Consider the following 57,671-nt stretch of genomic DNA (forward strand, 5'->3'; position numbering starts at 1 on the left):
ACAGCTTCTGTATAAGCTTTTTTACCCCATGAACCTCCTACAAGGTAGTAAGCTTTCTTACCTTGAGCGAGGTTAAGTGGGACCATTGTAAATTGTGTTGAAGCACCACCTTGCAAGAAAATAACCTTATAGTTATCAGGAATGGCCATGAGCTCACGAAGTGTCGCTTCCGCATCTTTAACGATCTTGTCAAATTCTGGAGAACGGTGGGACATTTCTAGCACGGACATACCGGAATCTTGATAGTTAAGCAATTCAGCCTGCGCTTTTTCAAGCACTGGTTTTGGTAATGTAGCAGGTCCTGCTGAGAAATTATAAATTGTCATAAAGACACCTCCAAAATTTTAATGGTCCCATTATAGCGAATTTTCTGAATATTGTAAAGTCCTAACAGTAAAAAACGAACGGAATTAACCGCTCATCTTTAAAAAGTTAGGTATTTTATGTATATTTTTATCAGCATTTGATTTTAGTATCCGTTTATTTCTGCTTAAGAAAATAAGCTGCTCCAATCAGATTAGCTCCATTATGATGATGACAGGCCACAATCTTCGGACGTTTAATAATTTTACCAATAAAGTCAATCTCATGGTGAACCTTATCAAACTGGCGATTGACCTCCTCGATAAGAATAGGCTGGGCTGAAATACCACCTCCAATAACAAAGGTTTCCATATCAAAAATGGTTTGAAGATTCAAAATGGTAATGGCTAAGTTACGGCAATAGCTTTCAAAAAGTGGATAGACTATTTTATCTCCTACATTAATTGCCTCAAATGCGGCTAAACCATTCTTTAAGTCAGAGTTACCTAACACTTCATTAATTTTGGTAATTAAACCTACAGCTGACAGAGTCATGCCTCGCATCAATGAAGGCTCAACTTTTTCCATTTGAACTGGTAAAATAAAGGTCAACTCGCCCGCTTGAAAGTGACTTCCTTGAAAAAGTTTACCATTAATTATAAGTCCACCACCAAGACCTGAACCCAAAACAAGGGCTGCACCATTGGTCACTCCTTGCAAATGACCTGTGGCTAGCTCTGCCAAGGCTGCCGCTTTACCATCATTAAGAGCCATTACAGGCAAATGGTACTTGGCTTCAAGGACCTCTTTAATACGAAAACCATGGAAAAATCTCAATAAGCCACCATGATAAATGACACCTTCCTCAGTATCAACCGTCCCAGGAACACTAATAGCAATACCTGATAGCTTGGCTTCAACTGAAGTGACTATATGATCAATAACATCAATAGCTTGGTCCAAGGTTTGTGGAGATGACTGCGTCGGCAGACTTTTTTCAATGGCAAACTCCTCCGAAACAAGTGCTGACTTTACCTGTGTTCCTCCAAAATCAATCGCTAAAATCGTCATTATCATCCTCCACAGATTGTTTTTCGTCATTATAGCATAAAAGAGCTAATAGTAGAAAAAACGGTTTCAAAATGCTATCATAAACTTACAGAATTAGATAAAAGGAGTATCTCACATGACTAAATTTCTACACACTTGTGTCCGTGTCAAGGACCTAGAAGCCTCACTTAAATTTTATAAAGAAGCTCTTGGTTTCAAAGAAGCTCGTCGAAATGATTTTCCAGAATATAAGTTCACCCTTGTCTACTTGCAACTCGAAGATGATCCTGATTACGAGTTGGAATTAACCTACAATTATGACCACGAAGCCTATGATTTAGGAGATGGATACGGTCATATCGCTGTTGGTGTCGATGATTTAGAAGCTACACACCAAGCTCACAAAGAGGCTGGATACACTGTTACAGACCTCTCAGGTCTTCCTGGTGAACCAAAAATGTATTACTTTATCACTGATCCAGATGGCTATAAGATTGAAGTTATTCGTTTGGCTCAATTCCTAGAAAAATAAATCAAAAAAGTCAGATCGTATAGATCTGACTTTTTTTTTGTGCTTAATTTTTATTATCTGCTTTCAAGGCTGACAAAATTTGGGTACGAATATCATCCACACCGTTTGGATTATTTGGCAAGAATAAGGTTTGATTACCTTTAGCCGCAAAAGTATTAAGGGTATCTAGATATTGGTTAGTCAAGAGAATAGACATAATCTGCTCTTCAGACATACCCACATTAGCCTCTTTAAGTTCTGCAATAGACTCAGCCAAACCATCAACGATAGCCTTACGTTGTTGGGCAATACCAACACCATGAAGACGATCTTTTTCAGCTTCGGCTTCGGCTGCTGTGACAATCTTAATCTTATCAGCTTCTGCCAATTCTTGGGCTGCCACACGCTTACGTTGGGCAGCATTGATTTCGTTCATAGACTGCTTAACTTCAGCATCTGGCTCAACTTTGGTAATCAAGGTCTTAACAATGATATAACCATAAGTTGTCATTTCTTCTGCTACTTGGTGTTGAACCTCAAGGGCAATCTCATCCTTTTTCTCAAAAAGCTCATCAAGCGTCAATTTAGGAACTGATGAACGAAGGGCGTCCTCAATGTATGATTTGATTTGAGCCTCTGGACGCATGAGTTTGTAATAAGCATCTGTAACATTTTGCTCATTTACACGATATTGAGTGGCTACATTCATCATGACAAAGACATTGTCCTTGGTCTTGGTTTCGACCACAATCTCACTTTGAAGCAAACGTAGTTGAATACGAGCTGCAATTTTATCGATACCAAATGGCAAACGCATATGGATACCACTCGTTGCGATTTTTTGATAGCGTCCAAAACGTTCAACGATAGCTACTGACTGTTGACGTACGACATAAAGCATACTGATGAGAATTCCCAAGATAATCAAGAATGAAATCAGTAAAAAGAGAAATGCTGCTTGCATGTTAAGTCCTCCAAAATAAACATTAAAAATTTCTTTGCTTTATTATAGCACAGCAATACAATTTTTCAAGAAAAATAGTATATCTTTTTCAAGCACTTGGACAATCATAACCACCCGTCTAACGGGTGGTTTGAGCAAGGGCTATAAGCCCATAATACCAGCCAGCGCCTAAAGACGCTGGCTTTCACTTTGTTCAAGCCTTATTGCTTTTGACTCGTCACAAGCCTCTCAAAGAGGCATTCGCATTACTTACCATTATCCCTAAAGGGATTTTCATATTCTTTAACGCTTAATTTATCCAAAGCGATATCATGCTTCTCTTGTTCCTGAATATATTTCTTAATTGTGGATTCATTAAGTCCTACCGTACTTACATAATAACCTTCTGCCCAAAAATGTCTGTTACCAAATTTATATTTTAAATTAGCGTGTTTATCAAACATCATCAATGCACTTTTACCTTTTAAATATCCCATAAAACTAGCTACACTCATTCGTGGTGGAATACTTACTAGCATATGAACATGATCTGGCATTAAGTGGCCTTCTATGACTTCAACGCCTTTATATTGGCATAGTCTATGAAAAATCTCTCCCAGACTACTCCTATATTGATTATAGATTATTTTTCGTCTATACTTAGGTGTAAATACAATGTGGTACTTACACATCCATTTTGTATGTGACAAACTGTGAGCTTTTTGCGCCATAGTCTTAACTCCTTCCGCTTTACAATTGGCTTGAACACCTATATTGTAACTCGTTTGGAGTTTTTTTGTTATGACGGTATAACCTTCAATGCGCACCCGCATAGCGGGTGGTTTATTTGTTCCGCACCTTCGGAGCGAAACGGACTTAAAGTCACATAAATCAGAAAAGAGGCTGAAACACTAGCGTTTCAGCCTCTCGTATTTTTTTGACCGATTTTAGAAGCTAAAGGTCAAAAGGTAACTTTTTATTTACGATACATCTTAACTTGAAGGTAAATATCGTTATAGATTCCTAGCCACTTTTGACCTAGGTTATTATAGACTTCAAGGTTTTTAATGGTTGATTCTGATGGGTAAAAGGCCTTATCATCCGTAATACTCTTTGGAAGTAAGGCTTTGGCTGCCTCGTTAGGTGTGGCATAACCAATATATTCAGCATTTTGCGCTGCATTTTCCGGTTTAAGCATGAAGTTAATAAAGGCATAGGCTTCCTTCTCATGCTTCACAGTTTTAGGAATCACTAGATTGTCAAACCAAAGATTTGAGCCTTCTGATGGGACAACATAACGTAGGTCCTCATTTTTATCAAGCATCTCACTGGCTTCCCCTGAGAAGGTTACTCCAATAGCCGCATCACCTTGAACCATGTAGCCCTTCATCTCATCACCAACAATAGCTTTGATATTTGGTGTCAGACTATTAAGTTTAGTTTCAGCCAAACGTAATTCAGTCATGTTCTTGGTATTCAAGCTATATCCCAGGCTATTGAGTGAGAAGCCAAGGACTTCACGCGCGCCATCAACCAGCATAATCTGGTTTCTGTATTCGGGTGACCAAAGATCATTCCAGTGCTGAGGTGCTTTTTTCACCAATTTCGTATTATAGACGATTCCGACTGTCCCCCAAAAATAAGGGATAGAATAGTCATTATTAGGATCGAAACTAAGCCCCTTAAAACTTGAGCCAATCTGATCAAAGCCATGGATTTTAGATTTATCCAACTTCACCAAAAGGTCTTCCTTGACCATTTTATCAATGGTATAGTCTGACGGCACAGCAATGTCGTATGTCGTACCACCTTGCTTAATCTTAGTATACATAGCTTCGTTGGAATCAAAAGTTTCATACTGGACCTTGATTCCTGTTTCTTTAGTGAACTTGGTCAAAAGATCAGGATCAATATAATCACCCCAGTTATAAATAACAAGCTTGTCCGACACATTTCCTGTACGACTTTGCATGTAGGCAGAAATTCCCCAAAGGCAGAAAATAATTGCTAAAATCCCTGCCAGAAATTGATAGAGTTTACGCATCGTGCTCCTCCTTTCTCTCCTTGGTAATCATATAATATCCAATGACTAGAAGAATAGAGAACAAGAAGACAACCGTTGATAGGGCATTGATTTCCAAGGAAATCCCTTTACGGGCACGTGAGTATATTTCCACAGCAAGTGTTGAAAAACCATTCCCCGTAACAAAGAAGGTTACTGCGAAGTCATCCAAAGAATAGGTAAAGGCCATGAAATAACCAGCGATAATACCAGGTGTCAAGTATGGCAACATAACCTCACGTAACATCTGCCATTGGGTCGCACCCAGGTCATAAGCTGCATTCACCATGTCTCGATTCATTTCCTTGAGACGTGGTAAAACCATGAGAACCACAATTGGGATTGAGAAGGCAATGTGACTCAACAAAACCGATACAAAACCGAGTTGGAAACCAATCAAGGTGAAAAGAATCAAGAAACTCGCACCAATCATGACGTCCGGTGCAACCATGAGTACGTTATTTAGAGATAAAATCCCAGTCTGTTGCTTCTGTTTGCTCTCATAGATAAAGATAGACCCAAAGGTACCAATAATCGTCGCCAGAAGAGCACTAAGGAAAGCTAAAAAGAAGGTTTGAGCCAGAATTAACATAAGTCGGCTATCTGAAAACATGCTCTGGTAGTTATCCAGAGTAAAGCCAGTGAAGCTATTCATATCGCCACCACTATTGAAAGAATAGGCGATTAAATAGAAGATTGGCAAATAAAGGATAACAAAGACAAGAGCTAAATAGAGATTTGCAAATTTTTTCATTGACGTCTCTCCTTTGTTAACCACATGGTCGCAATCATGGCAGCAATAAGAACAACACCAATGGTTGCCCCCATTCCCCAGTTTTGTGTCGTGAGGAAGTGCTGTTCAATAGCTGTCCCTAGGGTAATCACTCGGTTCCCACCAATCAAGCGTGTCAGCATAAAGAGGCTGAGACTAGGAATAAAGACAGACTGGACACCAGAGCGTACCCCATTAAGCGATAAGGGAAAAATAACCTTGGTAAAGGTCTGCCAATCATTGGCTCCCAAATCTTTACTCGCATTCACAATATTTTCATCCAAATCATCTAGTGCATTGAAAATCGGTAGAATCATAAAGGGAATTTCAATGTAGCTAGCCACGAAAATGAAGGAGAAATCCGTAAAGAGAATTTGCATGGGTGCAATCCCAAAGAAGCCGAGAAAGGCATTGATACCACCTTGTTGCCCAAAAATCCCCATAAAAGCATAGGCTTTCAGAAGGAGGTTGACCCAGGTTGGCAAAATGACCAACATCAACCAAAGTTGCTTATGCTTTAGTCTGGTTAAAAGATATGCCGTCGGATAAGAAATGAGAAGGGTTACCAGAGTAATGATGGCTGCATAAAGAACCGAGTTAAAACTCATCCTTAAGTAAGTCCAGCTGGAAAAGAAGGTACCATAATTGTCCAAAGTAAAGTTGCCACTGATATCAAAGAAAGACTGATAGAGTAGCATGAGCACTGGAGCAACCACGAAGAGTAGGAGCCAAAGGAGGTAAGGAACCGAGAAGAGGCTAGCTGTTTTCTTCATAGCGCTCCTCCTCAATGGCATTAATCAAGCCATCTTCATGCTCTTCCACTTCCACATATTCTTCAATACGCGCATCGAATTCTTCTTCTGTCTCATTAAGACGCATGATATGAATATCCTCAGGCGTAAAATCAAGACCGATAATCTCACCCTCAATCGCCTTACGGGTTGAATGAATCATCCATTCATTACCAAGATTGTCATAGGCAATGATTTCATAGTGGACCCCACGGAAGAGCTGAGTTTCCACGCGAACTTGCAATTTGCCTTTCTCAGGAAGTGTAATCTGTAAATCTTCAGGACGAATCACCACTTCGACAGGTTCATTAGGACGCATTCCTCCATCAACAGATTCAAAACGTTTCCCATTGAACTCAACCAAATAATCCTCAATCATAACGCCTGGTAGGATGTTAGATTCTCCAATAAAGGTTGCAACGAAGTGATTGATTGGTTCGTCATAGATATCAACCGGAGTTCCTGATTGAACAATTTCACCATCATTCATAACAAAAATCCAGTCCGACATGGCCAAGGCCTCTTCTTGGTCGTGAGTGACAAAGACAAAAGTAATCCCTAGACGTTGTTGCAATTCGCGCAACTCGTATTGCATTTCAGTACGTAGTTTCAAATCCAGTGCTGACAAAGGCTCATCCAAAAGGACTACACGGGGTTGGTTAATAATCGCACGAGCAATAGCCACACGTTGACGTTGACCACCTGATAATTTTTGAATCGAGCGCTTTTGATAACCATTTAGTTGAACCATCTTTAAGGCTTCTTCTACACGCTCTTCAATTTCCTTTTTAGGCACCTTTTTCAATTTAAGGGCAAAAGCCACATTGTCAAAGACATTCATATGTGGAAAGAGGGCATAAGATTGGAAAACGGTGTGAACATCTCTTTTATTGATAAGAATATCATTGATACGTTTTCCATCCAAAAGGACGTCACCACTGGTCGCATCTAATAGACCTGCAATGATGTTCAAAATCGTTGATTTACCAGAACCAGAAGCCCCAAGAAGGGTATAGAACTTACCTTCTTCTAGTTCAAAGTTGATGTCTTTTAAAACTTGTGTGCCACTGTCTTCAAACACTTTTGAGACATTTCGAAAGGCAATAATCGGATTAGTCAATTGTCATAAATCCTCCATGGATAGCAAATATAGGGATAGGGTTTTATTAGTTTAATTCGTCGCCAATGATACGTACTTCAGGCTCTAGTGTAACACCTGAATTTTCCTTAACCTTAGCGATAACATCTGAAATAAGGTCTTCATAGTCTTTTGCTGTTCCTTGATCGACATTAACCATGAAGCCAGCGTGCTTAGTTGACACCTCAACACCCCCGATACGATGTCCCCTGAGGTTAGCTTCCATAATCAGCTGACCTGCAAAGTGACCTGGTGGGCGTTTAAAGACCGAACCACATGAAGGGTATTCAAGAGGTTGTTTAAGCTCTCGCAAATGATTGAGACGATTCATCTCATTCTTGATTTGCTCGTAGTCTCCTGGTTTGAGGTTAAATTTAGCTGAAATAACCACTTCACCTGTTTCTTGGAGCACCGAACGACGATAACCAAAACGCATATCTCTTGCATCAATCGTACGAATATCTCCGTCTTTTGTAAGAACCTGAGCAGAAACCAAGATATGGGCAATCTCACCACCATAGGCACCCGCATTCATATAGACGGCACCACCAACACTACCTGGAATCCCCGCTGCAAATTCAAAACCAGTCAAACTTTGGAAACGAGCCACCTTGGTTGTCGCAATCAAATTAGCCCCCGCTTCAGCTTCAATTTGATAACCATTAACTGCAATACCATTAAGTCTGTCAAACATAATCACAAAACCTCTGATACCACCGTCACGGACAATCAAATTACTGGCATTACCGAGCACCATCCAAGGAATGTCATGCTTATTAGCAAATTTGACAATACGAGAGAGTTCATAGCGGTTACGTGGAAAGGCCAAATAATCCGCTGGACCACCAACCTTGGTATATGTATAACGTTTTAAGGGTTCGTCGAAACGAATATCAATCCCCACTAAATCTTCTTTAAGTTCATCTAACATGTTATTTTCCATACTTTTTCTATACATTTATTTCTTTGTAGGTATCGTGATAGACTTCCCCATATTACTATCACTACCTAAAAATGAGTTAGTATTTTTCCTAAAAATTAAAAGAAAAATACGACAAAAAGCCAAGATTAATTATAGCAAAAAATCCCCATCTTGACGACAAGGAATTTCACGCAAAGCTAGTCCATAACTTCCAATTTACGGACATCACTAGTGTTTAATTGACTCAAATATTTTTTGTAGGCTTGGCCAGTTTTAGGGTCAACCAAATCATCTGCTATTTCTATCAAGGGAACCAAAACAAAAGCTCTCTGACTCATATAAGGATGGGGCACTTTAAGGTGCTCAGTCTCCCAGATTTCCTGCCCATATAGAAGAATATCAATATCTACTGTCCGAGGCCCCCAATGCTCATGACGAACGCGATCAAGGTCTTTTTCAATCTGCTGACATGACCTTAGTAAGGTTTCAGCTGGCAACTGAGTCTCTAAGAGCAAGGCAAGGTTCAAAAAATCAGCCTGTTCTGTCAGTCCCCAAGCAGCCGTTTCATAATAGGAAGATACTACTTTAACCTCTGTCTCAGGTAAGTCATTCAAGGCCTCCACAGCTTTTTGGAGATAGTCCTGACGATTACCCATATTAGATCCCAAACTCAAATAAACTCTTGTCATCGGCTACGCTCCAATTCAATACCAACACTCTTATAATGCCCATTAATTGGTGGATTTTCCTTGGTAATTCGAACTTTAATAGATTGAATAGGTGCAAATTGTTCAAATAAATCCTCACAAATCGCACCCGCCAAACGCTCAATCAAAATGTACTTTTTATCTTCCGCTTGTTTTTGCACGGCTTCGAAAACCAAACCATAGTGAACCGTATCATCTAGATTGTCACTCTGTGAGGCCTTAGTTAGATCAACAGTCAATTCCAAATCAACCACAAAAATTTGCCCTAGGGTCTGCTCCTCAGCAAAAGCCCCGTGATAACCATAAAAACGGCAACCATTTAAAATAATTTTATCCATAATTTCTCCTTAAGACACTAGACTCTTCTTTATTTTAGCACAAAACAGTTGAAAAGTTGGTCTCTAATTAGTATGATATTTTAGACAGGTCTGAAGTTAGTGTATTTACACTTATGCAATCGATTGCATAATCCTTCTGATTTGGTAAAATATAGACACAGGAGCTAAAAAGAAACTCCTGAATTATAAGCAAGACTATCTCAACTAATAAGGAAAAAACTATGACAAATCAAACCGCAATGCAATATTTTGAATGGTATCTCCCAAGTGACGGTCAACACTGGAACAATTTGGCTGAAGATGCCCAACATTTAGCAGACCTAGGCATCAGCCACGTTTGGATGCCACCCGCTTTTAAAGCTACAAACAAAGATGATGTTGGTTACGGAGTCTATGACCTCTTTGACCTTGGAGAATTCGACCAAAAAGGAACAGTCCGCACCAAATACGGCCTCAAAGAAGAATATCTCAATGCTATCAACCAACTCAAAGAAGTTGGTATTGTACCTATGGCCGACGTTGTGCTTAATCACAAGGCGGCAGCGGATAAACTTGAGACCTTCGAAGTGGTCGAAGTTGACCCAGAAGACCGTACCCAAGAGATCAGCGAACCATTTGAAATCGAAGGCTGGACACATTTCACCTTTGACGGACGCAATAAAGCCTACGACGGTTTTGAATGGCACTGGTACCACTTTAACGGAACTGACTTCGATGCCAAACGTAATAAAAGTGGTATCTATCTTATCCAAGGTGACAACAAAGGTTGGGCAGACAACGACTTGGTTGACAACGAAAATGGTAACTTCGACTACCTTATGTATGCCAACCTAGACTATAAACACCCTGAAGTTATTGAAAATATTTACGAATGGGCAGATTGGTTCGTTGAAACTACAGGCGTTCAAGGGTTCCGAATGGATGCCGTTAAGCACATTGATTCTTTCTTTATGCGTAATTTTATTCGCGATGTCAAAGAAAAACAAGGTCAGGATTTCTATGTCTTTGGTGAATTTTGGAATGGTAACGAGGAGGATAACAATACCTATCTTGAAAAGATTGAAAAACGTTTTGACCTCGTCGATGTTTCCCTCCACAACAATCTACACAACGCTAGCACAGCGGGAGCTGATTATGATTTAACAACAATTTTCGATCATTCCTTGGTCAAAAATCATCCTGAACATGCCGTGACCTTCGTAGACAACCACGACACTCAACGCGGACAAGCTCTAGAATCCACTGTTGAAGAATGGTTTAAACCAGCTGCTTACGCTCTCATCCTTCTCCGTGAAGACGGTCTTCCTTGCCTATTTTATGGTGACTACTATGGTATTGAGGGTGAATTTGCCCAAGAAAATTTCCAAGAGAGCCTAGATACCTTGCTCTACGCTCGTAAAGACCTAGCTTACGGTGAGCAAACAGACTACTTTGATGATCCAAACTGTATCGGGTGGACACGCTCTGGCAACGAAGATGGGGCTCCATTAGCTGTAACGATTTCGAATGATGCTGCTAACAGCAAGTCTATGGAAATTGGTAGTGATTGGGCTGGACAAACCTTCTATGACATTCTTGGAAACTGCTCTGATACTGTAACCATTGATGAAGACGGATGGGGAGACTTTCCAGTTTCTGAAAAATCTGTCAGCGTTTGGACAATTCAAGACTAAGAAAAAAAGCTCAGTTTGTACTGAGCTTTTTTTAGTATCATAAAATTCCTGAAATAGTCTTAACGATATCATGATTGACGTCAACATTATGTACACGGACAATCTGACATCCTTTGGTAACTGCATAGCCAGATAAGGCAGCTGTCCCCTGGTCGCGATCCTTAGCTTGAGTATTCCCACCTAGTAGGTAATCCACAACTCGCTTACGAGAAATTCCAAAAAGAACAGGATAGCCCAAGGCAACGACCTTGTCCAAGCCTTTTAGCAGGTCAATATTGTGTTGGACATTTTTAGCAAATCCAAAACCTGGATCAATCCAGATATTGTCCTTGGCCACACCTGCTTCCAAGGCAGCCTGAGCACGTTGACTGAGGAATGTACAGACATCTTCTGTGACATCATTGTATACTTCTTCTTTTTGATTATGCATAAGGATAATCGGCACATTCTTTTCAGCTGCTAAAGCTAACATCTGACCATCATAAAGTCCAGCCCAGACGTCATTTAGAATATCTGCACCTGCTTCAAGAGCAGCTCTAGCAGTGGCTGTCTTATAGGTATCAATACTGATGAGCACATCATATTTTGCCTTGATAGCCTGAATAACTGGAACGATACGAGCAATCTCTTCTTCCTCAGTCACAAATTCTGCCCCTGGTCTTGTAGATTCGCCACCGACATCGATAATAGCAGCCCCCTGGGCAATCATGCGCTCAACCTGAGCCAAGGCATCCTCTACTGTGTCAAAATCGCCACCATCTGAGAAAGAATCAGGGGTGACATTCAAGATTCCCATAATACAGGCCTTACCTGCAATCTCATGTTTACCGATAAACATCTTAACTCCTAAAAATCACGCATCAATGAAAGAATTTCCTTGCGTTCTTCACGGTCTTCTTTATAAAGGCCCTTAGCGACAGTTGTGATTGTCTTACTTCCTGGTTTCTTAATGCCTCGCATAGTCATGCACATGTGCTCTGCTTCAACCATGACAAAAACTCCTCGAGGATTCAGAGCTTCTTCAAGTGCTGTAGCAACTTGATCTGTAAGACGTTCTTGCAACTGCGGACGACGAGCAGCTACTTCAACCGCACGCGCTAATTTGGAAAGTCCTGTCACCTTGTCTCCACTTGGCAAATAAGCCACATGGGCCTTACCATAAAATGGAACCAAATGGTGCTCACACATAGAGTAAAAAGGAATATCCTTGACAAGGACAACTTCATCATGAACTTCTGAAAAGACAGCTGTAAATTGATCCTTAGGATCTTCATTTAGACCTGAAAACATTTCAGCATACATCTTAGCCACACGTTTTGGTGTATCCAAAAGTCCCTCACGCTCAGGATTTTCACCTAGAGCTTCCAATAGTTGATAGACTGCTTGTTCTACTTTTTCTTGATTTGCCATAATTTCCTCTTGCAACGTTATAATACTATCTATTATACCTTATTTTGCTGGATTTTTCTTGCAAAAAATAAGATTTCCTAGCTATCTAAATCTCAAAAAAAGCGAAGACCTCCTTTCATATAGAGGTTATCTTCGCTTATATTTTTTAGTCTTTCAAGTGGTAAGAATAAGATGAAACCACAATATTCTCACGCCATTTGAGATAATATTTCAATCGTAAACTCATTTGGTTGTGAAGCATGGTTTGCCATGATTTTTTAGGTACAAACTGAGGAATCATGACTGTCAGAGTCGCATTATCCTTCTCAGCTTGAGTGGCGACCTCGTCCACATACTGAATGGTTGACTGAGTGATTGAGCTATATGGTGATTGGATATGAACCATCTCAATTTCAGGGAAATATTTTTTAAACTCTTGTTCAGTTTCCTTGTCCTTGTTCTCTGTATCCTTAGTAGATACATGCATGGCGATAACCTTGTCACCAATAGAACGTGCATAGGAAATAGCTCCGATATTAGCCTTGGTAACATTCCCAACAAGGATAAGAACAATATTTCCTTGATAATGGTGTTCTTCTACCGCTCCATCAATACGCAACTGTTGAGCAACACCATTATAGTGTTTTTTAATCTTAAGGAACATCCACATCAAGATTGCAATAATCGGGAAGAATGGCCAGATATCTCCTAAACGGAAAAGGAAGAGAATGAGAACGATAGCATAACAAATGAGGGCACCTAAGATATTTGCTAAAGAGTGTTTCCAGAATCCCTTACCATATTCACGAATCCAATGGACAACCATCCCCGTTTGAGAAAGAGCAAATGGAATAAATACACCGATGGTGTAAAGCGGAATCAACCGTTCCGTATTTCCTCGGAAAATAAACAAAAGGGTAATGGCACCAATTGCAAGTGTCAAGATCCCATTAGAGTATCCCATACGTGCACCTTTTTCAAGATACATGTGAGGCATGTATTTATTTTTCGCCATATTAAAGGACAACATCGGAAAGGCTGAAAAACCTGTGTTAGCTGCCACTGCAAGAATCATAGCAGTAGAGAATTGGAAAATGTAAAATAGAATACTACCAATCCATGATTGACCAAGAATTTCTCTAGCCATTTGTGACAAGATAGTTACTCCTGCATGAGGTGTAATACCTGTCCACCAGTTGAGGAAGGTAATTCCCGCAAACATAGCCCCCAAAATGCTAGACATGATAAAGAGGGTTGATGCTGCATTTTTAGCCTTAGGTTTTTGAAAGAAAGGCACCGCATTAGAGATGGCTTCAACCCCTGTCAATGAGGCAGAACCTGAAGTAAAGGCCCTTAAAATAAGAATCAATGACACCCCTGTAATGGGTTGTCCTAAATGTGCTGTGGCTGCGTAAGGCATATGACCAGTTAAAATTTGAAAGAAACCAAATCCCAACAAGAACAGCGTCGAAACAATGAAGAGATAAACCGGTATCATCAAAGATTTTGCCGATTCACGCATTCCCCTAAGGTTCATAACCATCAAAACAAGCACCAAAATCATTGATATCTCAAGATTGAAAGGATGAAGGAAGGGAAGGGCTGAAGTAATGGCATCTGCACCTGAGGCCACTGAAACAGCAACTGTCAACATGTAATCGACCAAAAGACTGCCACCAGCTATCAAGCCAAACTTAGGAGACAGATTTTCCGTCGTTACCATATAGGCACCACCACCTTGAGGATAGGCCTTGATAACCTGTCTATAAGAGATGGTAAGGCTGGCCAAAAGGACGAGAACCAAAAGCCCAATAGGGATTGACCACCAAATAGCCGCACTAGATACAGCTGTCAGAACCAAGACTACTTGCTCTGGACCATAGGCGATAGATGAGAGTGCATCACTCGACAACATGGCCAAGGCCTGAATCTTGGACAATAAGTGTTCATCACCACTATCATCATGAGTTAAAGGTTCACCGATTAAAATGTTTTTCAGACGTTGAAACATTGCGATCTCCTTGCTTTTAAAACATACGAAGGTTATTATACGCCCCTAAATGTCATCTTTCAAGTCTTAAACATCACTTGCCTGCTCTAAAACCCATTTTCTGACCTGAGAAATAAAGTATAGAGATCCCGTAATCACATAAAGTTTCTTATTGTCAGTCGTTACATGTTCTTTAATCCATGTTTTGAAATCTGGTACCTGCTTATAAACTTCTGGGTATTTATCTAATTTAACACTGTTTGGATAGTCAAAACTCGTTACAGTCAAGTCACCAACCGATTTTAGTTGAGCTAGCATACCATCAATAGGCTTGGTGTCAATAGCCGCAAAGAGAAGTTCAATCTCCTTATCTGCATGTTCTGATTGCAGCAAGTCAATCAAAACTTTAACACTCTCATTATTATGAGCACCATCAATCATGAGATTAGGTCTTAAAAATTCTGTTCGACCTCGCCAATTGGCATGAGCTAGTGCATCCTTTATGAGTTTAGGAGTTACTTTAGGATAATCTTTTTGAAGCAATAAAGAAGCCATAATAGCTAAACTAGCATTTGCTACTTGATGTTGACCAGCCATGGCCAAGGCTATATCATCTAACCTTTGCTCCCCATAGGTAAAATCAAAGGAATGACTAGACCCTTCAGCTGTGAAATCTCTCCCAAATTCATAGGTCTTGGACCCTTCTTCACGCGCCTTCTTCTCGAAAACATCTCTAACATCAGTACGGTCAGTCGCATAAATAAAAGGAGCCCCATTCTTCAAAACACCAACTTTTTCTGCTGCAATTTCAGCATGGGTATTTCCCAAAATAGCCTGATGGTCCAAACCAATCGAAGGGCAAAGGACTACCAAAGGCTTAAATAGATTAGTCGAATCATGAAGGCCGCCCATTCCAGCTTCAATGAATGCGATATCAACAGGATGGACCTGACCAAAATAGAGGAACATCAGAACTGTGATAATTTCAAACTCTGTCGCATTTTCATGCTCTGTCTCTTTTGGTAGACGTTCAACCACAGGCTTCACACGACTAACCAAGTCAAGTAAGTCCTCTTCTGAAATCATCTGACCATTAAGAGAGATTCGTTCCTTGAAGTCAATAATATAGGGCGAGGTAAAGGTTCCAACTTCATAGCCTGCCTGGGTAAAAATTGTTTGTAGGGCATTGACTGTAGACCCTTTGCCATTTGTTCCCACGATATGCACAGCCTTGAGATTATCTTGTGGATTTCCCAATTCTTTAAGCATCCAAGCCATACGCTCCAAGCCAGGCTTGATGCCAAATTTTAATTGTCCATGAATCCAATCCAATGCTTCCTGATAAGTCATAATTACTCCTTTTTTGGCTAATGCTTCAACTTAGTCATTAAACTGACCTTTAAACTAGATTCCTAGTTTTTCCTTGAGCTTAATGAGTTGACGTTCTTATTATACCAAAGACTTCTAGTCTTTAACCAAAATATGCAAAAAAGGCAACCCTAGGGTCACCTCTTAAGCTTTCTCTTTTTCGTCAATAACAAGACGAACTTTTTTACCTTGAGTAGGTACCGAATAGACAATCGCTCTTATCGCCGTAATAGTACGTCCTTTTTTCCCGATAACACGCCCAATATCGGCTGGGACAAGATCAAGATGGTACTCCAAAAACTCAGGACCGTCAATGATTTTGATGGTCAACTGATCTGGTGAAGCAATTAAAGGTTTAACGATAGCGATAATAAGATTTTCAATGGTATCCATAGGCTAAAAAATTATTTTGAGAATTTTGATTCGTGGAATTTCTTCATAACGCCTTCTTTTGAAAGGATGTTACGAACTGTATCTGAAGGTTGTGCACCTTTAGACAACCACTCAAGAACACGTTCTTCTTTAAGTGCTACTTGGTTTTCTTCAACGAGTGGGTTGTAAGTACCAACTGTTTCGATGAAACGTCCATCACGTGGAGCACGTGAATCTGCAACGTTAATACGGTAGAAAGGTTTTTTCTTAGAACCCATACGAGTCAAACGGATTTTTACTGCCATTTTTAATATCTCTTTTCTTTAGTTTTTTTATTATGGTGAGGGCTCTTATCGCCCCTCGACCCTAACTAGTATACCATATAATTTTTATGTGTCAAGAAAAAAACTTGACAGACTTAAATTTTCTACAAAAAAAAAAATTAGAGTTTGACTCTAACTTCCTTTTAGACTATTTCTTAGTTGTGGTCTTATGATTTTTTTCATAAGCTACTTTTGCTTCAGCATATTGAGCTTCTAAACTCTTAGCCGCTGCCTTTGACACTTTCTCATAAGTATCACGACTAGTCAACTTGCCATCCTCGTTGTATGTAGAAACAACCAAGGTATCTTTATTTACAGTATAAGACTTGGTGCGTTTTCCTTTACGGTAGAGTCGGTAGTTATCTACGTTATCCGAAATATAGTAATCTACTAGATTCTTATCTGCATTTGGATAAAGTTGCGAGACAACTTTAGTCAACTCACGCTTAAATTCTGAAACTTCTTTAGTATAGGTAATAGATTTATTCCACTGATCAACAACTTGATATTCCTTCAAATAATCTGAAGCTGTAAAAGTAGGCTGATCCTCCTCACCTTCTTTATAGAAGTAAGAATGCGTTTGTAAATTATTAGAATGATCAACTTTAAGGAAAGAGACGTAAATTTCATCTTTATCTTCATGTTCTTTCAGAGCATTGGTTAACTTACCAGAATTTTCGTCCAAGACCTTAGACGATTTTAATTCCCAAGTTCCCTCAATGTTCCCCGAAGCATTACGCCAAAAACCGTATACACCACCGACAAGCAACATCAAAACAACAGCAACAAGACTAGAAATCAAGGCTCCTTTGCCCCAATTTTTGGCCTTTTGCGACTTTTGATTAGCGTTTTGAATCGTTTCTAGAAGACGAACCTGACTTTCCAATCTCTTTTCTAATTTGGCAACTGTCTGTTCTTCCTTAGATTTAGCTTTGGCAGCTAGCTTTTCGGCTTTTTTCTTATCACGAGCAGCTTGACGAGCAATCTTCTTAGCTGCCTTTTCTTCCTTATGATCAAGTTTTGTCAAATCCTCAGATAATCCAAGATGCTGTGCTTGGTTACTGAAAACTGGAATAGCTTGATTAGGTTCACTCGAGGTATTAACAGAATGATTTCCTGCATCTGGACGGGTTGGCGCATAACTTGCCAAACGTTCCTTAGCCTCTGCGACGCGTTTGCGCTGTTCCTCTTCCTTTTGAATATCCTCAGCCTGACGGCCCGACTGAATGGTTCTTACTTGACCAACAGTCTCTTGAGACAGGGCCCTTCTCTTTTCCTGGGCCGCATTTGCCATAGCTTCTTGCGCGTTGTCACGCTCTTTCTGAGACTGAGCTAGTGCTCTGGCGGTTGCGGTTCCTTCTTCAAACTGTTGATCAGCTGCTGATTCACCTTGATCAGCTACTTGGTTATCCTTTGTACCTTCAGAGAGAACAAACTCTCCTCGTTCCAAGGCCTCTTTGAAGTCGATTGGTCTTGGTTTTCGGCCATTAACAGCCTCAAAGTACTCTAACCATTCGTCTTTCAACATAATAAATCCCCCTGAATTAAAAAACACATGATTAACTTCCCTATTTTACCATACTTTTTAACATAAAAATAGGGATTAACAAGAATTCTAAAAATTCTTATTAAGTCCCCATTAATCTTCTTTTGGTGTAATAGACAATAATTGAACAAAACGGTGTTGTGCTGATTCTGTTTCAAGCGTGACGTTGTCGTATCTGAAGAGAATCTCCTCGATATTTGCTAAGCCCAAACCACGACCTGTTCCTTTCGTTGAAAATCCTCTTTGTTTCAAAGGAGCTACATCAATAGAAGCTTCCTTAGTCGAATTTTCAACAACAATAACTGATTGATTTTCCATCTTAAAGATAGCAATAGATAATTTTGGTTTATCTGCTAATACAGTAGCTTCAATAGCATTATCACAAAGAATTGATATGATTGTAATCAAGTCGAGTGGACGCATATCTGTGAAGAAGACCCCCTCTTCAACCTCCACATGACATTGAATACCTTTATCAAAAGCCTCAGCCACTTTAGATGATAAAAGACTCTTAAGTGGCATATTGGTCACACGAGTTAATTTTGCCAAATCAAACTTTTGCTGCTTCAAATCTGACGCCGAATCTTTCAAGACACTATCATAAATCATCTTGATTTGATCAATGTCTTTCATCTGGATGGCTTCATTAAGCGAAATCATAACATTAGTATAGTCGTGACGGAAACTGCGTAGCGTTTCGTAAAGACTTTCGACCTGCTCAGAATACTTCTCTAAATCATCCAAGTGACGTCGATTTTCTTTTCTACGCTCATTTTCAAAGAATTCATCTGCATATTTATTAACCTTGTAAACAGCATAAAAAATAGCTACAAACCCCACTAAGGTTATCACATGTCCAGCATAGTACAAGGCAAAAAATCGCGAGGCCACGACGACAGAATAGTTCAAAATCACATAGCTAATCAAGATAAAGTTAGTGAAAAACATAATCCGACCAAATTTACGATCTCGCTCTAAAACCCTCAAATATTTAAAATCAATGTTAAGGAGCTTGGATAGAGCGACAAATGTTGGAATAATTAAAAGGTCAAAGAAAATGAAATAAAGATAACTTCTGTTTAGAAAATCCGATGTGATGCCGAACCCTGGCATCAGGAAGTAGGCATAACCATTAAAAATCAACAGATAGAGAACTAGAGGATAGAAGGCATAAAAAGCCAACATATTGGTGGTTCTCTCCTTGCCATAGAAATAGGCATAGAAAAGAAGGTAGAAGGGTGTCATAAAGGACAAACCGACATTATATGACATCCCCAGTATTCCCCCTATACATTCAACCAGGAACGCAATAGGAAGGATTATACGTGGTACCTTGACCAAACTGGTCCTTTCGTAAATCCACTGTATGACAATGAAATGCAAAAGATATTCTAATGCAATTTGCAAATTGAGCATCATTTAATGGTTAGCCACCTCCTTCTAGTCATCTCTAAATATACGGCAAAAAGCCATAACACTATTCTATCACAATTCCTGATAATAGATGAGATAAAATTAAATAATTATCTCGAATTTCAGAAAACTTTCAATAATGATTAGAGAAGAAGGGGAAAATCTAAGACCTAACGATTTTTCAAACGTTCCAAAAGTTCCTTTTTACGTGTCCGCGATAGGAGGCATGACTCATTTTCCTCAAAGAAGACCATATTAGCTGTACGATCCACACTTGTCACATTATTCACATTGACAACAAAAGAGCGGTGCGTTTGGAAGAAAATATCATCCAATTTTGCTACTTCTGCAATTTTCCCATAGAATTCCACTAGGTTTGACTTGGTATGAGCGATTAACTTATGTGGCACAGGGGCTGTCTCAATGTATAAAATGTCATCATAAGGAATATTAACATCATTTTTATCCGTTTTAACAGTTAGACTCTGTGCCTTGGTTTCTTGCTCAACCTGTGAATAAGCAAAATCTAAAAGTTCTACTAAAGCTCTCTTAAGATCCACATCTTCCATGGATTTATCGACAAAGTCTAGAGCTTGAATCTTATAACGGAAGGTCAAGGGCATAAACTCCGAGTAAGCTGTAACAAAGGCAATTTGTGCTTTCAAGTCTTCCTTACGGATTTCAAGCCCAATATCTAGTCCCTGCTTAGTTTGATTTTTAAGGTCAATATCCAAAAGATAAACCATGGATTTACCCGAACCTCTATCAGCATCTAACAATTCCTGACCCTGTTCATAAAAAGTAATCCCATCAACAACGGCCTTCGACTCCTCAACTGCTTCGTCCAATAAACGACCAACACGATGACGCTGCAAGGCATCATCTTCAAGGACGATAATAGAAAGCATCTTATATCCCTCTTTCTTTCTAATATACTTTAATATACCTATCTAATATTTTATCATAATTAATTGGATAATATTCCTTTTTTTACAGCATAAAGTCTTTTTATCTCACCTAATTTCATTTATAAAACAATTGTTATCTCGTTGTCACTTTATATTCATTTTTAGGTGTTACCATGAGAACTGCTTTTGTTTTAAATTAAAAAGGAGAAAGTTATGTTACATTCTTTTAAAACGCAAGGGACTAAGACAAAGACCTTGTTGACCCTTGCAACTGTCGGTATAATTAGTGCTTTTCTTGTAGGAAGTCCTCAGCATGCCTCTGCGGATCAAACCTATGTTTCAGATCCTAATCAAACTCTGACATTTTCCGAACTTGAAACAGGTACAACTACAAATACCATCGCTCAAACAGGTGTTTCTACTGAAACACCTACTACTGTGACTACTATATCACATACCTCTGTGGATGATCTTCATACACATGAAAATGACTATGAACAAACTCCCACAAACACTCCAACTTTTGAGGAATTGAAACAAAATAGTCAAACAGCTAGCAGTACTGTCGACAGCCAGACTGGAAGCAAAACCTATGAGACTAGAATTCCGACAAATACAGATAGCAATCATAAGGCTGAAGAAAACCAGTCTGAACCAAAGACCGAAACTGTCGCTCAAGCACAAACCTGGTCAAAAGATGGTGCCACATGGGTTTCAACAGAAATTAATAATGGTAATGTTCATAAGATTCTATCTACTTATATTCCAAAACCATTAACACCTTCTACAAAACCAACGACAACAGCTACACCAAAACCTAAACAATCAACTCCTGCTGTTAGTCAACCTAAAAAACCAGCCACAGTTGCTAACAAACCTACTGCACCTACAGTTCAACCTAAGAAACCAACGACTGTCACTAAACCAACAACTCCTAAAGCCACTCCTATCCAACCTGCTAAACCAGTGGACCGAGTTGCTCAAGTATGGCAAAAGAATAACGAACTCGTAAAAGAGAATTACGATACTCCTCACTGGTCAAGTAAGGAAGCGACAGTTTTCATCAATGCTAAAAATCCTGAAATCGTGAATGCCTACAAACAGGCTATCACTTCTTGGAATAACACTGGTGTCTTCAATTTCTTGCTCACTAACGATAAACAAAAAGCCAACATCATTGCTGATGAACGTTATGAAGGTAATGTGGCAGCTCCTCTTGGAGTTACCTACTCTACTTACTACCTCCCAACTAAGCAATATAGTAATGCTACTGTTTACTTGAACACCTTCCATGTTCAAAACAATTATTACCAAAAGAACGGCGGGAAACTTCTTAACACTGCTCAACACGAATTAGGACACTCAATTGGACTTGAACACAACAGTGCCGTTGCCTCTGTAATGGAACCTAAAGGTGGTAAGACAAGTATCCAACCTGTTGATATTAACAATGTTAAGAAACTCTATAGCAAGATTTAAGTTCTTACACCATCACTACAAATATAAGCAGACCTATCAGGTTCTGCTTTTTTTATACAACTGAGATGACCATTCAAGACCAGAAAATGACTGTTCATGATTTTTTCTTACATATTTTTATATTATGTAAAGCTTTCTTCATTTTTTTTGGTAAAATAGAAAATGTAAAGAGAGACCGGATGAGTTAGAAAACTAAACTTTGTTAGTTTTTGCTCACTATTCTCATAAACAGAATAAAAATAGTCTAGGAACCCTTCTTAACATTTATACCTATCTTCCCCAAACACTTTTCCCCCATTCCTAGATTTCCAGATCTCTCCTAATAAAGAACGTCTAGCAACAGCAGCTAGGCGTTTTTTAGTGTAGTTAAAGCACATAGTCATCGATATTATCCTAGTAGATTTGTTAACACTCAGAAAAATTTTCACAAATTACCATTCAAGACCAGAAAATGACTGTTCATGATTTTTTCTTACATATTTTATTTTTTTGTAAGTTACCTCTCAATATTTTTGGTACAATAGATAATGTAAAGAGAGACCTAATGAGTTATAGATAAGCGTTTTATCATTTAAAACTTATTGTTCTCATAAACATTTTTTAAATAGTCTAGGAACCCTTCTTAACATTTATACCTATCTTCCCCAAACACTTTTCCCCATTCCTAGATTATCAGATCTCTCACAAGAAAAGCGTCTAGCTCACCCGGCTAGGCCTTTTTTATTTTTCCATACTTTTGCTATAATAGAGCCATACCGTTTGAAAGGAACTCATAAAATGACTATAAATCAGCAACTTCTTTGCTACAAACGTTTACCAAACTGGACAGCTACAACACTTCCAGAAATGGTGACGCAAAAACACAACACTAAGGTAGGAACTTGGGCTAAATTAACCATTCTATCAGGATCTCTCCGCTTCTACGAATTAGATGAACAAGGACAGGTTACCGCAGAGCACCTTTTTACCCCAGAGACAGAGATTCCTTTTGTTGAACCACAAGCTTGGCATCGCATCGCTGCTGCATCAGATGATTTGGAATGCTATCTTTCTTTTTACTGTAAACCTGAGGACTACATGGCTAAAAAGTATGACACTAAGGCTCACTCCGAGGTTCTTGAAGCAGTCCAATCTGGCCATATCAAACCTGGTCGCACCCTCGACCTAGGCTGTGGTCACGGCCGTAACGCTCTTTATTTGGCATCTCTTGGACATGATGTTACAGCCGTTGATGTTAATAACGAAGCTACACAACGCATACAAATGATTGCAGATGAGGAAAATTACAATGTTAGAGCTGGTTACTACGATATCAATGCTGCTGCTCTTCCTGAGTCTGAGACCTTTGATTTCATCCTCTCAACAGTCGTCTTTATGTTCCTTGATCCCGATCAAATTCCGGCTATTATCAAGAATATGCAAGAGCGTACTGTTGTCGGTGGCTACAACCTAATTGTTTGTGCCATGGACACTGAGGAGCACCCTTGTACCATGCCTTTCCCATTTACTTTTGAAGAGGGTGAGTTGAAGAACTACTATAAAGACTGGGAGTTAGTCAAGTATAACGAAAATCTTGGTCACCTTCACCGTTTAGATGAGCATGGCAATCCCATCGCCCTTCAATTTGCGACCATGTTAGCCAAGAAGGTTAAATAAGAGCGAATGATTGTAAAAGAACTGATTACAACTTGACTTGTCATCAAATTAAAAACTAGGAATCTAGCTGGATTCCTAGTTTTTAATTGTTTACAATATCTGCATACCCTGATTTAAGGTCTGCGTTTTCTGTTTCTTTGACATAATACACACCACCATTAGTAGTAGGTGAATAAAGAACAAAGGGAGTCCCATCTTTTTTTATGGTAAAGAAATAACGGTGAACAGAAACATTCTCCCATCTCTCGTATACCGAAACAATGGTATACTCCGAATTGCTATTACCATTTGCAGCATAAGTAGCATCCACAGTCTGGTTATGGTCCGACATCCAACGCATAGGCAAGGAAGAAGCTTCATTGGTAATTTCTTTGTATCCTGGCTGATTCATCTGATTGCCCCAAGAAACCATCAAACTAGCAAGTCGACTAGCTTTGTCATTGGTCCAACGTGGATTTTCAGTATAGGCTTCCTTGGCATGGTTAGCGTCAGGTGTATCAATACTTGCACTGCTAGATTCACTTGTCTTCGTATTTTCGGTCGATGACGTACTTGGCTTTGCACTAGCCTTATCTGTCGATGAGAATATCGAGCTAGCCACTGTGGCAGACGACTTAGCCTGTTTGACGTTCTTCATTGAACTAGAGACTAGAGTCAAGCCAATGCCAACGACGATCGCTACTAGAGCCCCCAGAAGAATATAGATATAATTATAATTTTTCGAGATTCCAATAAGGCCAGACTGATAAGCTAATTGCAGTTCATCTGGTTTAGGTTTACGCCCTTGAACTTGCTCAAAACGATTTATCCATTCTGCTTCTGATAGCTTTCGCATAATTTTCCTCTTCTCTTTATCAATTATCTTCCATCCTATCATAGAACAGGGATGCTGACAATAGTAGAGAGAACTTGAGGCTTACCTTCAACCTATTATCCTTTATTTTCAAAATAACGACGAACAATCGGCGCCACTTCTTCACTATAAAGTTTAATAGCCTTTAGAACAGCCTCATGTGGCATAGAACCAATTGGGAGATGAAGCATGAAGCGATTTAGCTGTAAATCCTCAATAATACGAATGATTTTTTGAGCGACGTGAGCGGGGTCCCCAACGAACATGGCTCCGTTTGGTCCAACACTAGCATAGTACTGCTTTTTAATCATTTCAGACCAATATGGGTGATCCTTAGCAATGTTATCCACCGTTTGTTTCGTTGGATAAAAATAATTTTCTATCGCTTGGAAATTATTTTCTTCAATCCATCCCCAAGAATGAGCAGCTACCTTAAGTTGTTCATCCGAATAACCATTTCGAGCACCGATTTCCTTATAAACTTCTACTAATTTAGTAAAGGCCTTCGGATTTCCCCCAATTGTAGCATAGGTAATTGGCAGACCTTTTTCCGCAATTTGAATGGTCGACTCAATGTGACCACCTGTCGCTACCCATATCGGCAAATCATCTTGGACTGCTCGTGGATACATAGGGCGATTGTCAACAGACTGAGTATGATTACCTTGCCAAGTTACATTCGTGTGCTTTTTGACTTCCAAAAGCATGTCTAGTTTTTCATTGAAAAGTTCATCATAATCTGAAAGATTATAGCCAAAAAGTGGAAAACTCTCAATAAAAGAGCCTCTACCCGCCATGATTTCTGAACGACCATTTGACAGAGCATCAATAGTTGCATACTGCTGATAGACACGAACAGGGTCAATAAATGACAAAATGGTTACTGCACTAGATAAACGAATCTTCTTGGTATTTACAGCACCTGCTGCAAGAACAATTTCCAGTGCCGACACCGCAAAATCTTCACGGTGATGCTCTCCAATCGCATAAATATCTAGTCCAACCTGATCCGCCAGTTCAATTTCTTCAACGAGCTCTCTAATACGTTGGTCATGAGAGATAGATTTTCCAGTCGATTCTAGGAGGGTTGTTTCTCCAAAAGTTGAAATGCCAAGTTCAATCGTCATAAATCTTTCCTCCAGTGATTCTTTTATTTGTTATGAGAATACATTATAACTAGTTAGTGATAATTACAAATAAAAAAAACCTAAGACTCTATTTTCCAAGAAAGGCTAATAGGGTTAGGCAGAAAAGTAAAACTAAAGCACCCACGACCACTAGGATACTAATCTTATAGCCTAGGGGATTTTTGGGATTTAAACTGGTTCCAAGGCCATACCTACGGAGGACAAATAAGGGTTCTGAGGGAGATTGCTTAAGGTTGTAGCCTAAGAGATACCTTAAGTAAAATAAAAAGAAGAAACTCATCCCCGGAAAAATGACAAATGGAAGAATAATTCGCTGTGACAGACTAGTCATGATTGTAAGAAAGACTTGTATCAACAAGAGAGCCCAAAACAAGTAATAAATGTACGATTGCTTTTTCATTAATATGTACCTCTCAATCTAAGATAAGTATACTCCTCCTAGCTTCCCTTATCAAGCCCATAACTCGCCTGACACCTTATTTTCTGCTACAATAGAAAGGAAAGATTCAAAAAAGGAAACTGTACACATGAAATTAATTTCTTGGAATATTGATTCCCTAAACGCCGCTCTCACTAGTGATTCTGCACGCGCTCAATTATCACGTGCTGTTATCGACACTTTAGTCGCTGAAAATGCAGATATCATTGCTATTCAAGAGACAAAACTGTCTGCTAAAGGGCCGACTAAAAAACATCTGCAAATCTTGGAAGACTACTTCCCTGACTATGACAATACTTGGCGTTCATCTGTTGAACCCGCCCGTAAAGGTTATGCTGGAACCATGTTCTTGTATAAAAAAGAATTGACACCAGTCATTACTTATCCTGAAATTGGGGCACCTTCAACCATGGACTGTGAAGGGCGTATCATAACTCTCGAATTTGACAATTTCTTTGTGACACAGGTCTACACACCAAATGCTGGTGATGGCCTCAAACGTCTGCTTGAACGTCAAATCTGGGATGAAAAATATGCGGATTACCTAGCTGAATTGGACGCTCAGAAACCCGTTCTTGCGACTGGTGACTATAATGTTGCCCACAAGGAAATCGACTTGGCTAACCCTTCAAGTAATCGTCGTTCACCTGGTTTTACAGATGAAGAACGTGCTGGCTTCACTAACCTCCTTTCCAAAGGATTCACAGATACCTACCGTCACCTCAATGGCGACGTTACAGGAGCCTACACTTGGTGGGCTCAACGTAGCAAAACATCTAAAATCAACAATACAGGCTGGAGAATCGACTACTGGTTGACTTCAAATCGTATTGCCGATAAGGTCACAAAGTCAGACATGATTGACTCTGGGGATCGCCAAGACCACACACCTATTGTCTTAGAGATTGATTTATAAAGTATCTCTAGACATAAATCACAAAAAGAGTAGACCTGCTACTCTTTTACTATGCCCAATAATTAAGGAGAAATATGAAAACAAAACTTAACACCACTCAAAAGCTCGTCCTGTCAGCTATAATGATGGCCCTTTATATCGCTATCCTCTTTGCTTCACAAGCCGTTTCCTTTGGTGCGGTTCAGATGCGTCTGGCCACTGCTTTATATGGATTAACTTATATCTTTCCATTTTTGGTATTCCCTATCAGCATAGCCAATGCTATTGGTAACTCTTTTGGCGGATTGGGATTGATTGACGTGGTTGGTGGTTTCTGTGCTAGCTTTTTAACAACCGGTAGCATCTACCTCATCCGTAAAGCTAAGTTATCTAGCTGGTTTATCATTCTTCCAATCCTACTCATTCCTGCCTTAGTGGTACCAATCTGGCTTAGCGCCTTACTCAAACTTCCTTATTTTGCTCTCGTTATTAATCTCCTCTTAGGACAATTAGTACCTTCAATCTTGGGGGCTGTACTCGTACGAGAGTTAACTAAGCGAGGATACAAAGACTGATAGACAAAAGTATCTCTGCAAATTGCAGAGATACTTTTTTTAGTAATGATATGCTTTTTCGTAAGCTTCTTTTGGTGTCAATTTGTCTCCAAAAATAAGTAAACGGTAGTCAACATTAGTAGGATCTTTTTGATAGTCATCAACCCAATCTTGATTCATTTCGAGGTAAAGATTATAGGTTCCCAACTTAGTCGAAACAGTACCTATCTTGTAAAAATCTTTATAACGCTTTTGGTTATCCGTTTTTTTCAATTTTTCATATCGATAATAGGTTCTGGCAAAGTCAGTGAACTGGTATTCTTTCTTATCTTTTCCAGAGCCAGTTGTGACTTCAATGGTGCCCTTCTTATTTGTTAAATGTAAATCATAATCATAGTCATTGTGACTATTCACTTGGAAGACACCTGAAGTGATATCACTGTCATCAGAGAATGTCTGAATATCAGCGAACTTAGCAGCTTGCCAAGAAGTAGGAACTCCTTCATATTCACTATCACTCTGTAGACCTAGAAGTGACCAATAATGACCGAGATAGAAGGTATTAGACTTCTCACGATCTGTCACCAGTTCACCTACCATCTTAAGGTTTTCAGCACCTAGACGGTAAGGGTTAGAAAGGTAACCAAAGACTGGGAAGAAGTAAATGATGACTGTAAAGGTCAAGAGAGTCTTCATATTAATCTTATTGATAGCCCAGAAGAAATAGGCAGCTGAGAACAAGAGAGCGTAAGCTGCACCATAGCTAAACTTATGCGCATGGGCAATCAAAAGCAAAATGAAGAAAATAGGTTGGATAGGACGAACCTTATGATAGATGATAGAGAAAACGTCCTCCTTGTCTTCCTCAGATTTGAAAATCAAGGACAAGACAATAGTCAAGAGTACAAAGAAGGCGCCAAACCCGAAACCAACATCATTTGGACGGAAGAAGTAAGCCAAGATGGACATGTCCATTACCAATAGCCAGACAGATGCAAATTTGACTATGTTGTTACCAAATTTTGCAGCTGTTTGACTTGGTGCCTTCAAAGGTACTTCGAAGGCTTGTGCAAGTGCTCTCTCTTTGGCCTGGCGTTCGGCCTCTATTGCCGCTTTCATTTCCTTAGTACGGCGTTCCTTTTGGAACAAATGGGCAACCTTGGTCGGTTCATCTTCCCTTGACTTGGTGATACTCAAAAAGAGTAAATATTGCATGGCAAAGATAAGAGCTGTGTTCCCACCGTATTCTAGGAAGGAACCATCCCAAATACTAGAAACAACTGCAAAAACGATATAACCTCCAATTGAGATTAAAACCGTCAAAAGTAAATGAATCCAACGAAAACGATAAGTGTATTTATCAGTTGTATCTCGTCTCAAAAACGTGTCACGTGGGTAAAGATACCAGATAACGAAGATAAGTTCAATGGCCTGAACTGCTGTTAGAAAACCAACATAGTTGAAGCCAAAAACGGCTGCTACCACATTGATGAGATAGGAAATAATAGCCAAAACTCGCAGACTGGTGCGCTTAGACAAGAGTCCAATACTCATCAGGGTGATAGTTGAGAAGGCAGAAAAACCAGCGCCCATCTTATTATCAAAGATAAACACATTGACAAAGGCAAAAATCAAGATTCCTAGAAGAGTTAAGACCTGTTTTTGCATTTCTTTTTTCTTTTCTTTCATATTTTCCCTCCTTATGGAAATGATAACGCTTCCGTATTCCTATTTTAACACAATTATACTGTTTTTGTCAGATTTGAAAAGACATTCGGATAATCGAATGCCTTTTTTATTAATTATCCATTGCTTCAATCTTAAGGAAAACAAAATCTCCATCAAAGCGTTGAATATACTTTTGAAAGCCTAATAAACTAAAGGTTTCAATCTCATAACGGACCTGATCAACACCATCACTAGTGCTCTCCTCAAGCAGTTTAAGTTTTGGAATATCGGATTCCAAGACATCACGGTAAAGTCCTTTATACTCAAAGGTAATTCGAGCCCACTCATTACCAGAAAGCATTGAGAAAGCCTGATAACGCACCTGCTCATCTGTAATAAGACGAGCTTCTTGTTCTGGACTTAACGTGAAAGCCAAATCATTTTCAGATTTGTGAATGGTTTGGAAACGATCAACACGGAAATAACGGATTTCAGAGAACTGATAATCACAAGTAAAGTTATCATCCAGTTTGTAAGAAATACAGTAGAAATAATGGTTATCAAAAATGACTGAAATTGGAAAAACCTTATATTCCTCCACTTTTTCTCCTGGCTTACGGTAACTAAAAGACAAAGGACGTTGGTCCACAATGGCATCGAAAATGGCAGAAATAGCTGGTAAGAGTGACTTATCTTGATCCTGATAAATCTTAAGTTCTTGATAACTATCTAGTTCTAGCTCAGTCAATCGCTTGATACGTCTGCGCTCCTTGTCGTCTACAGCCCTCTCAACAAAGATGTTGATAATTTCTGCTACTTCATCCTTTCGAAGGGCACGACTCTCTAAAAGAATCTTAGATAGGATAACTGCCTGATTGTATTTAAGGTTACCATAGCCCTGTTCATACTGGGCATGATAGGAACCGTATTTTCTGGAATACTTAACCTTCATATTTGGACGTAACTCAGTCAAATTTTCCTTGAGTTCACTCACGTCCTCTTTAAGTGTACGCTCACTTATGCCAAAGCGAGCTAGGTAGTCCGTTTTTGAAATGTCATTTCCCTTTTCCAATTCGGACATAAAATACAAGAGACGTTTGGTTTTTGATGCTGTCATTATAAAATCCCCCTTTATAATCAAACCCCTTATTACTAAAAAATTGCTGTCTAGTTATTCATTATCATAGATAGTCATCTCCAGTAGCGACGAGCCACAGAATTATAGCTCAAATAATAGTCCTTTTTCTTTTCGTTATACTCAAAAGATAGTCTTAACAATTGTGCTTTCTCAATAGGACTATTCTGATCAGTATAATCAAGATCAACTGACTTATGTATGATTCCTGATGAATGGACGTTGATACTTCTCCAGGACCTTTTTGCCTGAGAATGTTCCCTCACTACCTCAGACAAGGATGTTACTGGACCCAGATAGTCTTGGTCTTTAGTACGTAAGCTATTTATCTGCTCTTCCGTCCAATTACTGCTATAATTATCAACCTCAGTGACGCCCTCAAGGGGATAAGTCGCTATTCCACCATCATAGTCAAAGCGTCCCTTTTCGTCCTTCACAAAAGAGAGATCACTATACTCATTGCCATCTGCACGGTCATATCTCACCTTGAGACCACTAGACTCCATCTCGACATAATTGCCCTTACCATGACTTTTAATAATCGAACGTAAGGTATCAGCCTTGGGTTTCAGATTTTCAAAATCTTCTTCCGTCCAGTTATAAATCGCAGACTCATCTTCGTAGTCTTTGGGATCATCACTATCAGGTTTATCCTCATCAAGATCTGACTGAGACACCTGCTGAATCAACCTGTATTTTTTCATCGCCCCTCGATAGACAGAACCACCTAAAGTGGCAAAGAAGGATAGGCTAATCAAGCCAACTACGATTGCGGTGAAGAGAAATCTACCTAGCTTCTGTCCCATTCTAAAGAGAATGATAGCAAGGACAAAACATGCCACAATTACAGCCAGATACACAATTATCGGCTTATACTTCTAAGATAAGAAGACCGAGCCCCAGCTCACACTTAAGAGTATCAGTGGCAGAGCAAGAGTCAAAAAGAAATATCGCTTCTCAGCTTTTTCCTCCTGAAAAGCAGATTCAAACTCTGGCCCTTTATTACTAAAAGCCGACTCGAAAGCCTGATCACCATTCTTTAGATGATCATCACTTAAATAATGTTCATTCTCTTTATTAAACCTCTACTCCTCTAAATATTCTATATAACAATTTCCCAGTTTTTTCTATTGTAACAAATGAAAGCGTCATTTTCTACAAATATACTAAAAAAGCAACCTATCTTAGGTTGCTTAAAGGTTTAACATTAGTCATTCTCAATTTTTTCAGCTTCTGTACTGAATTTTTGTGCGATGGCTTCAAGAGCTAATTCATCTGTATCTGGAAGAGTGATGGCATCATCAGAAATCTCATCAATATTTGCATAAAATTCAATATGATTCTTCAGATTTTGGAGATGAATTGGTGCATCACCACCGTATTCGCCATCGAGGTTAATCATCATACGATCATCACTTAGAGGCTCAATATACAGCGAGCTCGTTTTGATATAGGAAATTCTCTTGTCATAGATGTGTTTACCACCTTGGAGAATTTGACGAATGAGGTCAACCAATTCAAAGAGGTTAGCTGTCTTAACCATGATTAGAGTAAATTTACCATCATCCAGTTTAGCATCTGGGGCAATCGTTTCAAAGCCACCAACTGAATTGGTCAAGGCAACGAAAATCATGGAAAGACCACCTTCAAAAACACCCTCATCATGCGTAATACGAACAGGAACCTTCTTAACTTGTGGTAGCAACTCTGCCCCCTTAACAAGGTAGGCCAAATAACCAAGTACTGTCTTTAAGCGACTAGGTACACTATAGGTTAGTTCCGTAAAGGAACCAGCAGCCGCAATATTGATGAAGTATTTGTCATCATAGGCACGGCCAATATCCATCTGAAGGGTCTGATTTTTAGCGATAACCTTGGCTGCTTCAACAGGATTTCCTCTTGGAATCTTCAAGGCGCGTGCAAAGTCATTTGTCGTTCCCGTTGGAATAACCGCCATTTGTGGGCGTTTTTTAAGCGGGGCAACCCCAGAAACAACCTCATTGATTGTACCATCGCCACCAGCAGCAATAACTAAGTCAAAGCCTGCTTTGGCCGCACGAGTGGCCTCATTTTTTGCTGAGTTCTCATCTGGTGTTGTTTGAAAGGCTGACGCTTCAAAGCCAGCACCTTCCAGAATATCCAAGACCTCGGCAACATTTTTTTTCATAATTTCTTGTCCAGATGTTGGATTATAAATTAAGCGGGCACGTTTTTGTTTCATATTGAACTCCTATAAATCCAGCAACCAAGCCTCATCTTTTACTTCAATTCCTAGGCTTTGTGCTTTTTCCAACTTACTTCCGGCATCACTACCAGCAACTACTAAATCTGTTTTCTTAGAGACAGAACCTGTCACCTTAGCACCCAGAGCTTCTAGTTTTGCCTTTGCTTCACTACGTTTAAGATGCTCCAATTTTCCTGTCAAAACAACTGTCTTACCAGATAAGATAGCATCATCTGCCACCTTTTGTCCAAGATAGGACAAATTAACGCCATAGGACTCCAGTTCTTTCATAAGAACTTGGGCCTCCTCCTTAGCAAAATAGCGCTGGATGGACTTGGCAATAACCTCTCCTAAACCATCTACAGTAGCAATAGCCTCGACATCTGCACTGGCTAACTCTTGTATACTGCCAAAAGCTTCTAGCAACTGCTTACTAACTTTGGCGCCAACATGACGAATGCCCAAACCATAGAGCAATTTCTCTGCAGAATTTTCTTTTGATGCTTGAATGGCTGCGTAAAGTTTTTCAGCCGACTTTTCCTTGAAACCTTCCAATTGAAGGAAATCCTGACTGTTCAAGCCATAGATATCAGCCACATCTTTAACCAATTCAGCTTTAAAGAGCTTTTCAACCACTGAAGGTCCCATACCTGCGATGTTCATGGCATCTCGAGAGGCAAAATGAATCAGACCTTCCTTAATCTGAGCAGGGCAAGAAGGATTGATACAACGTAGGGCAACTTCATCTTCAAAATGTAAAAGACCACTGCCACAAGATGGACATTGAGTCGGTACTTCCATCGGCTCCTGTGTCGTACGCTTACTCTCTACTACACGAAGTACAGCAGGGATAATATCACCAGCTTTGTAGACAATTACGGTATCACCGATACGAATGTCTTTTTCGGCAATGTAATCTACATTATGAAGGGTGGCCCGACTAACCGTTGTCCCCGCTAATTGCACTGGAGTCAAATTAGCAGTCGGCGTTACTACACCCGTACGACCTACCTGCCAGTCCACTGAGAGAAGCTCTGCTTCCTTTTCCTCAGCCGGGAATTTATAAGCAATAGCCCAACGTGGCGCCTTAACTGTAAAACCGAGTTCTTCTTGCATAGCCAAACTATTGACTTTGATGACAACACCATCAATGTCATAGGCCAAGTGATCACGATCTTCTCCAACAGCTTGAATAAAGTCCCAAATCTCATCCATCGATGATGTGACAATGCGTCGTGGATTAACAGAGAAACCGAGTTCTGCCACTTCATTTAAGACATCATTTTGTGTTAGACGCTCCGTTGGACTAGCTTCCTGATAAAGGAAAGTCGCCAAACGACGCTCTGCAACCACTTTGGTATCTAATTGACGAAGAGTTCCTGCTGCAGCATTACGTGGATTGGCAAATTCGGCCTCACCATTTTCCTGGCGTTGGATGTTGATGCGTTCAAACTCAGCCCGTGGCAGGTAACACTCCCCACGCACCGTAATATTAAGAGGTTGGTCCAACTTCAGAGGAATATCTGAGATACGCTTGACATTTTCAGTGATATTCTCACCTACAGAACCATCACCACGTGTCGCACCTACCTGAAGAATACCATCCACATAGGTCAACGAGATAGAGAGCCCATCGATTTTGAGTTCAGCCATATAATCAGCATTAGGAAATTCGTCCTTAACCCTCTTATCAAAGGCATCTAACTCTTCTCGTGAAAAAGCATCCTGCAAACTATAAAGCGGATACTCATGTTGATATTTTTCAAAACCATCAAGTACCAGCCCTCCCACACGATGTGTTGGACTATCTGCTTGAACAAGTTCTGGATGTTCAGCTTCCAAAGCTACAAGCTCACGATAAAGCTTATCATACTCGGCATCTGACACTGATGGATTATCTTCCGTATAATACTCTTTTGCATACTGGTTAAGTTTAACAACCAGCTCTTTCATTCGTTTTTCCATAGGAACATTTTAACATAAAAGCAGAAAAAAACGCCTTTACAGACGTTAATTTAGGAAACAAAATCAATAACTTTGGCCAATTTCTTAATAAGAATTGCACCAACTAAGAGAGAAGCCAATTCTCCCATAGCAACAGTGAACCAAGTTACCCAAAATGGTGCCTGAGTAACCAAGGTCAACTCAGCCGCAATTGTCACCATGAAGAATGAGAAGTAAAAAGCAAAGTAAACATGAGCCTTGTCAAAAAGTCCACCTAAAATATCTTGGTTCTTAAATCGATCGAAGAAATAAACACCTGAACCGACAAAGACCAGTGTCGAGAGACTTCCGACAACCACATCAATCATGTTAAAGCTAAAGAAATTAGCAATCACACAGCCCAAAGTCACGGCAATGATATACTTGCGATTATAAAATCCTAAAAGATTGAACATTTCTGCAATTCGGAACTGGTAGGGACCATACGAAATTAAGTTAAAAGGTGGCACAACAGTCAAGACCACATAAAGAGCTGCCACAATAGCAATATGTGTTAAATCACGAACAGTTTGTTTTTTCATTTTTCCTCCATAATCATTATCTTTTTATTATCTACAAAGGATAATATTCCCGTCAAAAGAGCCTGGATCTCACCAAGCTCTCTTTATCATCTAGGAATCATCCTCATCTTTTTTGTGTTTTTTGCTGTCACTACCATCTCCAGAAAAGCTCTGAATAATAGTAATCACATCTCCTCTTCTACTTTTCAGTTCACCTTGTCTAAGCTCTTGATAGGTCGCATTAAAGACGGCCCCCAAAATCAAAATCCTGGCCAAGAAGATGAACCAAAGCATGAAGACGAAAATCATAATGGATCCAAATAACTTGATATCAACTAATCGACTCAAGGTACGAATCACATAAGTTCCAAACAAGTTGCTTAAATAGCCAATCACCAAAGTCGTAAAGATAGTCCCTGGCATGATGTAGCGGATTTTTCGAATCTTCACATTCGGAAGCACAAAATAAAGCACCATCATTCCCAGGAAGACAACTGCAATACTCAGAGGCTGGATACTATTTAAAATAAACTGAGTCATCTTGGAACCAATAGGATAGGTCTGTGTAATAACTCTAAGGACCGACTGAATAATCGTAGACAGCATTAGTGCAAAGGTGAGCAGGAACAAGATGACCAGACTCATGAAACCACCAACAATATGACTAATAAAGACATCACGGTGTTCTGAAGCACCATATACCTTGTTAATCGCCTTTTGAAGCGAAGACAAGGACTTAATCATGGTCCAGAATCCCGTCAAAGAGGCAACTCCCAACAACTGTCCAGAAGGTGTCGAGAAGATATCCTGAACAACGTTGGCTGCAGGTGCATAAAACTGCTTAGGAAGGTGCTCATTCATAAACTTCAAGAGATCAGTCGTATCAATATTCAGATAGGGAAAGACATTTGCCGCAATGACAATAAGCGGAAAAACCGTCAAAATGAGGTAGTAAGCCACTGCGATAGTTGAAATATCTATCTCTGCACTACGATAATGCCTAAGATAAACCTGCAAAGGGCGCCATTGGAGTTTATCCAATAGACGGGCCATTAAGCCTTGTCGTTTCATATTAGTAAGTTCTTTCTTCGCCTTGAGAAGTCAAAATTACTGGACCATCCTTAGTGATAACAAATTGGTGCTCATATTGACAAGAAAGTCCACCGTCAAGAGTTTTGTGAGCCCAACCCGTTTCAAGGTCAGTATCGATTTCCCAAGTACCAGTGTTAATCATTGGCTCGATAGTCAAAACCATTCCTTCTTTAAGACGGAGACCTCGTCCAGCCACCCCATAGTTTGGCACCATTGGTTCTTCGTGCATTGTTGGCCCAACTCCGTGTCCAACCAAATCACGAACAACACCGTAACCACGACTTTCAGCGTATTCTTGGATAGCTGCACCGATATCACCGATACGGTTACCGACTACCGCTTGTTCAATACCAAGGTACATAGCCTCACGTGTTACTTCCATAAGTTTTTTAACTTCGTCAGATGGCGTTCCAATCGCATAAGCCCAACATGAATCAGCCAAACCGCCAGAATATGATTCCGTGTATTTTTTAACCTGAGCAACATTGTCAAAATCCAATTTTGACACATCAAGGACTGACTTATCGATAGGTTCTGACAAGACCATATCAACCTTCAAGAGGTCACCATCTTTCAAAATATAGTGACGTGGAAAGGCATGTGCCACTTCGTCATTAAGGCCACAGCATGTCGCATAAGGGTAATCCATAATGCTTCCCTCAACCCCAATCTGAAGGGGAAGGACATTCTCTTCTTTACAACGACGACGCACATACTCTTCCACTTCCCACATGTCTACCCCTGGTTTCAAGAGGTCACGTAGACCAATATGAATGCTAGCAAGAAATTCCCCTGCCCTATCCATTGCTTCAATTTCACGTGCTGATTTTAATGTAATCATTGTTTTCTCCGTTTTCTTTATATCTTTTATTTTTAGTTACTAAGTTTTCTTAACCACAACGACTGATTTGCAGACGGTATGATTTCCGTGAGTAACCATAAGGTCCAGATGGGCTCTACGTCTGGTTTCAGCGATAATACTTGGTGTAATCGTCACCTTGTCATCGATCTGAGCTGCCTGAAGAAAGTAAAACATCATCTCTTCAATCACAAGACCATTTTGTTCCTGCTTTTCCATGATACGATAGACAACCTCTTTAACCATCTCTGCAAGAACACCCTGAGTGAGGTTTCCAGAATTGTCAATCATAGTGGGCTCGACCTCAAAGCTGAAAGCATGCTTGTCCTGGTTTAGGTTAGCTATCATTTGATCGCTAAAGGTGTGCAAGTTGCCACGATTATTGTCCTGAAGTTCTTCCAAAACCTGACGACGGGTGATAACACCTAGATAGTGTTTTTCTTCATCCACAACAGGAATGATATCAAAGTCCTCAAAAATCATCTTTTGGGCCACAGTTGCCAGACTAGTCTCAAGTCGTGTCACCGTCGGCTTGGTCATTATTGCCTTGAGCATGGTCGTCGGTTGCTGATTAGACACATCTCGCATGGTCACAATCCCAATCACCTTGTCAGCCTCAGACAGAATAGGAAAACGCACCAAGTTCGTCCGTTTCACCAAATTCTGAAAATCCCTGACTGTCATTTCTGGAGTCATGTAGTTGTAGTCTTCTCGTCTGGTATAGACTTGAGCTACAGTCTTGATGTCTGTTTTGATACGGACATTCGAAAGTGCCTGGTTAATCATGGTTGCCACGGTAAAAGTATCGTAAGTTGTTACCATGACTGGAAATTGCTTCAAACGTGAAAGCTCTTTAACCCTATCGGAAACCTGAAAGCCCCCCGTCACTAGAATAGCATTATTGTGTTCTAGGGCAAGCAATTGAATATCCTCACGGTCCCCAACAATAAGAAGATCTCCTTTGGTTAGATAACGGGTGATATTCTCAATAGTCATGGCTCCGATATAGAACTTACTGAAGACACGTTCCAGACCTTCATGACCAGAGATAACCTCAGACTCTGTAATCTCCGCAATCTCCGCAAAGGTCAGCTTATCAAGGCGAACCTGGACTTTCTTTTCAATTCGAACTGTCCCACTCCGAGGACGTGTCTCAACCAACCCTCGATTTTCAGCTTCTTTAATTGCTCGATAGGCAGTTCCATCAGAAACCTGTAAGTGATTCGAAATACTACGCACACTAACACGCTTACCGATAGGTAAGGCCTCTAGATAATCTAGAATTTCTTGATGTTTACTCACAGTTCTCCTCCTTCTCAAAGCGGAGATAATCACGCATGGTACGGGTGTATCGGTCTGCTCCCTTAAAGCGGGACACAAGTTTAAAGCCAGACTTCTCCGCTACACGAATCGATGCCTTATTTTCCAAGTGGGCAATAAGAATAATACGATCCATTCCCATAGCTGTCAAAGCCAAATTTGACAGACAAGTAACTGCCTCTGTCATTAAGCCTCTACCCCAGTATGAGGCATTCAAAAAATAGCCAAGCTCTGCAGTCCGTTTCTGGACATCTATCTTTTCAAAACGAACGACGCCAATCATCTTTTCTAACTCTTTATCTACAATAGCCCATACACCTAGAGGCTCCTTCATGAAGTAATGAACCAAAAGGCAATCCGTTTCATGCTGTGTTTGAGTGGCAGGAAAGAAAAATTGTAGATTCTTAGGATTTGATACAATTTCGTGTAAATCAAAACGATCCAAAAAGATGAGTGGTCTAAAAGAAAGGCGCTCCGACTCAAAGAAGGCAAAAGCACCCAGACTAGTCCAAATATCCATGATAGTATTATAACACAGTTTTAGAAATGGAAAAAGGCTCAACCACTAGGGGTTGAACCTTAGACTTAATCTTCAATCAAACGAATATCTGCACCAAGGTCAGAAAGTTTCTCAATGATATTTGAATACCCACGAAGGATAAACTCAATATTGGTAATTTCAGTTTGACCTTCTGCCATAAGACCTGCCGTAACAAGCGCAGCACCTGCACGCAAATCACTGGCTTTTACTGGCGCACCTGAGAGTTGCGTTGGACCATTGTAAACAATTTGTCCACCGAGTACCTGAATATCAGCACCCATACGAGCCAATTCAGGAACGTGGTTCACACGCTTCTCATAAATCGTATCAATAATTTTTCCTCGACCACTTGCTTTCAGTAACAAAGGTGTCATCGGTTGTTGTAAATCCGTCGCAAAACCTGGGTAAGGCGATGTCCTAATGTCAACAGGTTTTAAATCACCTTGCTCTTCAACAAAGATGGCATCTTCTTCAACTGTCATACGAACACCCATTGCTTCAAGTTTAGCAATAAAACTTTCAAGGTGTTCATAAAGAACATTTTTAACCTTAATTCCCTTACCGATAGCCGCGGCCATAGCAATATAGGAACCCGCTTCAATACGGTCTGGAATAACCTGGTGACGAGTGCCATGTAAGCTTTCTACACCGTCAATGGTGATCACTTCTGTACCAGCACCACGAACACGTGCGCCCATATTGTTAAGAAGTGTTGCCACATCAATAATCTCAGGTTCACGCGCCGCATTCTCAATGACCGTACGACCGTCAGCCTTAGCCGCTGCCAACATAGTATTAATCGTCGCTCCAACACTGACCGTATCCATGTAGATATGAGCACCCTTAATGCGTTGACCAGCATCAGTCGCAATACGCATAGATTCGTCTTCATAGGAAATGCTAGCACCCATTGCTTCAAAAGCCTTAAGGTGAAGGTCAATAGGACGTGGTCCCAAATCACAACCACCTGGCAAACCTACTGTTGCTTGACCGTAACGTCCAAGCAAGCTACCGTAAAAATAGTAAGAAGCACGAAGACTGTTAATCTTACCAAATGGCATTGGCATATCCTTAACGCCTCGTGGATCAATTTCGAGTGTTTCGCCATCACGCTTAACAGAACCACCCATCACTTCTATAATTTCAATTAGGTTATCGACGTCGCTGATTGCTGGTACCCCGTCAAGAGTAACCACTCCATCAGATAAAATGATGGCCGGAATCAATGCAACAACTGAATTTTTAGCCCCTGATACTGTAACTTCTCCCTGAAGTTTCTTACCACCATTGATGATAATTTTACGCATACTGTTCAATCTTTCTTATACTGGAATATTAGCTTTTACATTCTACCATAGATTGAGGTGCATGACAAATTAAGAACTCTAACAATTATCGGACAGTTTCACTTGACCATTTAAACCAGCCCTTAAAACGGATGGCTCCGTCTTTATCTGTTCGTAAAATTTTAATGTGGCGTTGCTTAAAACGTTCTATTGTTTCATCATTTGGATGTTTATAACGATTGTTCTCACCAGCTGAAACAAGTGCAAGGGAGGGGTGCAGCTGGTCCAAAAAAGCTTCAGACGAAGAACCTTTTGAACCGTGGTGTCCAGCTTTGAGGACGCTTGCCCTTAAAGTTGGATAGCTGGCCATCAGTTCCTCCTCTCCTTCTTTTTCCAAATCACCGGTAAACAGAAAACTGCTTCCTAATAGCTTTCCGTAAAGAACTATCGAATCATTGTTACCGCCATCACCAACTTTATTTGGATAAAGAACCTGTAGATTGCTTCCCATCATGGGTAATTTGTCGCCAGCCTTTAGAGTGTGAACTGGGCATTTTATAGTCCGAAGTCTTTTAACAAAGCTAGGCTTAGTCAAAGCCCCCTGACTGACACAGATTTCCTTAATCTTAAAACACTTGGCCACTTCTTCCAAATCACCAATATGGTCTGTGTCCGTATGCGTCAGGACCAGATAATCAATTTGAGACACTCCTCTAGCCTGTAGATAGGGAATCAAGGTTTTCTCCGCATTGCTCGTCTGGCTAGACTCTTGCCATTTTTCCTTAGTTCCAAACGTCACCTTGCCACCCACATCAATTAGGATGGTATCGCCTTTCATACTCCTCAGAAAAATACTGTCTCCCTGACCAACGTCAACCACAGTCACCTCATTGGTTAAAGGATGTTTGACCCAGACCATCAAAAGTCCAAAAATCATCAAAAGGCAAATCCTAAACTGAGGCTTTTTCCAAAAATCAAAGAGCATAACCAATACTGCTATCATCAAGCCAAACTGAAACAAACTAGGTTTCCCTAAAATCAAAGGTTGACCTATCCAGGATTGTATCCAAGTCAAAAAGGACTCCATCCATTCAAAAAGTGGGTTGATTTGAGAAAAGATTACCAGTCCTGAGAGGGCAAAGAATACTGTCAATACAGGCAAGAGAAAGCTATCAAATACTATGGAAAAAATCGCTGTTAGAATTAAACTAACTGGTTGAAAGGTTCCATAATAGTAAGTTAGAAAGGGCAAAATCCCAAGACTCAATACCAAGCTCGTATAGATTGATTTCTTTAAAGATGACAAGTCCTCAAAATCAAACAAACACAACAAGAAGGCATAGGAACAACTTAATACACCTCCCACTGTTAAGAGAAAATGAGGTAACAAGAGAAACAATAGAAGCAAGGTTATTCCCATATTGTCCAGTTTTTTAATACCAAACTCAGCCAGCAAACTTTGAACCAAGGAACGTAGGACTGAAGCTGTCCATCCTGTCATTAGGCCATAACATAAGGAAAAAGGCAGCAAGACGATAAATAGATAATCTTTAGGAAGGCCCAAGCGTAGAAGTCCGTAGCGAAACCATCCCAAAAAAAAGCCCACTTGCATCCCCGAAAGTGCAAATAGATGAATAATACCTAAACTTGTGTAAAGCTGACTCTGCTCATCGAACTCCTTATCCAAATACCCAAATAGCAGGCCTGTCATATAGTGTCTCATAGGACTAGGAAAGTGCGTCTGGATATGAACCAAAGCCCTCCTCCTCAATTGATGGAAAAAAGCTAGGGGAGATAGAGATTTTTGAGGTACTACTTGGTCCAAGCGCTCAATCTGAGCGATTCGATAAATACCTTGACTGGCTAGATAAGACTGATAATTAAACCCTTGAAAATTACGTTGACCAGTTGCTTGGGTTAACGTAATTTTCCCTTTTAATACTAGCGTTTGACTAGTAGTCTTGAAAAAATGCTGCTCCTTCTCAGATTTGAGTCGGTAAAAGACCTGATAGGTTTGTCCCTTTGCCTTACCGATAGCTGATAATTGCTCACCATTAACCGATAGCGTATCAGCAACCATAATCACCTGATTGATTTCAGCAGGGGCTTGTTTATCTTGTATAGTAGCTCTGTGGTGCAAGAATAAAAAGTAGACTAAAAAGAAACTACCTACAAGTCCCACCAACTTTAGGGCTGCCTTATTCTTCCAATGATGCTTCAAAAAACAGACCATAAGAAAGACAAAAGTACCAATAGCATAAACATTAGTGACAAAAATCGTAAAATAAAGGGCAGCTATTAAAAGAGACAAGGAAAAAAGACTGATTGGCGCTTTTTTAAGCCACATAGATGGACTCTCTGATTTTATCTAACGTTTTATCACCAATTCCTGAAACATTTTTCAGGTCATCTACGGACTGAAAGCCGCCATGACTTTCGCGATAGGCGATGATATCCTCTGCTCGCTTAGCTCCAATTCCAGAAATAGTTTGCAATTCCTCTGCAGTCGCTGTATTTAAGTTAATTTTCCCATCCTTATCATTAGTTTGCCCTCCTTTGTCAGAAACCTGACTAGTTCCTGATTGACCAAGGACAGAAAGGTTTTCATCCTTAGTTGCCACATAGATAACCTCTTCGTCTGACAAGCTTGCGGCTAAATTAACACTCTTAGCATCCGCATCCTCGGTCATTCCCCCAGCGGCTTTGATGGCGTCAGTCACCCTAGCGCTTGCTTTTAAGGTATAAACACCTGGATTGGCCACAGCCCCCTTAACATCCACTGTTGCTTTTGACTTATCCTTTTCACTTTCTTCAGTCTTTGACTGAGAAGACACTTCAGTAAGTGATTTTGACCCTTCTTTGGATGAGGAGGTTGACAATGTTGTCACATCTGTATAAGACCTCTCCGCCTCCATGCTGTTGCCGGCACCACAAGTCATCCATAGAAAGAAGCAAAAAATCACCATCAGTACAGCGATGACACTCACAAACAAACGATTATCTTTGACATAGGCTAGAATCTTTTCCTTCACGCTATTCTCCTTAATTGATATATTTTCTTTCTTATTCGTAAAAAATTTTAAAAATATATCAAAAAGTAAAAAACTCTATCAGATCTATGTCTGATAGAGTTTTTAGCTTATTTCTGAGTTTCTTTGGCACGGTGTTTTTCAGGATTCCAAACAAAGCTAGCTACATATGAGAAAGCCATGGTCAAAAGTACCGCAATGATAGCCACAATACCGAGAGGTACTCGGTAAATATAAGTCAAAGGATTGGGTTTCTTGCCTGTTTGATAACTCAAAGCTTCCTCATCAAGGCGATCAAATTCAGACTGGATACGACGAGCAACCTCTTGGATATTTTCGTCATTCAAACGCTTCAAATCTGAAATATCAATGGGATTACCATAGTTCATATCCACACGTTCACCTGTCAAGAGCCCCTTGAGTTCACGAGGTCCTTGATAGACAACCGGCATAATCTTAACCTTAGCCATCTTAGCGATAACTGCAACCCCACCCTTAACATCAGATGAATGGCGGCTACCACTTGGGAACATAATCAAACTACGGTTACTCTTCTTAAGCATGTTAACAGGGTACTTGATAGCTTCTTGACCAGGATTTTCACGGTCAATTGGGAAGGCTCCACACATACGGATCCACCAACCAAAGATACGACTCTTGAAGAGTTCTTTCTTAGCCATGAAAATAAACTGCTTAGGACGAGCTGAAAAAGCCATATAAACAGGGTCCCACCAAGTTCGGTGCGGAGCAACCAAGATATAGTTTTCGTCCTTGTTCAATAATTTATCGCGATTGTGGTAATGGGCATTCCCATTGATAATCCATAGAAGGAAGACAACAAGCCCACGTAAATAAGCGTAAAACACGTTTTTACCTCTTTTTCTACAATTTTTTTACTATTATACCAAAAAAAGGAGCGCTTTTTTCATCGAATTTCTTTGTAAACTATTGAAAATGGTGTGGCACTTTCTAATAGTTTGAGCTATAATGTAACTATGAAAAAAAGTATTGAGATTATAGGGAAAAATAGAAAGGCACTTAATCTTTGCCTTATTATTGCAAACTTGGCTGTTCTGGCTATCCTAGGATTTGTCCTATTCCAACGCCATAACACGAAATCTGAACAAGTAGCCAAGGCTGAAAAGACTGAACAAGTCGCTAATAGCACAAGCTCATCTTCAGAAAAAGCTAAAAAAGAGGATAAAACACAACTCAAAAAAGGAAGCAACCACAGCATTGAGGCGTCTGACTACGCCTATGATGTCACTGCCGTTAATAACACTATCCGAGGGAAATCAGATGATGTTAAGGGTAAGGTAGTCTTTTTAACCTTTGATGATGGGATTGATCCCACTTTGACACCACAAGTCATGGATATTCTGAAAGAGTATGGCGTTCACGCAACCTTCTTCCACATCGGCTATACCATCACACCTGAAAATGGGGACATCCTCAAACGTCAAATTACTGAAGGACATGCCATTGCCAACCACAGTCTTAGCCATAATTTCAATCTGCTTTATCCAGGACGTGTTCCTAACCAAAGTCAGATTGTTTCTGAGGTTAACCAAACCAATGCCAATTTCCAAGCTATCTTAGGCAAGGACTTCAAGACAAGAATTTTCCGTTATCCTGGTGGTCATATGTCATGGCAAGGTCTAGAAAGTACTGATCATGCTCTCGCCAAGGAAGATATCCAGTGGATTGACTGGAACATGCTCTGTGGAGATGCAGAACCACTCTCTGTTCGTCCAACCACATCTGAAAGCATGATGGCTTATATGGACGGTTCACAGAAATATTTCCCTGAAACTACTGTTAAAGTTGTACTAATGCACGATACAGCTGGTAAGGAGCTCACTGTTCAGACCCTTCCACAAATTATCGAATACTTCAAAAATCAAGGATATACCTTCGGTGTCCTAGAGTAATCACTCGCAACAGTTCCTTTGGGAGCTGTTTTTTGTTACAATAAAAACTATGACAAATCCAATTTTAAAAGATGGAGAACGCATTGACCAGCTCTTCTCCACAGATGTGAAAATCATTCAAAATAAGGAGGTCTTCAGCTACTCTATTGATAGCGTCCTCCTCTCTCGGTTTCCAAAAATTCCAAAGAAGGGATTAATCGTCGACCTCTGTTCGGGAAATGGTGCCGTTGGCCTCTTTGCCAGCACACGCACTGAGGCACCGATTACCTTGGTTGAGTTGCAAGAACGCCTGGCTGATATGGCCAAGCGTTCCGTAACTCTTAATCAACTAGAGAATCAAGTGACTGTTGTCAATGACGACCTAAAAAATTTGCTTGACCATGCCCCACGATCTCAGGTGGACCTTATCCTCTGTAACCCTCCCTACTTTAAGGCAACAGAAACGTCTAAGAAAAATCTGTCAGAGCACTACCTCTTGGCACGCCACGAAATTACGACCAATTTAGAAGAAATTTTCCAGGTCGCTCGTCATGCCCTCAAATCTAATGGACGCATTGCTATGGTACATCGCCCTGACCGCTTCTTGGATATCATTGACACCATGCGCCAGTACAATCTAGCACCTAAACGCATCCAGTTTATCTATCCTAAGATGGGACGTGAGGCAAATATGCTCCTGATTGAAGCCATTAAAGACGGCTCGACAGATGGCTTGAAAATCCTTCCACCACTCTTTGTGCATAAGGAAAATGGCGATTATACTGACGAAATCTTTGAGATTTACTTTGGAAAAAAAGACTGAGGGTGAGTCCTAAACGATGACAGAAAAGGATAGCAAGGCCTACATGTATGTGGTTGAGTGTGCCGACGGCACCCTCTATACAGGCTACACCACAGACGTCGAACGCCGCCTCAAAACCCATAACTCAGGCAAGGGCGCTAAGTATACCAGAGCTCGCCTACCAGTTAAACTCCTCTACTCAGAAGTCTTCGCCAGCAAGCCTGAAGCCATGAGCGCCGAAGCACTCTTTAAGAAAAAAAGCCGAGAGAAAAAACTGGCCTATATCAAAGAACACACGAAAAAATAACCGTGTGTTTTTTGACTTTACTTGATACAACTACTTCTACTTTCTCATAATAACTATTTTACACTCATAATGTTTGCGCTTTCATAAAAAAAAACACTATAATGTAGATGAAAATAGAAATATAAATTGAAAATTTTATGTTTCTTAATGGCATGTTTTCACGAGCCTTGAAAATACTTACTTATCTTCAATAAGCTAGAAAAGAGGAAATAATATGAAAAACAAGATTTCTCACAAATTTCTACTTTCCATAATCACCGTGTCCTCATTGGTATTACTTGGAGCATGTTCAACTTCTAGTCAGAAACAGACTAGCGAAACGAAACCAACAGTAGAAAGCAGTAAAGTTAGGAGCTCGTCTAGTAAGATTAAGTCATCGACGAAAGATAGTAGTAAAGCTTCAAGTTCAAGTAAACAAACGAAAGATTCTTCAAATAATGCATCTTCTAACTCAAACTCATTACAAAATAATAATGATGCCTCCTCCTCAGTTGCTTCGAACAACAGCCAGCCATCATCACCATCATCGTCACAATCTACAAGTAACTCACCATCTACTCAAGAACAACCTACCAAAGATAGTGCAACAACTACCCCAATCGATAGTGGTATCTCAATATCTGGTAGCTATCAAACAACTCAACAAACTCCGGTGAAAAATTCACCAAGTACAAATGCACCTGTTGAATTCTATCTTGATGCCGGTTCTAATGTTAACTATGATATGAAAGTTGTTCAAGATGGTCATGAATGGTTGTCTTACATTAGTACTAGTGGTATTAGACGCTATGTCCAAGCTGATAACAATTCAGTAACAACTCCAGTAGATAGTGGTACCTCAGTATCCGGTAGTTATCAAACTGTACAACAAACCCCAGTGAAAAATTCACCTAGTGTAAATGCACCTATTGAATTCTACCTCGATCCTGGCTCTAACGTTAACTATGACATGAAAGTCACAGAAGATGGACACGAATGGTTGTCTTACATTAGTTCAAGTGGCATTAGAAGATATGTTCAGGTGAATTGATTTGATTTTTAAACGTTTAGCTTACTTTGTTATCATTTAGTTTTGTACCAATAATCTAAAAAATGAAGTCATTCTATTTTTGTACGCCAAGCAATCAACAAGTGAGATTCCCCGCTGTGAGAAAAGTAGCTGAAACTTTGAAAAAGTTCGCTGACGTCCGCACTCACCTGAGGAAAGTTTCAAAAAATAAGTATATAAAAAAACGCTCTATTTTCATAGAGCGTTTTCATTGTTTATTTATCACCCTTGTTACGGATAACAAAGCCGTTTTTCTTTTCACTTGAGGTACGGTGTGGGCGTTTGTTGCCATGGTTTTCAAAGTCACGGCTATTCTTCTTAGACTTGCGTTTGAAGTCACGACGGCCACCGTCTCGGTCATCGCGGTTACGGTCGCCACGGTATCCACCACGACGGTTGTTATCGCGACCGCGGTTGCCACGGCCACCTTTGCCGCCTTTACCGCCAAAGCCACCACCTGATGGTTTGAATGGCAATGGTTTTTCACGTGCGATTTCCACTTCTGGCATTGTCTCTGGATCTTGAACGGTCAAGCTCAAGATGTAAAGCGCCAATTCTTCAGGTGTGAATTCTTGAGCCAATTTAACCGCATCGCCCTTGAACTTGTCAAAGTTAGAACGGATAGCTTCATCCGCAAAGTCACGTTCAATCTTCTTAAGGGCAACTTTCTTCTTAGCCTGGAAGGCTTCTTGAGCTGTTGGTGGCTTAAGACCTTTCATGCGTTTCTTAGTCAAGTTTTCGATGATTCCCAAGTAACCCATTTCGTTTGGAGCAACGAAAGTAATCGATTGACCTGATTGGCCTGCACGTCCTGTACGTCCAATACGGTGAACATAGCTTTCTGGATCTTGTGGGATATCGTAGTTGTAGACGTGAGTAACACCTGAAATGTCAAGACCACGCGCCGCAACGTCTGTGGCAACCAAGATATCGATTTGGTCGTTCTTGAAGTCACGGATAACACGGAGACGTTTGTTTTGGTCAAGGTCACCGTGGATACCTTCTGCACGGAAACCACGAAGTTTCAAACCACGTGTCAACTCGTCCACACGACGTTTGGTACGTCCAAAGACGATTGACAATTCAGGTTGGTCAACATCCATAAGACGAGTCATGGTATCGAACTTCTCTTGTTCCTTCACTCGGATAAAGTATTGGTCAACGTTAACATTGGTCAATTCTTTAGCCTTGATTTTCACATGCTCAGGATCTTTCATGAACTGAACGCCAATACGTTTGATAGCATCAGGCATAGTTGCTGAGAAGAGAAGGGTTTGACGTTCTTCTGGCACTCGGCTAATGATAGCTTCAATATCTTCAAGGAAGCCCATGTTAAGCATTTCATCAGCTTCATCCAAAATCAAAGTCTCGATATTATTGAGTTTAAGAGCCTTACGTTTGATAAGGTCAAGGAGACGACCTGGTGTCCCTACTACAATATGGGCACCTGAACGGAGGGCCTTGATTTGTTTCTCAATGCTAGAACCGCCGTAGACTGAGCGAACCTTAACGCCCTTATCACGGCCAAAACGGAAAAGCTCTTCTTGAGATTGCACTGCCAACTCACGTGTTGGGGCAATCACAAGGGCTTGGATTGTATTTTCTTCTGTACGAATTTTATCTAGGGTCGGCAAACCAAAGGCAGCTGTTTTACCAGTACCAGTTTGGGCCTGACCAATAACATCCTTACCTTCAAGAGCGAGTGGAATCGTCAACTCTTGGATAGGTGATGGCTTTTCAAAACCAGCAGCTACAACAGCTGATTGGATGTCTTCTGATAGGTTTAAATCTGTAAATTTCAAAGTATTCTTCTTTCTATTTGAAGGCGGTGCGAAGCCACCTTATGAGACTTGGTTGTGTAGTATGTTAACTACCTGTATTTAATAGTCGTTTATTTTAACAACTCATCTAGTCTATCATATTTAAGAATAAAAAGACAGTGAATAACGTTTTAAAACCGCCTCCAATTTGAGAAGACGGTTTCACTCACTAATTATTATTTATGGACCAACCAACGCAGGTAGCGGGCCAAGACCAAACAAAGAATCGCACTACCGATAATGATGAAAATCCAGGCTGGACTGACAGTCATAAACGGTAGAGGAACATTCATCCCAAAGAAACCGGTAATAACGGCAAGCACTCCTAAAAGTACCTCAATAATGGTCAGATTGCTCAAGTTGTTGTTCAGGTTGTTGTTTAGGATATTGTTATAAGAACCTGATAGTTGCTGTAAGACCTTAGAAATGAGGTCCGTCATGGCTACTAACTGTCTAGCTTCAATCATGGCATCGTCAAACTGTTCTTTTTCGACCTCATTGAGACGACGATAAATGGCGTGCCCCTTGATGTGTTCCAATAGAAGACGGTTTTGTGTGGCTGCAGCCACCAAATAGACCATGCCTGTTTCCAAATCTGAAAGATCGTAAAGATTCTTACTTGTCGTGGTCTGCCTTAGACGTCGACTAACCTCATCTTTTTGCTGATCCAAACGTTCAATGACGGGATAGTAGGCATTTGAAATCATCTCAAGTCCTGCAAAGAGCAATTTGTAGATAGACAAATCCTCATGGTTATCCACATAATCTTGCATCTTGCTTATCACATAAGCGTTATCCTCGTTACTAATGGTCACCAAACGTGTATCTTGAACAATAAAGGTCAGAGGAATGGTTTCATAGTATTCCTTGTCCTTCTCAAGCGCCAGAACGTTATAGATAAAGGTGATTGTCCCAGTCTCACGGTTGTAGTCCATGTGGGCTCGTTCATTTTTATCCAAAGCATACTCTATGGTTTCCTGATCAATATCATACTTGGTATAAAGATAGGATTGCTCAGAAATAATATCTGAGTCAATATTAATCCAGTGACGCTTATAACCCAGTTCTTTTTCAATAAACATTTTTCTTCCTCATTACTCAAGCACTGCTGCTGCCAAAGCTTGTTGGATTTCAAAGACATTATTATCACTCTTAAATTGAAGGACCTCTGCAGGCTCAAGTGCTGATGAAATCCAAATCTTAAGTTCAGCATCTAGGTCAAAGTGGCCCGAGCTCTCTACAGTGAAACGAGAGATTGAGTGATAAGGGATAGACTTGTAAGAAGTCTTCTTCCCTGTAACACCTTGTTTATCGACTAAAATCAAGCGTTTCTCTGTAAAGACAATCAGGTCACGAACAAGGACATAGGCTAACTCCACTTGTTCACCTGGAATTAAGATACCCTCCAATTGACGCTCAACCTTATCATTATCTTTTTTAGATGCATTGCCAAGCAGTCCTGAAAAAAGTCCCATAGTTATTTCTCCTTTTTTATTGTAAAGATAATCCTTGCTTTAACTATACCACAATTTTAGGATTTCAGACACTTGCAGAAATGGGTTTCTGGTAGTACAATTAAGGAGTCACAAGAGGAGCAATTGCTGAGAATGGCTAGCTTGAATTTTTTTCAAGACTTGCCTAAACTCTTACCACCTGATCAGGTTAGGACCTGCGTAGGGATGTGTCTCAAAATAGATTGAAATAGAGGAACTTCTATGACGTCGTTTTGATGTGGCAAAAATAGCCAATCAAGACGATTGGTATAGGAGGTTTTTTTATGTCGAAAACAAATATTCGGCCAATGATTGAGGTTGCCCTTTTTGCAACCATTGCTTATATCCTGGACCTAGTTACCCAGCCCATGTCACTAGGCCCTTGGATTTCCCTTTCCTTTAAGATGGTACCCATCTTTCTCCTCAGTTTTCGCTGGGGCTTAAAGGCTGGTGCTATGGGCGGTCTTATCTGGGGGCTACTTCAAGTGGTGACAGGACAGGCAGCCGGTGGTTGGCTAACCTTAACACAAGGTTTTCTGGAGTATTTTGTCGCCTTTAGTCTGATTGGTATCAGTGGTGTGGTCAAACCAGCCCTTGATAAAGCCATTAAAGAAGGTAATAAAGTCAAGTCTCTGATGGTGATTACTGAGGGGATTCTGCTTGGTAGCTTTGCTCGTTACCTCATTCACTTTATAGCCGGTGTCATCTTTTGGGGAAGCTATGCCCCTAAAGGACAAAGCCCTTATCTCTATTCATTTATTATCAATAGCTCATCCTTCCTTGGAGAAACATTGGCCAGCCTCATCGTTTTCTTCGCCCTACAACGATTCCTAGGCAGATTACTCAATACGGAAAAATAAAAGAAACCATAGGACAGTCTTAAGTGGCAGTCCTATGGTTTTTCTTGTTTATATAAAAAACAGCAATTATTGCCTATTCACAGTAATAACCTCACTTTTGTTTTACTGTTTTTTATGTTAAGATACAAAAAAAATATATGTTCCCATATATGCAAACTGGAGGTTTCCCATGCAAAAATTTGGAGATATTTTTAAAAAATTTCGTGAATCAAGAGGGATACGATTAAAAGATGTCGCAAAAGCTGGTATCTCGACATCTCAACTGTCTCGTTTTGAAAAAGGTCAGACAGACTTAACCATTACAAAGTTTATGTTGATATTGGACGAGATTAACATGCCTATTGACGAATTCATGTATGCTGTCCATGATTTTCATCGGGATGAACTGAATGAACTATTAGCAAAGATTCAGCTTTTTGTATCGACTCATGATATTAATGGATTAAAGAAACTACTTAATTCCCAACTAAAATCAGAACCTAAACGAGAAAAATTTCATCACATTAATACTATTTTATTAAAAATTCGCTTACAGGATTTATCGGGAGAAAGCTATTATACACAGCAGGACCTAACCGATTTAACCGATTATCTATTTAGTGTTGAGTACTGGGGTTATTATGAATTATTGATTTTTGCAAATACCTTAGATGTGTTGAACCATGAGACTCTTATGGTTTTGGCAAAGGAGATGTCTAGAAGGTCTGATTTTTACAAAGAGATTCCTAATAATCGACGCATGATATCAACCATGTTATTAAATGTTTATATTACATGTATAGAAAGAGGAGAGCTCATTGATGCACTGTATTTCGAAAAACAATTAAACCAATGCTTTTTTATCGAGACTGAAATTTATGAACGATTGGTTTTTCAATATGCACAAAATTATTATCAATATAAAAAAGAAGGAAGCAATCAGTCTATTATCGAAATGAAGAAATGTATTGATGCCATGAAATTGGCAGGGAGCAAGAATATTGCAAAGACTTATGAAGCGCATTTGAAAAAATTGATAGATAAAAATAGTTAGCAAGCATATATGGGAATTTATTAAATAAGCTTATTATTCTTGTAAAATTATTTAAAAATATGTGTGAATCCAATTTCATTTCCAGATTTGGTAACCAATATGGAGAAACGATATGTCTAAATCCTTTCTGAAATTACTTATCTCTCAGTTATTTGCTAACTTAGCTGACATTTTTCTCAGGGTATCTCTCATTGCAAATATCTACGTCATTACAAAATCCGTTATTGCAACCTCAATGGTTCCGATTCTAATCGGATTGTCAGCTTTCGTGGCAAGCCTTCTGGTGCCATTAGTAACTAAAAAACTAGCCTTAAATAGAGTGCTTTCATTCACTCAATGTGGAAAGACTTTTTTATTAGCAATACTCCTTGTAATGCTCATTAAGGCTCAATTTGTTCCAGCCTTAGGAATGTATATCTTTGTTGTCGCTATTTCTATCTTAGATGGCTTTGCGTCACCCGTATCTTATGCCATGATTCCTAGATATGCCACAAATTTGGGAAAGGCAAATGCTGCCTTATCAATGAGTGGTGAGGGAGTACAATTGATTGGTTGGGGACTGGGCGGTCTCTTATATACTTCGCTTGGTCTTTTTCCCACACTGTTGATAGTCTTACTCCTTTATCTCCTTTCCACTTTTATGATGCTCTTTCTTCCTCAGGCCAAAATAGAGCAGTTAGAAGCGGAGACAAATCTTGATACTCTAGTAAAAGGATGGAAGTTAGTTGCAAAAAATCCTAAATTAAAGTTATTTGTTCAAGCAAATTTATTAGAGGACTTCTCAAATACAATCTGGGTATCGTCTGTAATCCTTGTTTTTGTAACCGAGGTGTTAAAACAAACTGAAAGTTACTGGGGCTACTCAAATACAGCCTATTCCCTTGGTATCATTTTAGGTGGAATAATTGTCTACAAACTATCCGAAAAGTTTTTAGCCCATAAGTGGAAAAGTATTCTCTTTTCACTCTTAGCAATGGCGACCATCACAGCCAGTATCCTCTTTTTCTCAAACACACAAACATTTTTAATTTTCTCAAGTTTAATCGGCTTCTTTTCTCAGTTAAAAGAAGTACCTGAAAGTGTCTTTCTTCAGGAAACTGTCGATGAAAATCAGTTAGTACATGTTTATTCTGTATTTGAAGTCATTTCAACCCTTGCTTTTTCAGTTTTCGTCTTTCTGATGAGTTCTATTACTGAAAAATTTGGAATTACAACAAGTTTCTGGCTATCAACAATTTGCATACTTTTAGAAGCTGGCTTGATTTATCATAATCGTGATTATCTAAAGTAATTAATCATAGGTATACTTGATAACTATTAGGTTTATAAAAAATATAGGACTATCTGATTAGATAGTCCTATATTTTGTGTTGTTTTAGAGATGTGACGTAGATATCATTATTAAGATGTTACGACACGAAGTCAGACGAATCGATATTATTCGTCTGACGTAGTTAGTGAGACGGCTAGCTAGACACAAGATAGTGGCTAGCGTCAAAAGATGAACGATTTACATAAACTATACATAGCATTACGACATGAGAAAACGGAAACGATTATTTTCCGTTTTCGAGTTAGTAAGGGACTTAGCCACTGTCCCATAGGACGTGGCGTAGATTGCTTAGGCTATGAAATAGCCAAGCAATCTTAGTACATTACATCTTCTCTTCCAATGTTACATCAGGATATTTATCCGCAAACCAACGGAGGGCAAAGTCATTTTCAAAGAGGAAGACTGGTTGGTCAAAGCGGTCTTTGGCCAAGATATTTCGGCTTGATGACATGCGTTCATCGAGGTCCTCAGGTTGAATCCAACGCACAGTCTTTTTACCCATTGGTGTCATAACGACTTCGGCATTGTATTCATTTTCCATACGGTGTTTGAAGACTTCAAACTGAAGTTGACCAACGGCACCAAGCATGTATTCGCCTGTTTGGTAGTTGGTGTAGAGCTGGATGGCTCCTTCTTGCACCAATTGTTCGATTCCTTTGTGGAAGGACTTCTGTTTCATGACGTTTTTAGCAGAAACTTTCATGAACAACTCAGGCGTAAAGGTTGGTAGTGGCTCAAATTCAAATTTGTTTTTACCTACAGTAAGGGTATCACCAACTTGGTAAGTTCCTGTATCGTAAACCCCGATAATATCTCCAGCAACGGCATTTTCGACATTTTCACGAGATTCGGCCATGAACTGAGTGACGTTAGAGAGCTTATCTCCTTTACCTGTGCGGGTTAGATTAACACTCATACCACGCTCAAATTCACCAGAAACGATACGAACGAAGGCAATACGGTCACGGTGACGTGGGTCCATATTGGCTTGGATTTTGAAAACAAAACCAGAGAAATCCTTGTTGAGAGGATCAATCTCGTCACCATCCACTGTCTTGTGACCATGTGGTTCTGGTGCAAATTTGAGGAAGGTATCGAGGAAGGTTTGAACCCCAAAGTTAGTAAGGGCAGAACCGAAGAAGACCGGTGTCAATTCACCAGCTAAAATAGCTTCTTCTGAGAATTCATTACCCGCTTCTGTCAAGAGTTCAATATCTTCTTTAGCTTGCTCATAGAATGGGTTGTTGGCAAAAAGAGTATCACCATCTTCAATCTTGGCAAAGCGCTCATCACCTTTGTAAAGCTCCAAGCGTTCGTTATAAAGGTCGTAAAGTCCTTCGAAAGCTTTACCCATACCGATAGGCCAGTTCATTGGGTAACTGGCAATACCAAGCACTTCTTCCAACTCTTCCAAGAGGTCAAGTGGCTCACGTCCATCACGGTCCAATTTGTTCATGAAGGTGAAGACAGGAATCCCACGGTGTTTGACAACTTCGAAAAGTTTTTTGGTTTGGGCCTCGATACCTTTGGCTGAGTCAACAACCATGACGGCAGCATCAACCGCCATAAGGGTACGGTAGGTATCTTCTGAGAAGTCCTCGTGCCCTGGGGTATCAAGGATATTGACACGTTTACCCGCATAGTCAAACTGCATCACAGATGAGGTTACTGAGATACCACGTTGTTTCTCAATATCCATCCAGTCTGATTTGGCAAAATTTCCGGTTTTCTTACCTTTTACGGTACCAGCTTCACGGATTTCACCCCCAAAGTAAAGCAATTGTTCAGTGATTGTTGTTTTACCGGCATCGGGGTGAGAGATGATGGCAAAAGTACGGCGTTTTTTGATTTCGTCTTGAATGCTCATAGTTTTCTTTCTTCTTTAAAAATTATCTTTTTGTTACTTTTCCTTAGTGGTATGGATGTCAGCAGCTTCTTTGTAAATCTCAAAAATCCCATGTCCCAGAGCTACTAATGGCAATAGGTTTTTTACCAGAACGAAAAGCAAGATCGTTGTAGCTCTTCTTTCAGAAAATTTCTGTCTTTTGAAAGCTACATTTGTTGTCGAGGCTTGCGATAATTCTCGCAGGCACAGCTCTTTTATTATATCCAAATTACAGTGTGAAAGCAATTCTGAAAGCGTTTTGTGTTAGAATAAAACAAATAAAATGACAAAGCACGCTACCAACTTTCTGATAGCGTATTTCTTCATTTATTTAATATTTCTCTTCAAAACGCTCCAGACCTTTTTTCATGATTATCATGAGAATAACCAGAGCTCCTGAAACAGCAAGGTATTTGACAAGTAAGGGGGTTCCCATAATAAATGGTGTGTGTTTAAGCATGCCATAGTTTCCACCGATGGTCTGATTAACTATTACAAGACCTAGGTTCAGTAATAAGGTAGCCACCACAATCAGCCGCTTGCTGATGGGATGGATTTTATAACTGTTAAAAATGACATTGAGGCTATTGACCAGTAGGGCATAGTGACCAATTAGGAAAGAAAAGCCTGTGATATGTGGAAACTCATAGGGATCAAATACTGGATAAATCAATGCACAGTATGTCCCGACAACTCCCATAATAGCGAAATAGCTCTTTATTCTACTATTTTTCAGGAGGAGAACAGCAAACATAGCCATGCGGCAATGGTAAAGGGGCAGACTAATATACAGAGGAAAGCCCTGCCAGAGGTACCAGGTATAAAGGGCAAAGAGTTAAATGGCTTGGATAGTGAGAAAGGTCCAACGCCATATCTTATTCTTATACCAACGCCAGCTCAAGTAACTCAGAAGTACCATCGCCAAAAGCATAAGCAAATAATAGGGTAAAGGTATCTGGGGTGGATGAGTTTGGGTGGTTGTCAAAAAATCCTTCATTCTCTTCTCCTGCTGAAATTACTATGCCTGCTATTATATCAAATTTCAGGGTAAAGCAAAAACCTGCTTTAGAAAGCAGGTTAGAGAACTTAATCCTTGGCTTGGAGTTTTTCCACAACCTTAGCTAGATTCATAGAGTTAGAGCCCTTGAGCAAGATTTGATCGTGCTCACCTAGGCTTTCTTTGATTTGTTTGACCATAGCGTCAAATTGGTCTTCGTCAGCTGTTTTCTTGAAATAATAAACATGACCAAGAGGGAACATTTGGCTAGCAAGTTGTGACAATTCTGCAATGTCTTCACCGTAGAAAATCACCGTATCAATAGCATCTGGTGTCAGACTTAGTATCATCTGCGTGTGAAGTTGCACAGACTGTTCACCGAGTTCTTTCATATCAGCTAGGACAGCCATTTTCTTGCCTCCTTCATTCTTAGGAATAGCTGAGAAGGTCTCCAAAATGAGCTTCATGGCTGTTGGATTGGCATTGTAGACATCTGAAAGGATATCGGCACCGTTAGCTGCTTTTTTCCATTCAGTACGGTTTTTTGTAAGCTGCAAGTTAGCAAGAGCTGAGAGGATATTTTCCTCAGTTACACCCAAGTGTTTTGCGACATAGGCAGCAACCATGGCATTTGTGGCATTGTATTTTCCAGTGACTGGCAAGGTAACTTGTCCGTCTAGGAAGTTTGTTGAGAAGGTGAGGTGGTCTTTGAACTCTGTCAACTCAGAGACCGTAAGCTCCGCACCATCCCCAAAGCGTACCACGTCAAGATTGCTTGGCAAGAATGGATCGACGATAGAATCACTAGGTACAAGCAAGAGGCTACCATCAGGCATACCGTCTTGCATTTGCATTTTACCTTGAGCAATCTTGTCACGGCTACCAAAGAATTCCAAATGAGCCTCTCCGATTAAGGTAACAACAGCTGTTTTTGGTTTCGCCAAGGTTGACAAGAGGTGAATGTCTCCCATGTGGTCTTGCC

The 57,671-nt window shown here is 40.0% G+C and carries 54 protein-coding genes, 1 pseudogene and 1 riboswitch (2 of these 56 cut by a window edge); of the genes and pseudogenes, 13 read left to right on the top strand and 42 right to left on the bottom strand.

The features are described from left to right. Both serC and ACWPVZ_RS09575 read right to left on the bottom strand, forming a co-directional pair. Positions 1-326: the start of a 3-phosphoserine/phosphohydroxythreonine transaminase gene (gene serC, locus ACWPVZ_RS09570; RefSeq protein ID WP_002891515.1), read on the bottom strand. It extends 769 nt beyond the left edge of the window; only the first 326 of its 1,095 coding nucleotides appear in the window; its start codon is at positions 324-326; its stop codon lies beyond the left edge, outside the window. A 154-nt stretch (positions 327-480) separates the two neighbouring features. Beyond that, the gene (locus tag ACWPVZ_RS09575) at positions 481-1,374 is read right to left on the bottom strand and encodes an ROK family protein (protein WP_060972238.1); all 894 of its coding nucleotides are present in this window, start codon (positions 1,372-1,374) and stop codon (positions 481-483) included. A 115-nt stretch (positions 1,375-1,489) separates the two neighbouring features. On the opposite strand from ACWPVZ_RS09575, the gene gloA reads away from it, so the two are divergent. Next, entirely contained in the window at positions 1,490-1,885 is a 396-nt protein-coding gene (gloA, locus tag ACWPVZ_RS09580) for a lactoylglutathione lyase (RefSeq protein WP_060972237.1), read from the top strand. Positions 1,886-1,928: 43 nt separating this feature from the next. On the opposite strand, the gene ACWPVZ_RS09585 is transcribed toward gloA, so the two are convergent. From ACWPVZ_RS09585 to folB, 9 genes are all read right to left on the bottom strand, one after another. Further along, a complete protein-coding gene (locus ACWPVZ_RS09585; protein ID WP_002891518.1) occupies positions 1,929-2,828 on the bottom strand; it encodes an SPFH domain-containing protein in 900 nt (299 codons plus the stop codon). Between the two features lie 245 nt (positions 2,829-3,073). Then, the gene (gene tnpA, locus ACWPVZ_RS09590; RefSeq protein WP_414341212.1) at positions 3,074-3,538 is read right to left on the bottom strand and encodes an IS200/IS605 family transposase; all 465 of its coding nucleotides are present in this window, start codon (positions 3,536-3,538) and stop codon (positions 3,074-3,076) included. A 245-nt stretch (positions 3,539-3,783) separates the two neighbouring features. After that, on the bottom strand, positions 3,784-4,851 hold the full coding sequence (locus tag ACWPVZ_RS09595; RefSeq protein ID WP_060972619.1) for an ABC transporter substrate-binding protein: 1,068 nt from the start codon (positions 4,849-4,851) through the stop codon (positions 3,784-3,786). Continuing rightward, positions 4,844-5,623 carry an ABC transporter permease gene (locus ACWPVZ_RS09600; RefSeq protein WP_037598343.1) on the bottom strand — a complete coding sequence of 260 codons (780 nt, stop codon included), beginning with the start codon at positions 5,621-5,623 and terminating at the stop codon, positions 4,844-4,846. Before ACWPVZ_RS09600 ends, ACWPVZ_RS09595 begins: the two co-directional genes overlap by 8 nt. Beyond that, positions 5,620-6,414, bottom strand: coding sequence for an ABC transporter permease (locus ACWPVZ_RS09605; RefSeq protein ID WP_048673786.1), 795 nt, complete (start codon positions 6,412-6,414; stop codon positions 5,620-5,622). Before ACWPVZ_RS09605 ends, ACWPVZ_RS09600 begins: the two co-directional genes overlap by 4 nt. After that, on the bottom strand, positions 6,398-7,552 hold the full coding sequence (locus ACWPVZ_RS09610) for an ABC transporter ATP-binding protein (RefSeq protein WP_454381899.1): 1,155 nt from the start codon (positions 7,550-7,552) through the stop codon (positions 6,398-6,400). Before ACWPVZ_RS09610 ends, ACWPVZ_RS09605 begins: the two co-directional genes overlap by 17 nt. Before the next feature lie 46 nt (positions 7,553-7,598). Beyond that, positions 7,599-8,501: a UDP-N-acetylmuramate dehydrogenase gene (gene murB, locus ACWPVZ_RS09615; protein ID WP_060972234.1), complete on the bottom strand. Its 903-nt coding sequence runs from the start codon at positions 8,499-8,501 to the stop codon at positions 7,599-7,601. A 188-nt stretch (positions 8,502-8,689) separates the two neighbouring features. Then, complete coding sequence (folK, locus tag ACWPVZ_RS09620) at positions 8,690-9,181, bottom strand: 2-amino-4-hydroxy-6-hydroxymethyldihydropteridine diphosphokinase (protein WP_073950283.1); 492 nt, start codon at positions 9,179-9,181, stop codon at positions 8,690-8,692. Continuing rightward, entirely contained in the window at positions 9,178-9,537 is a 360-nt protein-coding gene (gene folB, locus ACWPVZ_RS09625) for a dihydroneopterin aldolase (RefSeq protein WP_002891526.1), read from the bottom strand. Before folB ends, folK begins: the two co-directional genes overlap by 4 nt. A gap of 221 nt (positions 9,538-9,758) precedes the next feature. Here folB and ACWPVZ_RS09630 point away from each other — a divergent pair, with 221 nt between their 5' ends. Continuing rightward, a complete protein-coding gene (locus ACWPVZ_RS09630; RefSeq protein ID WP_454381900.1) occupies positions 9,759-11,210 on the top strand; it encodes an alpha-amylase in 1,452 nt (483 codons plus the stop codon). Positions 11,211-11,247: 37 nt separating this feature from the next. Here the strand turns inward: ACWPVZ_RS09630 and folP are convergent, their stop codons facing one another. From folP to ACWPVZ_RS09675, 9 genes are all read right to left on the bottom strand, one after another. Beyond that, positions 11,248-12,048 carry a dihydropteroate synthase gene (gene folP / locus ACWPVZ_RS09635; RefSeq protein ID WP_347105311.1) on the bottom strand — a complete coding sequence of 267 codons (801 nt, stop codon included), beginning with the start codon at positions 12,046-12,048 and terminating at the stop codon, positions 11,248-11,250. Positions 12,049-12,056: 8 nt separating this feature from the next. Further along, positions 12,057-12,620, bottom strand: coding sequence for a GTP cyclohydrolase I FolE (gene folE / locus ACWPVZ_RS09640; RefSeq protein WP_002884345.1), 564 nt, complete (start codon positions 12,618-12,620; stop codon positions 12,057-12,059). A gap of 145 nt (positions 12,621-12,765) precedes the next feature. Then, positions 12,766-14,610: an APC family permease gene (locus ACWPVZ_RS09645; protein WP_002891530.1), complete on the bottom strand. Its 1,845-nt coding sequence runs from the start codon at positions 14,608-14,610 to the stop codon at positions 12,766-12,768. A gap of 66 nt (positions 14,611-14,676) precedes the next feature. Further along, positions 14,677-15,939: a bifunctional folylpolyglutamate synthase/dihydrofolate synthase gene (locus ACWPVZ_RS09650; RefSeq protein ID WP_454381901.1), complete on the bottom strand. Its 1,263-nt coding sequence runs from the start codon at positions 15,937-15,939 to the stop codon at positions 14,677-14,679. Positions 15,940-16,101: 162 nt separating this feature from the next. Then, positions 16,102-16,350 (bottom strand): KH domain-containing protein, encoded by a 249-nt coding sequence (locus ACWPVZ_RS09655; protein WP_454381902.1) that lies wholly within the window; start codon positions 16,348-16,350, stop codon positions 16,102-16,104. 11 nt (positions 16,351-16,361) lie between these two features. Then, positions 16,362-16,634 (bottom strand): 30S ribosomal protein S16, encoded by a 273-nt coding sequence (gene rpsP / locus ACWPVZ_RS09660; RefSeq protein ID WP_454381903.1) that lies wholly within the window; start codon positions 16,632-16,634, stop codon positions 16,362-16,364. Between the two features lie 166 nt (positions 16,635-16,800). Beyond that, a complete protein-coding gene (locus tag ACWPVZ_RS09665; RefSeq protein WP_454381904.1) occupies positions 16,801-18,180 on the bottom strand; it encodes a hypothetical protein in 1,380 nt (459 codons plus the stop codon). A gap of 111 nt (positions 18,181-18,291) precedes the next feature. Then, entirely contained in the window at positions 18,292-19,470 is a 1,179-nt protein-coding gene (locus ACWPVZ_RS09670; protein ID WP_037601828.1) for a sensor histidine kinase, read from the bottom strand. Positions 19,471-19,781: 311 nt separating this feature from the next. Beyond that, the gene (locus ACWPVZ_RS09675) at positions 19,782-20,519 is read right to left on the bottom strand and encodes a LytR/AlgR family response regulator transcription factor (protein ID WP_021143758.1); all 738 of its coding nucleotides are present in this window, start codon (positions 20,517-20,519) and stop codon (positions 19,782-19,784) included. 213 nt (positions 20,520-20,732) lie between these two features. Between ACWPVZ_RS09675 and ACWPVZ_RS09680 the strand changes: the two genes are divergently transcribed. Together ACWPVZ_RS09680 and tehB are read left to right on the top strand one after the other, a co-directional pair. Beyond that, positions 20,733-21,998 (top strand): matrixin family metalloprotease, encoded by a 1,266-nt coding sequence (locus ACWPVZ_RS09680; protein WP_454381905.1) that lies wholly within the window; start codon positions 20,733-20,735, stop codon positions 21,996-21,998. Positions 21,999-22,775: 777 nt separating this feature from the next. Continuing rightward, the gene (tehB, locus tag ACWPVZ_RS09685) at positions 22,776-23,654 is read left to right on the top strand and encodes an SAM-dependent methyltransferase TehB (RefSeq protein ID WP_110981121.1); all 879 of its coding nucleotides are present in this window, start codon (positions 22,776-22,778) and stop codon (positions 23,652-23,654) included. A gap of 82 nt (positions 23,655-23,736) precedes the next feature. Here tehB and ACWPVZ_RS09690 read toward each other — a convergent pair whose 3' ends face one another. Beyond that, a complete protein-coding gene (locus ACWPVZ_RS09690) occupies positions 23,737-24,489 on the bottom strand; it encodes a DUF4767 domain-containing protein (RefSeq protein ID WP_454381906.1) in 753 nt (250 codons plus the stop codon). Positions 24,490-24,584: 95 nt separating this feature from the next. Then, a complete protein-coding gene (locus tag ACWPVZ_RS09695; RefSeq protein WP_454381907.1) occupies positions 24,585-25,634 on the bottom strand; it encodes an LLM class flavin-dependent oxidoreductase in 1,050 nt (349 codons plus the stop codon). A gap of 548 nt (positions 25,635-26,182) precedes the next feature. Between ACWPVZ_RS09695 and ACWPVZ_RS09700 the strand changes: the two genes are divergently transcribed. Next, the gene (locus ACWPVZ_RS09700) at positions 26,183-27,010 is read left to right on the top strand and encodes an exodeoxyribonuclease III (RefSeq protein ID WP_454381908.1); all 828 of its coding nucleotides are present in this window, start codon (positions 26,183-26,185) and stop codon (positions 27,008-27,010) included. A gap of 74 nt (positions 27,011-27,084) precedes the next feature. Then, a complete protein-coding gene (locus ACWPVZ_RS09705; RefSeq protein WP_454381909.1) occupies positions 27,085-27,564 on the top strand; it encodes a QueT transporter family protein in 480 nt (159 codons plus the stop codon). A 39-nt stretch (positions 27,565-27,603) separates the two neighbouring features. Here the strand turns inward: ACWPVZ_RS09705 and ACWPVZ_RS09710 are convergent, their stop codons facing one another. From ACWPVZ_RS09710 to ACWPVZ_RS09775, 14 genes are all read right to left on the bottom strand, one after another. Next, the gene (locus ACWPVZ_RS09710; RefSeq protein WP_454381910.1) at positions 27,604-29,232 is read right to left on the bottom strand and encodes a hypothetical protein; all 1,629 of its coding nucleotides are present in this window, start codon (positions 29,230-29,232) and stop codon (positions 27,604-27,606) included. A 109-nt stretch (positions 29,233-29,341) separates the two neighbouring features. Further along, positions 29,342-30,328 carry a helix-turn-helix transcriptional regulator gene (locus ACWPVZ_RS09715; RefSeq protein WP_037598364.1) on the bottom strand — a complete coding sequence of 329 codons (987 nt, stop codon included), beginning with the start codon at positions 30,326-30,328 and terminating at the stop codon, positions 29,342-29,344. A 74-nt stretch (positions 30,329-30,402) separates the two neighbouring features. Then, positions 30,403-31,152 (bottom strand): hypothetical protein, encoded by a 750-nt coding sequence (locus tag ACWPVZ_RS09720; RefSeq protein ID WP_454381911.1) that lies wholly within the window; start codon positions 31,150-31,152, stop codon positions 30,403-30,405. A 401-nt stretch (positions 31,153-31,553) separates the two neighbouring features. Next, positions 31,554-32,567 (bottom strand): diacylglycerol kinase, encoded by a 1,014-nt coding sequence (locus ACWPVZ_RS09725; RefSeq protein WP_037602836.1) that lies wholly within the window; start codon positions 32,565-32,567, stop codon positions 31,554-31,556. Positions 32,568-32,576: 9 nt separating this feature from the next. Further along, on the bottom strand, positions 32,577-34,535 hold the full coding sequence (gene ligA / locus ACWPVZ_RS09730) for an NAD-dependent DNA ligase LigA (protein WP_064520957.1): 1,959 nt from the start codon (positions 34,533-34,535) through the stop codon (positions 32,577-32,579). A gap of 50 nt (positions 34,536-34,585) precedes the next feature. After that, positions 34,586-35,095, bottom strand: coding sequence for a QueT transporter family protein (locus ACWPVZ_RS09735; RefSeq protein WP_037599196.1), 510 nt, complete (start codon positions 35,093-35,095; stop codon positions 34,586-34,588). 90 nt (positions 35,096-35,185) lie between these two features. Further along, positions 35,186-36,145 (bottom strand): YihY/virulence factor BrkB family protein, encoded by a 960-nt coding sequence (locus ACWPVZ_RS09740; RefSeq protein WP_070577031.1) that lies wholly within the window; start codon positions 36,143-36,145, stop codon positions 35,186-35,188. A gap of 1 nt (position 36,146) precedes the next feature. Continuing rightward, the gene (locus ACWPVZ_RS09745; protein WP_070577033.1) at positions 36,147-37,007 is read right to left on the bottom strand and encodes a methionyl aminopeptidase; all 861 of its coding nucleotides are present in this window, start codon (positions 37,005-37,007) and stop codon (positions 36,147-36,149) included. 39 nt (positions 37,008-37,046) lie between these two features. Continuing rightward, positions 37,047-38,327 (bottom strand): CBS-HotDog domain-containing transcription factor SpxR, encoded by a 1,281-nt coding sequence (gene spxR, locus ACWPVZ_RS09750; protein ID WP_070577035.1) that lies wholly within the window; start codon positions 38,325-38,327, stop codon positions 37,047-37,049. Continuing rightward, positions 38,320-38,865: a GNAT family N-acetyltransferase gene (locus tag ACWPVZ_RS09755; RefSeq protein ID WP_048673823.1), complete on the bottom strand. Its 546-nt coding sequence runs from the start codon at positions 38,863-38,865 to the stop codon at positions 38,320-38,322. The genes spxR and ACWPVZ_RS09755 overlap by 8 nt, the downstream gene beginning before the upstream one ends. A gap of 65 nt (positions 38,866-38,930) precedes the next feature. Next, positions 38,931-40,193 (bottom strand): UDP-N-acetylglucosamine 1-carboxyvinyltransferase, encoded by a 1,263-nt coding sequence (locus tag ACWPVZ_RS09760; protein WP_454381912.1) that lies wholly within the window; start codon positions 40,191-40,193, stop codon positions 38,931-38,933. Positions 40,194-40,278: 85 nt separating this feature from the next. Beyond that, positions 40,279-42,519: a DNA internalization-related competence protein ComEC/Rec2 gene (locus ACWPVZ_RS09765; protein WP_454381913.1), complete on the bottom strand. Its 2,241-nt coding sequence runs from the start codon at positions 42,517-42,519 to the stop codon at positions 40,279-40,281. Next, positions 42,509-43,204: a helix-hairpin-helix domain-containing protein gene (locus tag ACWPVZ_RS09770; RefSeq protein ID WP_454381914.1), complete on the bottom strand. Its 696-nt coding sequence runs from the start codon at positions 43,202-43,204 to the stop codon at positions 42,509-42,511. The genes ACWPVZ_RS09765 and ACWPVZ_RS09770 overlap by 11 nt, the downstream gene beginning before the upstream one ends. Positions 43,205-43,311: 107 nt before the next feature. Then, positions 43,312-44,067, bottom strand: coding sequence for a lysophospholipid acyltransferase family protein (locus ACWPVZ_RS09775; protein ID WP_002948862.1), 756 nt, complete (start codon positions 44,065-44,067; stop codon positions 43,312-43,314). 129 nt (positions 44,068-44,196) lie between these two features. On the opposite strand from ACWPVZ_RS09775, the gene ACWPVZ_RS09780 reads away from it, so the two are divergent. The 4 genes from ACWPVZ_RS09780 to ACWPVZ_RS09795 all read left to right on the top strand — a co-directional run bounded on the left by ACWPVZ_RS09780 (position 44,197) and on the right by ACWPVZ_RS09795 (position 47,250). Further along, on the top strand, positions 44,197-45,132 hold the full coding sequence (locus ACWPVZ_RS09780; RefSeq protein ID WP_155124360.1) for a polysaccharide deacetylase family protein: 936 nt from the start codon (positions 44,197-44,199) through the stop codon (positions 45,130-45,132). A gap of 49 nt (positions 45,133-45,181) precedes the next feature. Then, complete coding sequence (locus ACWPVZ_RS09785; RefSeq protein ID WP_002891568.1) at positions 45,182-45,934, top strand: tRNA1(Val) (adenine(37)-N6)-methyltransferase; 753 nt, start codon at positions 45,182-45,184, stop codon at positions 45,932-45,934. A gap of 16 nt (positions 45,935-45,950) precedes the next feature. Next, on the top strand, positions 45,951-46,220 hold the full coding sequence (locus ACWPVZ_RS09790; protein WP_302223453.1) for a GIY-YIG nuclease family protein: 270 nt from the start codon (positions 45,951-45,953) through the stop codon (positions 46,218-46,220). Positions 46,221-46,434: 214 nt separating this feature from the next. Next, positions 46,435-47,250 (top strand): SH3 domain-containing protein, encoded by an 816-nt coding sequence (locus ACWPVZ_RS09795; RefSeq protein WP_454381915.1) that lies wholly within the window; start codon positions 46,435-46,437, stop codon positions 47,248-47,250. 233 nt (positions 47,251-47,483) lie between these two features. Here the strand turns inward: ACWPVZ_RS09795 and ACWPVZ_RS09800 are convergent, their stop codons facing one another. From ACWPVZ_RS09800 to ACWPVZ_RS09810, 3 genes are all read right to left on the bottom strand, one after another. Beyond that, positions 47,484-49,070: a DEAD/DEAH box helicase gene (locus ACWPVZ_RS09800; protein WP_008535313.1), complete on the bottom strand. Its 1,587-nt coding sequence runs from the start codon at positions 49,068-49,070 to the stop codon at positions 47,484-47,486. Positions 49,071-49,264: 194 nt separating this feature from the next. Continuing rightward, on the bottom strand, positions 49,265-50,170 hold the full coding sequence (locus ACWPVZ_RS09805; RefSeq protein WP_148512912.1) for a magnesium transporter CorA family protein: 906 nt from the start codon (positions 50,168-50,170) through the stop codon (positions 49,265-49,267). A 12-nt stretch (positions 50,171-50,182) separates the two neighbouring features. Continuing rightward, positions 50,183-50,563, bottom strand: a complete 381-nt coding sequence (locus ACWPVZ_RS09810) for a PH domain-containing protein (RefSeq protein WP_021152428.1) — start codon at positions 50,561-50,563, stop codon at positions 50,183-50,185. A 103-nt stretch (positions 50,564-50,666) separates the two neighbouring features. Further along, positions 50,667-50,785, top strand: a riboswitch (TPP riboswitch). Positions 50,786-50,865: 80 nt separating this feature from the next. Between ACWPVZ_RS09810 and thiT the strand changes: the two genes are divergently transcribed. The 3 genes from thiT to ACWPVZ_RS09825 all read left to right on the top strand — a co-directional run bounded on the left by thiT (position 50,866) and on the right by ACWPVZ_RS09825 (position 53,765). Then, the gene (gene thiT / locus ACWPVZ_RS09815) at positions 50,866-51,441 is read left to right on the top strand and encodes an energy-coupled thiamine transporter ThiT (protein ID WP_073689546.1); all 576 of its coding nucleotides are present in this window, start codon (positions 50,866-50,868) and stop codon (positions 51,439-51,441) included. A 169-nt stretch (positions 51,442-51,610) separates the two neighbouring features. Further along, entirely contained in the window at positions 51,611-52,474 is an 864-nt protein-coding gene (locus tag ACWPVZ_RS09820; RefSeq protein WP_064520739.1) for a helix-turn-helix domain-containing protein, read from the top strand. A 112-nt stretch (positions 52,475-52,586) separates the two neighbouring features. After that, the gene (locus ACWPVZ_RS09825; RefSeq protein WP_454381916.1) at positions 52,587-53,765 is read left to right on the top strand and encodes a ryptide export MFS transporter; all 1,179 of its coding nucleotides are present in this window, start codon (positions 52,587-52,589) and stop codon (positions 53,763-53,765) included. A gap of 364 nt (positions 53,766-54,129) precedes the next feature. Here ACWPVZ_RS09825 and ACWPVZ_RS09830 read toward each other — a convergent pair whose 3' ends face one another. From ACWPVZ_RS09830 to ACWPVZ_RS09840, 3 genes and pseudogenes are all read right to left on the bottom strand, one after another. Further along, positions 54,130-55,674 carry a peptide chain release factor 3 gene (locus tag ACWPVZ_RS09830; protein ID WP_454381917.1) on the bottom strand — a complete coding sequence of 515 codons (1,545 nt, stop codon included), beginning with the start codon at positions 55,672-55,674 and terminating at the stop codon, positions 54,130-54,132. Positions 55,675-56,023: 349 nt separating this feature from the next. Beyond that, a pseudogene (locus ACWPVZ_RS09835) lies at positions 56,024-56,689 on the bottom strand (YwaF family protein). A gap of 89 nt (positions 56,690-56,778) precedes the next feature. After that, positions 56,779-57,671: the 3' portion of a UDP-N-acetylmuramoyl-tripeptide--D-alanyl-D-alanine ligase gene (locus ACWPVZ_RS09840; protein WP_454381918.1), read on the bottom strand. Its footprint extends 481 nt past the window's final position; only the last 893 of its 1,374 coding nucleotides appear in the window; its start codon lies beyond the right edge, outside the window; its stop codon occupies positions 56,779-56,781.

It is taken from the genome of Streptococcus sp. Marseille-Q6379 (genome assembly GCF_965119505.1).

Bases quoted from the DNA above. Each gene is read 5' to 3' on its own strand.
- ACWPVZ_RS09575 (WP_060972238.1), bottom strand. From the start codon at position 1,374: ATGACGATTTTAGCGATTGATTTTGGAGGAACACAGGTAAAGTCAGCA.
- gloA (WP_060972237.1), top strand. From the start codon at position 1,490: ATGACTAAATTTCTACACACTTGTGTCCGTGTCAAGGACCTAGAAGCC.
- ACWPVZ_RS09585 (WP_002891518.1), bottom strand. From the start codon at position 2,828: ATGCAAGCAGCATTTCTCTTTTTACTGATTTCATTCTTGATTATCTTG.
- tnpA (WP_414341212.1), bottom strand. From the start codon at position 3,538: ATGGCGCAAAAAGCTCACAGTTTGTCACATACAAAATGGATGTGTAAG.
- ACWPVZ_RS09595 (WP_060972619.1), bottom strand. From the start codon at position 4,851: ATGCGTAAACTCTATCAATTTCTGGCAGGGATTTTAGCAATTATTTTC.
- ACWPVZ_RS09600 (WP_037598343.1), bottom strand. From the start codon at position 5,623: ATGAAAAAATTTGCAAATCTCTATTTAGCTCTTGTCTTTGTTATCCTT.
- ACWPVZ_RS09605 (WP_048673786.1), bottom strand. From the start codon at position 6,414: ATGAAGAAAACAGCTAGCCTCTTCTCGGTTCCTTACCTCCTTTGGCTC.
- murB (WP_060972234.1), bottom strand. From the start codon at position 8,501: ATGTTAGATGAACTTAAAGAAGATTTAGTGGGGATTGATATTCGTTTC.
- folK (WP_073950283.1), bottom strand. From the start codon at position 9,181: ATGACAAGAGTTTATTTGAGTTTGGGATCTAATATGGGTAATCGTCAG.
- folB (WP_002891526.1), bottom strand. From the start codon at position 9,537: ATGGATAAAATTATTTTAAATGGTTGCCGTTTTTATGGTTATCACGGG.
- ACWPVZ_RS09630 (WP_454381900.1), top strand. From the start codon at position 9,759: ATGACAAATCAAACCGCAATGCAATATTTTGAATGGTATCTCCCAAGT.
- folP (WP_347105311.1), bottom strand. From the start codon at position 12,048: ATGTTTATCGGTAAACATGAGATTGCAGGTAAGGCCTGTATTATGGGA.
- folE (WP_002884345.1), bottom strand. From the start codon at position 12,620: ATGGCAAATCAAGAAAAAGTAGAACAAGCAGTCTATCAACTATTGGAA.
- ACWPVZ_RS09645 (WP_002891530.1), bottom strand. From the start codon at position 14,610: ATGTTTCAACGTCTGAAAAACATTTTAATCGGTGAACCTTTAACTCAT.
- ACWPVZ_RS09650 (WP_454381901.1), bottom strand. From the start codon at position 15,939: ATGACTTATCAGGAAGCATTGGATTGGATTCATGGACAATTAAAATTT.
- ACWPVZ_RS09655 (WP_454381902.1), bottom strand. From the start codon at position 16,350: ATGGATACCATTGAAAATCTTATTATCGCTATCGTTAAACCTTTAATT.
- rpsP (WP_454381903.1), bottom strand. From the start codon at position 16,634: ATGGCAGTAAAAATCCGTTTGACTCGTATGGGTTCTAAGAAAAAACCT.
- ACWPVZ_RS09665 (WP_454381904.1), bottom strand. From the start codon at position 18,180: ATGTTGAAAGACGAATGGTTAGAGTACTTTGAGGCTGTTAATGGCCGA.
- ACWPVZ_RS09670 (WP_037601828.1), bottom strand. From the start codon at position 19,470: ATGTCATATAATGTCGGTTTGTCCTTTATGACACCCTTCTACCTTCTT.
- ACWPVZ_RS09675 (WP_021143758.1), bottom strand. From the start codon at position 20,519: ATGCTTTCTATTATCGTCCTTGAAGATGATGCCTTGCAGCGTCATCGT.
- ACWPVZ_RS09680 (WP_454381905.1), top strand. From the start codon at position 20,733: ATGTTACATTCTTTTAAAACGCAAGGGACTAAGACAAAGACCTTGTTG.
- tehB (WP_110981121.1), top strand. From the start codon at position 22,776: ATGACTATAAATCAGCAACTTCTTTGCTACAAACGTTTACCAAACTGG.
- ACWPVZ_RS09690 (WP_454381906.1), bottom strand. From the start codon at position 24,489: ATGCGAAAGCTATCAGAAGCAGAATGGATAAATCGTTTTGAGCAAGTT.
- ACWPVZ_RS09695 (WP_454381907.1), bottom strand. From the start codon at position 25,634: ATGACGATTGAACTTGGCATTTCAACTTTTGGAGAAACAACCCTCCTA.
- ACWPVZ_RS09700 (WP_454381908.1), top strand. From the start codon at position 26,183: ATGAAATTAATTTCTTGGAATATTGATTCCCTAAACGCCGCTCTCACT.
- ACWPVZ_RS09705 (WP_454381909.1), top strand. From the start codon at position 27,085: ATGAAAACAAAACTTAACACCACTCAAAAGCTCGTCCTGTCAGCTATA.
- ACWPVZ_RS09710 (WP_454381910.1), bottom strand. From the start codon at position 29,232: ATGAAAGAAAAGAAAAAAGAAATGCAAAAACAGGTCTTAACTCTTCTA.
- ACWPVZ_RS09715 (WP_037598364.1), bottom strand. From the start codon at position 30,328: ATGACAGCATCAAAAACCAAACGTCTCTTGTATTTTATGTCCGAATTG.
- ACWPVZ_RS09720 (WP_454381911.1), bottom strand. From the start codon at position 31,152: ATGGGACAGAAGCTAGGTAGATTTCTCTTCACCGCAATCGTAGTTGGC.
- ACWPVZ_RS09725 (WP_037602836.1), bottom strand. From the start codon at position 32,567: ATGAAACAAAAACGTGCCCGCTTAATTTATAATCCAACATCTGGACAA.
- ligA (WP_064520957.1), bottom strand. From the start codon at position 34,535: ATGGAAAAACGAATGAAAGAGCTGGTTGTTAAACTTAACCAGTATGCA.
- ACWPVZ_RS09735 (WP_037599196.1), bottom strand. From the start codon at position 35,095: ATGAAAAAACAAACTGTTCGTGATTTAACACATATTGCTATTGTGGCA.
- ACWPVZ_RS09740 (WP_070577031.1), bottom strand. From the start codon at position 36,145: ATGAAACGACAAGGCTTAATGGCCCGTCTATTGGATAAACTCCAATGG.
- ACWPVZ_RS09745 (WP_070577033.1), bottom strand. From the start codon at position 37,007: ATGATTACATTAAAATCAGCACGTGAAATTGAAGCAATGGATAGGGCA.
- ACWPVZ_RS09755 (WP_048673823.1), bottom strand. From the start codon at position 38,865: ATGGATATTTGGACTAGTCTGGGTGCTTTTGCCTTCTTTGAGTCGGAG.
- ACWPVZ_RS09760 (WP_454381912.1), bottom strand. From the start codon at position 40,193: ATGCGTAAAATTATCATCAATGGTGGTAAGAAACTTCAGGGAGAAGTT.
- ACWPVZ_RS09765 (WP_454381913.1), bottom strand. From the start codon at position 42,519: ATGTGGCTTAAAAAAGCGCCAATCAGTCTTTTTTCCTTGTCTCTTTTA.
- ACWPVZ_RS09780 (WP_155124360.1), top strand. From the start codon at position 44,197: ATGAAAAAAAGTATTGAGATTATAGGGAAAAATAGAAAGGCACTTAAT.
- ACWPVZ_RS09785 (WP_002891568.1), top strand. From the start codon at position 45,182: ATGACAAATCCAATTTTAAAAGATGGAGAACGCATTGACCAGCTCTTC.
- ACWPVZ_RS09790 (WP_302223453.1), top strand. From the start codon at position 45,951: ATGACAGAAAAGGATAGCAAGGCCTACATGTATGTGGTTGAGTGTGCC.
- ACWPVZ_RS09795 (WP_454381915.1), top strand. From the start codon at position 46,435: ATGAAAAACAAGATTTCTCACAAATTTCTACTTTCCATAATCACCGTG.
- ACWPVZ_RS09805 (WP_148512912.1), bottom strand. From the start codon at position 50,170: ATGTTTATTGAAAAAGAACTGGGTTATAAGCGTCACTGGATTAATATT.
- ACWPVZ_RS09810 (WP_021152428.1), bottom strand. From the start codon at position 50,563: ATGGGACTTTTTTCAGGACTGCTTGGCAATGCATCTAAAAAAGATAAT.
- thiT (WP_073689546.1), top strand. From the start codon at position 50,866: ATGTCGAAAACAAATATTCGGCCAATGATTGAGGTTGCCCTTTTTGCA.
- ACWPVZ_RS09820 (WP_064520739.1), top strand. From the start codon at position 51,611: ATGCAAAAATTTGGAGATATTTTTAAAAAATTTCGTGAATCAAGAGGG.
- ACWPVZ_RS09825 (WP_454381916.1), top strand. From the start codon at position 52,587: ATGTCTAAATCCTTTCTGAAATTACTTATCTCTCAGTTATTTGCTAAC.
- ACWPVZ_RS09830 (WP_454381917.1), bottom strand. From the start codon at position 55,674: ATGAGCATTCAAGACGAAATCAAAAAACGCCGTACTTTTGCCATCATC.